The 56531-nt window shown below is 68.2% G+C and carries 58 protein-coding genes, 2 tRNA genes and 1 pseudogene (1 of these 61 running past the window's edge); 24 read left to right on the forward strand and 37 right to left on the reverse strand.

Annotated elements, in window-relative coordinates; translation table 11 throughout:
- Nucleotides 1-633 precede the first annotated feature (633 nt).
- The gene (locus tag FFS52_RS15970; protein WP_068971535.1) at nt 634-1113 is read right to left on the reverse strand and encodes a hypothetical protein; all 480 of its coding nucleotides are present in this window, start codon (nt 1111-1113) and stop codon (nt 634-636) included.
- Nucleotides 1106-1768, reverse strand: a complete 663-nt coding sequence (locus FFS52_RS15975; protein WP_068971534.1) for a sigma-70 family RNA polymerase sigma factor — start codon at nt 1766-1768, stop codon at nt 1106-1108. The genes FFS52_RS15970 and FFS52_RS15975 overlap by 8 nt, the downstream gene beginning before the upstream one ends.
- Nucleotides 1769-1892: 124 nt before the next feature.
- Here FFS52_RS15975 and FFS52_RS15980 point away from each other — a divergent pair, with 124 nt between their 5' ends.
- The 7 genes from FFS52_RS15980 to FFS52_RS16010 all read left to right on the forward strand — a co-directional run bounded on the left by FFS52_RS15980 (nt 1893) and on the right by FFS52_RS16010 (nt 4864).
- Complete coding sequence (locus FFS52_RS15980) at nt 1893-2393, forward strand: Asp23/Gls24 family envelope stress response protein (protein ID WP_068971533.1); 501 nt, start codon at nt 1893-1895, stop codon at nt 2391-2393.
- Nucleotides 2393-2731 carry a hypothetical protein gene (locus FFS52_RS15985; RefSeq protein ID WP_068971532.1) on the forward strand — a complete coding sequence of 113 codons (339 nt, stop codon included), beginning with the start codon at nt 2393-2395 and terminating at the stop codon, nt 2729-2731. The genes FFS52_RS15980 and FFS52_RS15985 overlap by 1 nt, the downstream gene beginning before the upstream one ends.
- Nucleotides 2728-2907 carry a DUF2273 domain-containing protein gene (locus FFS52_RS15990; RefSeq protein WP_065630080.1) on the forward strand — a complete coding sequence of 60 codons (180 nt, stop codon included), beginning with the start codon at nt 2728-2730 and terminating at the stop codon, nt 2905-2907. The genes FFS52_RS15985 and FFS52_RS15990 overlap by 4 nt, the downstream gene beginning before the upstream one ends.
- Nucleotides 2900-3445, forward strand: coding sequence for an Asp23/Gls24 family envelope stress response protein (locus tag FFS52_RS15995; protein ID WP_068971531.1), 546 nt, complete (start codon nt 2900-2902; stop codon nt 3443-3445). Before FFS52_RS15990 ends, FFS52_RS15995 begins: the two co-directional genes overlap by 8 nt.
- Nucleotides 3442-4038 carry a DUF6286 domain-containing protein gene (locus tag FFS52_RS16000; protein WP_068971530.1) on the forward strand — a complete coding sequence of 199 codons (597 nt, stop codon included), beginning with the start codon at nt 3442-3444 and terminating at the stop codon, nt 4036-4038. The genes FFS52_RS15995 and FFS52_RS16000 overlap by 4 nt, the downstream gene beginning before the upstream one ends.
- Nucleotides 4035-4583, forward strand: coding sequence for a hypothetical protein (locus FFS52_RS16005; RefSeq protein WP_068971529.1), 549 nt, complete (start codon nt 4035-4037; stop codon nt 4581-4583). The genes FFS52_RS16000 and FFS52_RS16005 overlap by 4 nt, the downstream gene beginning before the upstream one ends.
- Nucleotides 4584-4666: 83 nt before the next feature.
- Nucleotides 4667-4864 (forward strand): CsbD family protein, encoded by a 198-nt coding sequence (locus FFS52_RS16010; RefSeq protein ID WP_068971528.1) that lies wholly within the window; start codon nt 4667-4669, stop codon nt 4862-4864.
- Between the two features lie 105 nt (nt 4865-4969).
- Here FFS52_RS16010 and FFS52_RS16015 read toward each other — a convergent pair.
- The 4 genes and pseudogenes from FFS52_RS16015 to FFS52_RS16030 form a co-directional block, all read right to left on the reverse strand.
- Nucleotides 4970-6174: pseudogene (locus FFS52_RS16015) on the reverse strand (RtcB family protein).
- A gap of 213 nt (nt 6175-6387) precedes the next feature.
- A complete protein-coding gene (locus tag FFS52_RS16020) occupies nt 6388-6870 on the reverse strand; it encodes a peroxiredoxin (protein WP_068971527.1) in 483 nt (160 codons plus the stop codon).
- A complete protein-coding gene (locus FFS52_RS16025; protein WP_058252048.1) occupies nt 6867-7289 on the reverse strand; it encodes a DUF3052 domain-containing protein in 423 nt (140 codons plus the stop codon). The genes FFS52_RS16020 and FFS52_RS16025 overlap by 4 nt, the downstream gene beginning before the upstream one ends.
- A gap of 239 nt (nt 7290-7528) precedes the next feature.
- Nucleotides 7529-8149: a hypothetical protein gene (locus tag FFS52_RS16030; RefSeq protein ID WP_058252049.1), complete on the reverse strand. Its 621-nt coding sequence runs from the start codon at nt 8147-8149 to the stop codon at nt 7529-7531.
- 151 nt (nt 8150-8300) lie between these two features.
- On the opposite strand from FFS52_RS16030, the gene aceE reads away from it, so the two are divergent.
- The 6 genes from aceE to FFS52_RS16060 all read left to right on the forward strand — a co-directional run bounded on the left by aceE (nt 8301) and on the right by FFS52_RS16060 (nt 16826).
- Nucleotides 8301-11180, forward strand: coding sequence for a pyruvate dehydrogenase (acetyl-transferring), homodimeric type (aceE, locus tag FFS52_RS16035; RefSeq protein WP_068971526.1), 2880 nt, complete (start codon nt 8301-8303; stop codon nt 11178-11180).
- Nucleotides 11181-11258: 78 nt separating this feature from the next.
- Nucleotides 11259-12530 carry a helix-turn-helix domain-containing protein gene (locus FFS52_RS16040; protein ID WP_068971890.1) on the forward strand — a complete coding sequence of 424 codons (1272 nt, stop codon included), beginning with the start codon at nt 11259-11261 and terminating at the stop codon, nt 12528-12530.
- A gap of 195 nt (nt 12531-12725) precedes the next feature.
- Nucleotides 12726-13634 carry an ACP S-malonyltransferase gene (locus FFS52_RS16045; RefSeq protein ID WP_137810264.1) on the forward strand — a complete coding sequence of 303 codons (909 nt, stop codon included), beginning with the start codon at nt 12726-12728 and terminating at the stop codon, nt 13632-13634.
- 131 nt (nt 13635-13765) lie between these two features.
- Nucleotides 13766-14068 carry a meromycolate extension acyl carrier protein AcpM gene (gene acpM, locus FFS52_RS16050; RefSeq protein WP_058252053.1) on the forward strand — a complete coding sequence of 101 codons (303 nt, stop codon included), beginning with the start codon at nt 13766-13768 and terminating at the stop codon, nt 14066-14068.
- Complete coding sequence (locus FFS52_RS16055) at nt 14068-15336, forward strand: KasA/KasB family beta-ketoacyl-ACP synthase (protein WP_065630088.1); 1269 nt, start codon at nt 14068-14070, stop codon at nt 15334-15336. The genes acpM and FFS52_RS16055 overlap by 1 nt, the downstream gene beginning before the upstream one ends.
- Before the next feature lie 38 nt (nt 15337-15374).
- The gene (locus FFS52_RS16060) at nt 15375-16826 is read left to right on the forward strand and encodes a carboxyl transferase domain-containing protein (protein ID WP_137810265.1); all 1452 of its coding nucleotides are present in this window, start codon (nt 15375-15377) and stop codon (nt 16824-16826) included.
- 73 nt (nt 16827-16899) lie between these two features.
- Here the strand turns inward: FFS52_RS16060 and FFS52_RS16065 are convergent, their stop codons facing one another.
- From FFS52_RS16065 to FFS52_RS16085, 5 genes are all read right to left on the reverse strand, one after another.
- Nucleotides 16900-17418 (reverse strand): DUF3145 domain-containing protein, encoded by a 519-nt coding sequence (locus FFS52_RS16065; protein WP_010841193.1) that lies wholly within the window; start codon nt 17416-17418, stop codon nt 16900-16902.
- Nucleotides 17419-17546: 128 nt separating this feature from the next.
- Nucleotides 17547-18365: a serine hydrolase domain-containing protein gene (locus tag FFS52_RS16070; protein WP_068971889.1), complete on the reverse strand. Its 819-nt coding sequence runs from the start codon at nt 18363-18365 to the stop codon at nt 17547-17549.
- A gap of 23 nt (nt 18366-18388) precedes the next feature.
- The gene (locus tag FFS52_RS16075; RefSeq protein ID WP_065630090.1) at nt 18389-19519 is read right to left on the reverse strand and encodes an NDMA-dependent alcohol dehydrogenase; all 1131 of its coding nucleotides are present in this window, start codon (nt 19517-19519) and stop codon (nt 18389-18391) included.
- A gap of 253 nt (nt 19520-19772) precedes the next feature.
- A complete protein-coding gene (fadD5, locus tag FFS52_RS16080) occupies nt 19773-21377 on the reverse strand; it encodes a fatty-acid--CoA ligase FadD5 (RefSeq protein WP_068971888.1) in 1605 nt (534 codons plus the stop codon).
- A gap of 82 nt (nt 21378-21459) precedes the next feature.
- A complete protein-coding gene (locus tag FFS52_RS16085; protein ID WP_137810266.1) occupies nt 21460-22266 on the reverse strand; it encodes an enoyl-CoA hydratase-related protein in 807 nt (268 codons plus the stop codon).
- A gap of 202 nt (nt 22267-22468) precedes the next feature.
- Between FFS52_RS16085 and FFS52_RS16090 the strand changes: the two genes are divergently transcribed.
- The gene (locus tag FFS52_RS16090; protein WP_137810267.1) at nt 22469-23656 is read left to right on the forward strand and encodes a TetR/AcrR family transcriptional regulator; all 1188 of its coding nucleotides are present in this window, start codon (nt 22469-22471) and stop codon (nt 23654-23656) included.
- Between the two features lie 300 nt (nt 23657-23956).
- On the opposite strand, the gene FFS52_RS16095 is transcribed toward FFS52_RS16090, so the two are convergent.
- The 5 genes from FFS52_RS16095 to FFS52_RS16115 all read right to left on the reverse strand — a co-directional run bounded on the left by FFS52_RS16095 (nt 23957) and on the right by FFS52_RS16115 (nt 27835).
- Nucleotides 23957-24850 carry a hypothetical protein gene (locus FFS52_RS16095; protein WP_137810268.1) on the reverse strand — a complete coding sequence of 298 codons (894 nt, stop codon included), beginning with the start codon at nt 24848-24850 and terminating at the stop codon, nt 23957-23959.
- A gap of 62 nt (nt 24851-24912) precedes the next feature.
- Nucleotides 24913-25338, reverse strand: coding sequence for a pyridoxamine 5'-phosphate oxidase family protein (locus tag FFS52_RS16100; RefSeq protein ID WP_137810269.1), 426 nt, complete (start codon nt 25336-25338; stop codon nt 24913-24915).
- 68 nt (nt 25339-25406) lie between these two features.
- Entirely contained in the window at nt 25407-26159 is a 753-nt protein-coding gene (locus FFS52_RS16105) for an isocitrate lyase/phosphoenolpyruvate mutase family protein (RefSeq protein WP_137810270.1), read from the reverse strand.
- A 48-nt stretch (nt 26160-26207) separates the two neighbouring features.
- Complete coding sequence (locus FFS52_RS16110; RefSeq protein ID WP_137810271.1) at nt 26208-26855, reverse strand: dihydrofolate reductase family protein; 648 nt, start codon at nt 26853-26855, stop codon at nt 26208-26210.
- Nucleotides 26856-26974: 119 nt separating this feature from the next.
- Nucleotides 26975-27835 carry an SDR family oxidoreductase gene (locus tag FFS52_RS16115; RefSeq protein ID WP_137810272.1) on the reverse strand — a complete coding sequence of 287 codons (861 nt, stop codon included), beginning with the start codon at nt 27833-27835 and terminating at the stop codon, nt 26975-26977.
- Nucleotides 27836-27943: 108 nt separating this feature from the next.
- Between FFS52_RS16115 and FFS52_RS16120 the strand changes: the two genes are divergently transcribed.
- From FFS52_RS16120 to FFS52_RS16135, 4 genes are all read left to right on the forward strand, one after another.
- Nucleotides 27944-28333, forward strand: a complete 390-nt coding sequence (locus FFS52_RS16120) for a helix-turn-helix domain-containing protein (RefSeq protein ID WP_058252066.1) — start codon at nt 27944-27946, stop codon at nt 28331-28333.
- Between the two features lie 60 nt (nt 28334-28393).
- Entirely contained in the window at nt 28394-28582 is a 189-nt protein-coding gene (locus FFS52_RS16125) for a hypothetical protein (protein WP_137810273.1), read from the forward strand.
- Nucleotides 28583-28708: 126 nt separating this feature from the next.
- Nucleotides 28709-28781, forward strand: a tRNA-Asn gene (locus FFS52_RS16130).
- Between the two features lie 121 nt (nt 28782-28902).
- Nucleotides 28903-28976: transfer RNA gene (locus tag FFS52_RS16135), tRNA-Ile, on the forward strand.
- A 62-nt stretch (nt 28977-29038) separates the two neighbouring features.
- Here the strand turns inward: FFS52_RS16135 and FFS52_RS16140 are convergent.
- The 6 genes from FFS52_RS16140 to FFS52_RS16165 form a co-directional block, all read right to left on the reverse strand.
- Nucleotides 29039-29278: a hypothetical protein gene (locus FFS52_RS16140; protein WP_137810274.1), complete on the reverse strand. Its 240-nt coding sequence runs from the start codon at nt 29276-29278 to the stop codon at nt 29039-29041.
- On the reverse strand, nt 29227-29931 hold the full coding sequence (locus FFS52_RS16145; protein ID WP_249356297.1) for a dihydrofolate reductase family protein: 705 nt from the start codon (nt 29929-29931) through the stop codon (nt 29227-29229). Before FFS52_RS16145 ends, FFS52_RS16140 begins: the two co-directional genes overlap by 52 nt.
- Nucleotides 29932-30046: 115 nt before the next feature.
- Complete coding sequence (gene dnaG / locus FFS52_RS16150; protein ID WP_137810275.1) at nt 30047-31969, reverse strand: DNA primase; 1923 nt, start codon at nt 31967-31969, stop codon at nt 30047-30049.
- Between the two features lie 62 nt (nt 31970-32031).
- Nucleotides 32032-33348 carry a deoxyguanosinetriphosphate triphosphohydrolase gene (locus FFS52_RS16155; protein ID WP_137810276.1) on the reverse strand — a complete coding sequence of 439 codons (1317 nt, stop codon included), beginning with the start codon at nt 33346-33348 and terminating at the stop codon, nt 32032-32034.
- Nucleotides 33341-33826, reverse strand: a complete 486-nt coding sequence (locus tag FFS52_RS16160; RefSeq protein WP_058252071.1) for a cold shock domain-containing protein — start codon at nt 33824-33826, stop codon at nt 33341-33343. The genes FFS52_RS16155 and FFS52_RS16160 overlap by 8 nt, the downstream gene beginning before the upstream one ends.
- A 136-nt stretch (nt 33827-33962) precedes the next feature.
- Entirely contained in the window at nt 33963-35348 is a 1386-nt protein-coding gene (locus FFS52_RS16165; protein ID WP_004023004.1) for a glycine--tRNA ligase, read from the reverse strand.
- A 193-nt stretch (nt 35349-35541) separates the two neighbouring features.
- Here FFS52_RS16165 and FFS52_RS16170 point away from each other — a divergent pair, with 193 nt between their 5' ends.
- From FFS52_RS16170 to FFS52_RS16180, 3 genes are all read left to right on the forward strand, one after another.
- Entirely contained in the window at nt 35542-37080 is a 1539-nt protein-coding gene (locus FFS52_RS16170; protein WP_137810277.1) for a M28 family metallopeptidase, read from the forward strand.
- A gap of 86 nt (nt 37081-37166) precedes the next feature.
- Nucleotides 37167-37541: a metalloregulator ArsR/SmtB family transcription factor gene (locus FFS52_RS16175; protein WP_065631461.1), complete on the forward strand. Its 375-nt coding sequence runs from the start codon at nt 37167-37169 to the stop codon at nt 37539-37541.
- The gene (locus tag FFS52_RS16180) at nt 37538-37966 is read left to right on the forward strand and encodes a Fur family transcriptional regulator (protein WP_058252074.1); all 429 of its coding nucleotides are present in this window, start codon (nt 37538-37540) and stop codon (nt 37964-37966) included. The genes FFS52_RS16175 and FFS52_RS16180 overlap by 4 nt, the downstream gene beginning before the upstream one ends.
- A 288-nt stretch (nt 37967-38254) precedes the next feature.
- Here the strand turns inward: FFS52_RS16180 and FFS52_RS16185 are convergent, their stop codons facing one another.
- The 14 genes from FFS52_RS16185 to hrcA all read right to left on the reverse strand — a co-directional run bounded on the left by FFS52_RS16185 (nt 38255) and on the right by hrcA (nt 52151).
- On the reverse strand, nt 38255-38665 hold the full coding sequence (locus tag FFS52_RS16185; protein WP_068970366.1) for a hypothetical protein: 411 nt from the start codon (nt 38663-38665) through the stop codon (nt 38255-38257).
- A complete protein-coding gene (locus FFS52_RS16190) occupies nt 38662-39483 on the reverse strand; it encodes an isoprenyl transferase (protein WP_137810278.1) in 822 nt (273 codons plus the stop codon). The genes FFS52_RS16185 and FFS52_RS16190 overlap by 4 nt, the downstream gene beginning before the upstream one ends.
- The gene (recO, locus tag FFS52_RS16195; RefSeq protein ID WP_055475472.1) at nt 39464-40267 is read right to left on the reverse strand and encodes a DNA repair protein RecO; all 804 of its coding nucleotides are present in this window, start codon (nt 40265-40267) and stop codon (nt 39464-39466) included. Before recO ends, FFS52_RS16190 begins: the two co-directional genes overlap by 20 nt.
- A 54-nt stretch (nt 40268-40321) precedes the next feature.
- Nucleotides 40322-42181 (reverse strand): pyruvate kinase, encoded by a 1860-nt coding sequence (locus FFS52_RS16200; protein ID WP_171011655.1) that lies wholly within the window; start codon nt 42179-42181, stop codon nt 40322-40324.
- Between the two features lie 55 nt (nt 42182-42236).
- The gene (locus FFS52_RS16205) at nt 42237-43649 is read right to left on the reverse strand and encodes a DUF3533 domain-containing protein (RefSeq protein ID WP_137810279.1); all 1413 of its coding nucleotides are present in this window, start codon (nt 43647-43649) and stop codon (nt 42237-42239) included.
- Nucleotides 43650-43705: 56 nt separating this feature from the next.
- Complete coding sequence (gene era, locus FFS52_RS16210) at nt 43706-44617, reverse strand: GTPase Era (RefSeq protein WP_055475474.1); 912 nt, start codon at nt 44615-44617, stop codon at nt 43706-43708.
- A complete protein-coding gene (locus FFS52_RS16215) occupies nt 44610-44954 on the reverse strand; it encodes a cytidine deaminase (RefSeq protein ID WP_055475475.1) in 345 nt (114 codons plus the stop codon). The genes era and FFS52_RS16215 overlap by 8 nt, the downstream gene beginning before the upstream one ends.
- Nucleotides 44951-46375: a hemolysin family protein gene (locus tag FFS52_RS16220; protein ID WP_137810280.1), complete on the reverse strand. Its 1425-nt coding sequence runs from the start codon at nt 46373-46375 to the stop codon at nt 44951-44953. The genes FFS52_RS16215 and FFS52_RS16220 overlap by 4 nt, the downstream gene beginning before the upstream one ends.
- Nucleotides 46372-46974, reverse strand: coding sequence for an rRNA maturation RNase YbeY (gene ybeY / locus FFS52_RS16225; RefSeq protein ID WP_055475477.1), 603 nt, complete (start codon nt 46972-46974; stop codon nt 46372-46374). The genes FFS52_RS16220 and ybeY overlap by 4 nt, the downstream gene beginning before the upstream one ends.
- Nucleotides 46971-48053: a PhoH family protein gene (locus FFS52_RS16230; RefSeq protein ID WP_055475523.1), complete on the reverse strand. Its 1083-nt coding sequence runs from the start codon at nt 48051-48053 to the stop codon at nt 46971-46973. Before FFS52_RS16230 ends, ybeY begins: the two co-directional genes overlap by 4 nt.
- 138 nt (nt 48054-48191) lie before the next feature.
- A complete protein-coding gene (locus FFS52_RS16235; RefSeq protein WP_055475524.1) occupies nt 48192-48971 on the reverse strand; it encodes an alpha/beta hydrolase in 780 nt (259 codons plus the stop codon).
- Nucleotides 48968-49717 (reverse strand): 16S rRNA (uracil(1498)-N(3))-methyltransferase, encoded by a 750-nt coding sequence (locus FFS52_RS16240; RefSeq protein WP_055475478.1) that lies wholly within the window; start codon nt 49715-49717, stop codon nt 48968-48970. The genes FFS52_RS16235 and FFS52_RS16240 overlap by 4 nt, the downstream gene beginning before the upstream one ends.
- A gap of 63 nt (nt 49718-49780) precedes the next feature.
- Entirely contained in the window at nt 49781-50950 is a 1170-nt protein-coding gene (gene dnaJ / locus FFS52_RS16245; protein WP_055475479.1) for a molecular chaperone DnaJ, read from the reverse strand.
- A gap of 166 nt (nt 50951-51116) precedes the next feature.
- The gene (gene hrcA, locus FFS52_RS16250; protein ID WP_055475525.1) at nt 51117-52151 is read right to left on the reverse strand and encodes a heat-inducible transcriptional repressor HrcA; all 1035 of its coding nucleotides are present in this window, start codon (nt 52149-52151) and stop codon (nt 51117-51119) included.
- Nucleotides 52152-52314: 163 nt separating this feature from the next.
- Here hrcA and FFS52_RS16255 point away from each other — a divergent pair, with 163 nt between their 5' ends.
- Nucleotides 52315-52773 carry a type II toxin-antitoxin system VapB family antitoxin gene (locus FFS52_RS16255; protein WP_058252083.1) on the forward strand — a complete coding sequence of 153 codons (459 nt, stop codon included), beginning with the start codon at nt 52315-52317 and terminating at the stop codon, nt 52771-52773.
- A 19-nt stretch (nt 52774-52792) separates the two neighbouring features.
- On the opposite strand, the gene hemW is transcribed toward FFS52_RS16255, so the two are convergent.
- Complete coding sequence (gene hemW, locus FFS52_RS16260) at nt 52793-53992, reverse strand: radical SAM family heme chaperone HemW (protein ID WP_137810281.1); 1200 nt, start codon at nt 53990-53992, stop codon at nt 52793-52795.
- 368 nt (nt 53993-54360) lie between these two features.
- Here hemW and FFS52_RS16265 point away from each other — a divergent pair, with 368 nt between their 5' ends.
- Nucleotides 54361-56124, forward strand: coding sequence for a nitrite/sulfite reductase (locus FFS52_RS16265; protein ID WP_137810282.1), 1764 nt, complete (start codon nt 54361-54363; stop codon nt 56122-56124).
- Nucleotides 56121-56531 carry the 5' portion of a phosphoadenylyl-sulfate reductase gene (locus tag FFS52_RS16270; RefSeq protein ID WP_137810283.1) on the forward strand. Its footprint extends 369 nt past the window's final position, so the window shows 411 of its 780 coding nt (coding positions 1-411); its start codon is at nt 56121-56123; the stop codon falls past the right edge of the window. Before FFS52_RS16265 ends, FFS52_RS16270 begins: the two co-directional genes overlap by 4 nt.

The following is a 56531-nucleotide window of genomic DNA, read 5'->3' on the forward strand; positions in this document are numbered from 1 at the left end:
TTCGTCGGCAGGGTCAGAGGGGTATAAGGGTGCGGGCCAGGCAGGACGTCGCGGGGGAAGGGGTCCCAGTCGGCCAGGAGGGCCGTTGGTTGCGGTTCGCGGTGACGTCGAGTCATGGGCTGACCATACGTCCTCGCGTACGCGCGCGCGAGTGTGAGTTCTGTTGTCGGCGTGTCGGTTTCGTGTCCTGAGCTTGAGCAACCTCAGATAATCGCTGGTGGTGTGGGGTGTGGGTTGTTGTTGTGTCTTGCTCTGACACAAGTGAATTGGTTTGCTCCCACATTTTCGCGGGCGCCCGGAGCTTGCGCGCGGCGCGCGCGGCAGTCGTGACCGGGGCAGCACGGCGGCGGAGACCGCAGAGACCGCAGTGAGACCGCAGTACCCAGTTATTCGGGTGTGTTTGGGTGGTTGTTGGTGTTGCTTGTTCTCACTGGTCTCGGCGGGCTAATCCGTTGTGCGCGTTGCCTATGTGCGGTGTTGAGGGTACTTGTTGGGTATTGGAGTCACTTGGTTGCAAACGCCGAGACCAGAGGTCTTACACACCAGCGGTCAGGGGTTCGAATCCCTTTGCGCGCACTCCCCCGATTTCGTAGCTCAGACCCGCGCCCAGCGCGACTCCTATCCGTGAAATCGCTACCGGCTCAACCACTCCCGCGTGTAGACGTCCTGCCAGCGCACCGAGATGTTGCGTCGGGCGGCAGCACTGCTCTCGGTCCCGAGGGTGTCGATCAGCACGTCGTCGACGATGTCGCGCACCTCGTCGGAGAGCGCGGTCAGGTCGTCGGCGTACCGAGCGATCAGGCCGACGCGCACACCGTCGACGGTGTCACCGGTGCCGTCGACCGACGCGAAGACCGTCAGGCGGCCGAGTTCGCGGCGGGTACGCACGGCGATGAGTTGTTTGACGACGCGGTCGCTCGTGTTGACGCGCAGTTCGTCGGTCGCCAGGGTCCGAGCCGGCCGCCGAATCCGTTGCAGGCTGCCCGAGATCGAGGTGATCAGCCGATCGACGTCACCGATGGGTTCGTCGGCGGCGATCTGCTGTGTCGCCTCGACGAGCCAGGCGTCGGCAACGTCGGTGGCCTCGAAGTCGCGTCCGTGCTTGTCAGGCACCGACCTCGCCTCCCTCCGCGTCGTCGACGGTCTCCGTCGGTGTGATTCTCGGTTTACCAGGGTTCCACGGCGCCAAACGGGTCAACAGGAACTTCCGGCTCCGTTGGAGATGACCGCGCACCGATCCCGTGGTGATGCGCAACACCTGTCCGATTTCCTCGAGCGTAAGCCCCTCGACTTCCTTCAGCCACCACGCGGCGCGCGAATTGGCGGGGAGGTTGCCCAATTCGGCGCGCAGCGCATCCATGAGCAGACTCCGTTCGGCCATGTCGGAGGGCAGCGGTCCGGCGGCCTCGAGTTCGGCGAACCGCTCGTCGTCGAACGGGACGTCGCGTCGGCGGCGGTGGTGGTCCACCGCCTTGCGGTGCGCGATGGCGAACATCCAGGTACGGAAGCTGCTCCGGAAAGCGAAGTCGGGCAGCCCCTTCCACGCATCGAGCAAGGTCTCCTGCGTGAGGTCCTCGCCGGTCTGCTGACTGTCGACCATCCGCAGCATGAATCGCAGCAGACCCGGGGTCACGCGCCGGACGAGCACGTCGAACGCCTCGGTGTCGCCGACGGCCGCCGCGCCGGCGAGTTCGTCATCACCGAGCTGGGAGAGGTCGAGTCCAACTAGGTCGGGCGGCTCCCTGTGAGCTGAATCACCGGTATTCATGCGTGCAACTCCCCCCGTCCGTCCCGACTGACCTTACAGACGGATCGTGAACAGCCTTTGCGATCGCGCATCATCCGAACACGGTCCGTCTACGAAGAAGACACGACGACCGAAGGAGTTCGACATGTCCGCAAGCGCCACCACCAGCAAGGACGCCACCAAGGACGAAGCCACCACCGTCGACGCCACGCGCACCGACGGCGCCGCGGGCCGTGCCCTCGCCCGCCGTGATCCGTCGGGCGACCGGGGACGCACCTCCATTGCCGACATCGTGGTCGCCAAGGTCGCCGGGATCGCCGCACGCGAGATCGACGGTGTCCACGACCTGGGCGGCACCACCGAGCGCGTGGTCGGCCGGGTCCGCGACGTCCTGCCGGGCACGACGGTGAGCACCACCCAGGGTATCGAGGTCGAGGTCGGCGAGCGTCAGGCCGCCGTGGACGTCTCGATCGTGGCCGAGTACGGCGTCGCGATTCATCAACTCGCAGCGGCCATTCGACGGAATGTGGTCTCGGCGATCGAGCAGATGACGGGTCTCGAGGTCACCGAGGTCAACATCACCGTGCACGACATCGCGTTCGGCGACGACGAGCAGGAGTCGAACACCACCCCGCGGGTCCAGTGATGACGTCGGACCTCCCGGCGGCGCGGACCGGCGACGGGGGCCCACTGGCGGAACGCCTCGCCACCGCCGTCCTCGCCGTACCGGGCGTCCGTGACCTGCACAACGGCCTGTTCGGGGAAATCGCCACGTATCTCCCCGGGCGTCGGGTCCCGGGCGTGTCCCTCGCCGACGACCACGGCGAGGTCCACATCGTCGTCGACGCAGCGTACGACCTCCACGGCACTGCCGCGCGGGTACGCGATGTCACCGAGGAGCTCGCCGCGAGACCCGTCACGGTGACCGTGGCAGACATCAGCGTCAGCTCGAAGCCGACTCCGAAAGATGGTGAAGCGCAATAAACAACGCGATCGTGGGCCTGTTCGCCGGCCTGCTCCTCGCTCTGGCCGCCGTCGCCGGCGGGCTGGCCGGTTTCCTGCTGGCCATCGTGCTCGGCGCCGCGGGACTCGTGCTGGGACTCAACCGGGACGGCACCATCGATCTGGGCGCACTCCTGCGGAGCCGGGGTCGTGGCTGAGCACGAATCCGGCGGGCCCGCCCGGGATGCTCACCCGACCGCGGGTGACTCGCCGCCCGGCACGCTCACCGTCGCCGATCGCGTGATCGAGAAGATCGCGGCCCGAGCGGCTCTCGACATCCCGGGGGTCGTCCGCCATCGCGGTGGCGTCGGGTCGGTACTGGGAGTCGGTGAGCGGAACTTTCCCGACGCGGCCGTTCGTGCGGGCGGCGCCAGGATCACCCTGTCCCTCGCCCTCGAATGGCCGTGCGCGGTCGCCGAGGTGTCCCGCACCACACGCGATCACGTCGCCGCCGAGGTCGAGCGACTCGCCGGGATCGTTCCGCTTCGCGTCGACGTGACGGTGTCCAAGTTCGAGTCACGACAGGCGATCCGGCGCCTGCAGAAGGGTTACGTGGACCTGCCGCCGGTCTCCGACGAGCCCGAATACGACGACGTTGACGCCCACATTCGCGACAACGACCCGCGCCCCGACGACCCGGACAACACCGACGCATTCACTCCGACCATCAGCATCGACACGGGGGTACGACGATGACGCAGACCGCACCCGAATCGGGTACCGCTCCTGTCGCGACCCTACGGAACACCGACGCCCAGAACGTCTTCCCACCTGCAGCTCTCCCGGGCGCTGCGAACGCCGGCGCAGCGTTGGGGCTCGCTCTCCTCGCTCTCGGCGCGGCAGCCGTACGCGACATCGCCGTCGACGCGAGCTGGCTCAATGGTCGTCCGTGGTCGGTCACCGCCGCCGAGTGGGTCGCAGAACTGCAGTGGCAGAATTGGATGTGGCCGGCCGCGATCGGGTCGATCTTCGTAGGCCTCGTCCTGCTGTGGATCGCGATCAAGCCTCGTCGCCGGACCCACCTCGAACTCGCCGCTGGCGAGGGGATGTGGACCCGCCCCGGAGACGTCGCCCGACGCTGCAGCGCTGCCGTGTCCGACCTGCCCGGCGTACTCGACGCCGCCACCGTGGTGACGCGACGGAAGGTCACCTGCACCGTCGGGGTGCGGAGACAGGTCGCCGACCGCGCCCTCATCGACAGCACGGTCGCCGCCGTGGCGGCCGATCTCGCCTCGTCACCGCGGGTTGTGGTGCGCGTGCGCGATCGAGGACCGAGGAGCGTCCGATGAATCGTCTTCCCGCAACCGCACATCGGCTGTCGGTCGGACTCGTGGCGCTGCTGCTCATCATCGTCGGCGTCGGAGCCGTGGCATGGAAGGTCGACGCCCAACCGGTGGCCGGGTGGGTCGACCGTCTCGACGAGCGTGCCGCTCTCGACGCCGCGCAGGCGTCCCGGTGGGTCTGGGTATTGGCCGGCGTCACCGTGATCGCGATCGGCTGGGGCCTGTTGTTGCTGGCCACCAACGTACGGCCCCGCGCAGTGGACGACGCTCTGCTCGTCGGTTCCAATCAGACCGGAGCGCTCACCGTCGCACCGAAACTGATCGCGGACGCGGCAGCGACGGAACTGGCCGGGAACCCGCTGTTCCAGAAGGTGACCGCGAGAGCGATCGACGACCGGTCGCGCAGCATCATCCGGCTCGAGGTGTCGGCGACGCCGAATCGGAGCTTCGACGAGGTCACCGCGCCCGTCGCGGAGACCGTCGCCGCCATCCGTACCGCGCTCGGAGAGTCCGGAGTCCATGTCCAGGCTCTGATCCACCTCGACAGGTGACCTCGACCCGATGGCTCCACACAGACCGACAGACCGCCTCGTCCGGGGCGGTCGTCCGAAGAAGAAATGAAGGGAAAGACACGATGGGATTCAGCGACAAGGTCGGCAACAAGGCCGAGGACCTCTCCGGCAAGGCGAAGGAGGCCGCCGGCGATGTGACCGGTGACGACCAGCTAAAGAGCGAGGGCAAGGACGATCAGCTCTCCGCGGCCGTCAAAGACGGCGCGGAGAACGTGAAGGATGCCGCGTCGAACATCAAGGACAAGCTGACCGGCAAGTGATCATCGCCGCCGGCAGCCGAACCTCCCCGCCAGCGGTGACAGGGCGAATCCCGAGGGCGCCCAGCACCTTCGGGATTCGTCCTGTTGTCGGCCAGGAACGGTCGGTCACGTCCCCTTGACGTTGAGGATCTGTCGCAGGGTGTACTCGATGTCCACCAGATCGACGGCGTCGGCCATGACCTGATCGATGTCCTTGTACGCATCCGGGATCTCATCGACCCACTGCTCGCCGTGACGGTACTCGATCCCCGCCATCCGGGCGGCGAGATCGTCGGCGGTGAACCGCCTCCGCGCCTCGCTCCGAGAGAACCGCCGGCCGGCACCGTGCGGCGCCGAGCACAGGCCCGCGGGATTCCCCTTGCCAGCACCACATACGACCGTGTACCCATCGAACCCGGGATGACGCCCCGTACGCCCTCATGGGCGTCGATCGCACCCTTCCGGGTGAGCCAGACGTCCTGGCCCGCGTGCGTCTCCCGCACGGTGTAGTTGTGGTGGCAATTGATCCGGTCCACCTCCAGGGATTCCGTTTCCTCGACGACGCCACCGGAGGCGTTGTCTGCGAACCACTTTCCGAACACCTCGACGAAGCGGTCCATCATCTCGGCGCGGTTCTCGAACGCGAACCGCTGCGCCCAGGACAGATCCCCCAGATAGGCGGTCAGTTCCGGGGTCCCCTGCGGCAGGTATGCGAGGTCGGCGTTCGGCAGCTTGATCCACCACTGGCGGCACAACCGCTGAGCGATCTTGATGTGCTTCTGCGCGATCTTGTTGCCGACGCCCCGCGAACCCGAGTGCAGGAACAGCCACACCACGTCGCCCTCGTCGAGGCACAGCTCGATGAAGTGGTTGCCACCGCCGAGCGAGCCCAGCTGCTCCCGCCACTTCGGCGAATGTGACAGGTCGACACCGTCTTTCGTCGCCTGTTCGGCGAGGGCATCAATGCGTGGCCGGGTGAACTCGAACCGGTCCACACCGCGGTTGTAGTTGCCGGGCGACAGCGGGATCGCGTCCTCGATCGTCCTCCGCAGTCGCCCGAGGTCCATTCCGTCGATGTCCGCGGCGCGCAGGCGCGTCTGCACCGCGATCATGCCGCAGCCGATGTCGACGCCGACGGCCGCGGGAATCACCGCGCCGGTCGTCGGGATGACGGTGCCCACCGCGGAGCCCTTCCCGAAGTGTGCGTCGGGCATGAGGGCGATGTGCGGGTGCACGAACGGCAACCGGGCGGTCTCGGCCGCTTGGGTCAGGGTGTTGTCGTCCACGTGCGATGCATAGTTCAGCACCTTGGGCGACACCTTGGTCGGCATGGAGTTCATCCTCTCGTGTGCGCCCGGGTCAGCGGGCCCACACATCACACCGTCGAATCCCCGGTGCGGCAACCGTATTTCTTCTTCCCGATGCCACCCGGAACTCTCGCCGCCACCCGTCGCGGCGACACGACGGCGCGCAGCACTGACTCACGGGCGACACAGACACACCAGGCGACCCGTCATGTACCGACCCGAGTCGACAGCAGATGGTCAGCCGATGACGCCGAGTGCCTTGTCCCAGACCGCGTTCTCGCGCACCTCACCGGGACCGACCATGTCGGCGAAGACGATCGTGCCGTCCCGATCGACGAGAAAGGTCCCGCGGTTCGCGTAGCCGCGGTCCTCGTTGAACACCCCGTAGGCGCGCGCGGTGTCGCCGTGCGGCCAGAAGTCGGACAGCAGCGGGAACAGGAAACCCTGCGCGGCGGACCACACCTTGTGCGTGGGAGAGGGTCCGACCGAGATGGTCACCGTGGTCACGTCGTCGTTGTCGAAACGGGGCTGCTGGTCGCGGATGTAGCCGAGCTCGCCCTGGCAGGTACCGGTGAACGCGAGCGGGAAGAACACGACGAGCACGTTGCGGTCGGCTCGCAGGGTCGACAGCGACACGAGCTGGTTGTTCTGGTCGCGCAGGGCGAAATCCGGGGCCCGGTCACCGACGGTCAGGGGCGCAGAAGGCAGAGCACCGCTCATGCTTTCTTGCCCGCGCGGGCCTTGGGCTGGACCAGTCGGGCCGCCGACCAGTCACCGAGGCTGATGGCCGACGTCTGGGTGAGTCCCGCGGTCGGGGCCGCCTCGGCGATCTCACTCGGATCGACGTAGCCGGACTTGCCGGTCTTCGGCGACAACACCCACACGAAACCGTCTTCGGCGAGCGGGCCGATCGCATCCATGAGGGCGTCGACGAGGTCGCCGTCGCCGTCGCGCCACCAGAGGACCACGACGTCGACGACGTCATCGGCATCCTCGTCGACCATCTCGGCGTCGATCGCGTCCTCGATGTCAGCGCGCAGTTCGTCGTCGGTGTCCTCGTCCCAGCCGAGTTCCTGCACGACCAAGCCTGCGGTCAAGCCCAGTTTCTGGGCGTTGCTACCGTCTGTGGCGGCTACCACCGCGCGTGACCTCCTGAAGATTCGTGGATCGTTCTGTGCGTCGTCTGTGGCGAATCCGCGTGCGCTCCCGCACGCCGTTCGCCTGTCAGCATAGGCAACAGCCTAGAGCCTCACATTGCAAGCCGAACGCCGTCAGGGATTTCGGGCGTTTCGCACCGGTTCCGTGACCGACCCGCCCGATCGTTACCCACAGCGGGGCGGAACAAACCGTACCCAGCGGCGCGAGGCGGACGGCGGCGTCAACCCCCGGGTCGCTCGGCCGACGTCGTGGCGGGAACCGACGGTCGAGGTGTGGCCGAGGACGTGGCCGGGAGCGGCGTGTAGGTACCGCACACATCGAGCAGGCGCTGTTTGGTGCGAGACCACTCGCTCGACACCGGGTTCAGGCCGGCACGCAGTTCGCGACTGATCGCGTTCTCGAGGCGCGCGGTCGACGCGAGGAACGCCCGCGCCGGCGTGGAGACGGCCGCCGGCGACGTCTCGGTGATCTTGGGGCGGATCCCGTCGGCACCGGCGATGAGACTGGCACGTGCCTTCTCGTCGAGATCCCCTACCCCGGCGTAGGTCTGCGCCGCGTTCAGCCGGGCGACGAAGGCGTTGAACCCGCGGACCATCACGACCATCGACGCCATCGACTCGCGGCAGAGCTCGACACCCTCGGCACGCACCTCCGCGGCCGCCGAGGCGGACAGTTCGGAGCGGTACACCGCCACCTCGCCGGGCGCCGGCGCCCCCGCGCCATCGACGGTCGACGCGCACGCCCCCGACAGGGCCGCGCCGAGTGCGATCGTGGCCGCGGTCGCCGACCGGACGGCACGACCCCGGCGCCGCCCGTCGGCCGCGCCTCCTCGATCCGGCATCCACTCCCCCTACTGGTCAGTAACCGTTTCTGGACGCTACCGCATCACGCCGATCGGGACACGCGACACGGATCCACCCGGTGCCAAGCCACCCCACATGGGGCACGATGAGGGTAGGCGCCGCACCACATCGGAGTGCGGTGCCGACGCCATGCGGTCGGACCACCACCCCGAGTTCGGCCTGTCAGAGGGAGTAGGCATCACCGTGACCAACCAGATGGACCAAGCGACACAGGACGTCTCGCCGAGCGCCGCCGGGAACACCGGCCCCAGCTCGAACGGACGTGCCGCCGGACAACGAGTCCGGGTCATCCGTGAAGGAGTCGCGTCCTATCTGCCAGACATCGACCCCGACGAGACCGACGAGTGGCTCGACTCGTTCGACGCCCTCCTCGACGCCGCGGGCCCTGGTCGCGCCCGGTACCTGATGTTGCGTCTGCTCGAACGCGCCGGCGAGAAGCGGGTGTCGATCCCCGCGCTCACCTCCACCGACTACGTCAACACCATCCCCACCGAGGCCGAACCCTGGTTCCCCGGTGACGAGGACGTCGAACGCCGATTCCGCCAGATGATCCGGTGGAACGCCGCGATCATGGTGCACCGCGCACAGCGCCCGGGCGTCGGCGTGGGCGGCCACATCTCCACCTACGCCTCGTCGGCGTCGCTGTACGAGGTCGGCTTCAACCACTTCTTCCGCGGCAAGGACCATTCCGGCGGCGGCGACCACATCTTCATCCAGGGCCACGCCTCCCCGGGCATCTATGCCCGCGCCTACCTCGAGGGCCGCATCGACGAGGCCCGCATGGACGGGTTCCGGCAGGAGCACAGCCACGCCGGCGAGGGCGGCGGTCTGCCGTCGTACCCGCACCCGCGACTGATGCCGGACTTCTGGGAGTTCCCGACGGTGTCGATGGGCATCGGCCCCATGAATGCCGTCTACCAGGCGCGGTTCAACCACTACCTGCACGACCGAGGCATCAAGGACACCTCCGACCAGCACGTGTGGGCCTTCCTCGGCGACGGCGAGATGGACGAGCCGGAATCGCGCGGTTTCGCCAGCTTCGCGGCCACCGAGGGCCTCGACAACCTGACCTTCGTCATCAACTGCAACCTGCAGCGTCTCGACGGCCCCGTGCGCGGCAACGGCAAGATCATCCAGGAGCTCGAGTCGTTCTTCCGCGGTGCGGGCTGGAACGTCATCAAGGTCATCTGGGGCCGCGAGTGGGACTCGTTGCTGCACGCCGACCGTGACGGCGCGCTGGTCAACCTGATGAACACCACCCCCGACGGCGACTTCCAGACCTACAAGGCCAACGACGGCGCGTTCGTCCGCGAGCACTTCTTCAACCGCGACCCGCGCACGAAGGAACTCGTCAAGGACCTCTCCGACGCCGACATCTGGAACCTCAAGCGCGGCGGCCACGACTACCGCAAGATCCACGCCGCCTACGCCGCGGCGATGACCCACAAGGGACAGCCGACGGTCATCCTGGCCCACACCATCAAGGGCTATACGCTCGGCAAGCACTTCGAGGGCCGCAACGCGACGCACCAGATGAAGAAGCTGACGCTCGACGACCTGAAGGCCTTCCGCGACAGCACTCGCATCCCGATCTCCGACGAGCAGCTCGAGAAGGACCCGTACCTGCCGCCGTACTACCACCCCGGCAAGGACTCGCCGGAGCTGCAGTACATGCTCGACCGGCGCAAGACCCTCGGCGGCTTCCTGCCGAGCCGCCGCACCAAGGCGAAGGTGCTGAAGGCCGACATGAGTTCGGCACTGAAGGCCACCGCGAAGGGCTCGGGCAAGCAGCAGGTCGCGACCACCATGGCGCTCGTGCGCGTCTTCAAGGATCTGTTGCGCGACAAGGAGGTCGGCAAGCGGATCGTGCCGATCATCCCGGACGAGGCGCGGACCTTCGGTATGGACTCCTGGTTCCCGACCCTCAAGATCTACAACCGCAACGGACAGCTCTACACCTCGGTCGACGCCGAACTGATGCTCGCCTACAAGGAGAGCCCGGAGGGTCAGATCCTGCACGAGGGCATCAACGAGGCCGGGTCGGCAGCCAGCTTCGCCGCGGTCGGCACGTCGTACTCGACCCACGACGAGCCGATGATCCCGCTGTACATCTTCTATTCGATGTTCGGCTTCCAGCGCACCGGTGACAGCTTCTGGGCCGCCGCCGACCAGATGGCGCGCGGTTTCATCATCGGCGCGACCGCGGGCCGCACCACGCTGACCGGCGAGGGCCTGCAGCACGCCGACGGGCATTCGCCGCTGCTCGCCGCGACCAACCCCGCCGTCGTCTCCTACGATCCGGCCTTCGCCTACGAACTCGGCCACATCGTCGAGAGCGGTATGGAGCGCATGTTCGGCGAGGACCCGGAGAACGTCTTCTACTACCTGACCGTCTACAACGAGCCGATCAGTCAGCCGGCGAAACCTGAGGGACTCGACCCGACCGGCATCGTCAAGGGTGCGTACCGGTTCCAGAAGGCGCCGGAGGGCAAGGAACACCCGGCCAACATCCTCGTGTCCGGTGTGACCATGCCCGACGCACTGCGCGCCGCCGACATGCTCGCGGAGGAATGGAACGTCGGCGCCGACGTCTACTCGGTCACGTCGTGGAGCGAGCTCGCCCGGGACGGGATCCGCGCCGACCGCGAGGTACTGCGTGATCCGGCCGCCGAGCCGGCACCGGCGTACCTGACCAAGCTGCTCGCCGACGCCGCCGGCCCGTTCGTCGGTGTCAGCGACTACATGCGCGGAGTGCAGGAGCAGATCCGGGCATACCTCCCGGGCACCTACCTCACGCTGGGGACGGACGGGTTCGGGTTCTCCGACACGCGCCCGGCGGCGCGACGGTTCTTCAACGTCGACGCTGAGTCCATCGTCGTCGCGGTGCTCGTCGCGCTCGCCCGGGACGGCAACATCGAGATGTCGGTGGCCAAGCAGGCCGCCGACAAGTACCAGATCGACGACGTCTCGGCCGCACCCGAGCAGACCAGCGATCCGGGAGTCGCCTGACCGGTCGCGCCGACGGACACGGCCTCCACTCGCCCTCGGCCGGGGAACCCACCCCGGCCGAGGGGCTAGATTGAGGTCGTGTCCGATGCGCGCGTGAACAGGAAGCAGCCACCGGCTGACGTGTTCGGTGAGCGGGGCGCGCACGTACCGGCCCCCGCCACCGTGCACGACGCGCTGCCGGACACTCTTCTCCGGCGGGTCAAGCAGTACAGCGGCCGACTCGCCACCGAGGCGGTCCATTCGATGCAGGACCAGCTGCCCTATTTCTCCGACCTCGACGCCGCGCAACGCGCGAGTGTGCAACTCGTCGTGCAGACCGCGGTGGTCAACTTCGTCGAGTGGATCCAGGACCCCGAGGGCAACGTGAAGTTCACGGTCCAGGCCTTCCAGGTGGTCCCGCAGGATCTCGCCCGCCGCATCACGCTGCTGCAGACCGTCGAAATGGTCCGCGTGGCCATGGAGTTCTTCGAGAAGTGGCTGCCGCTCCTCGCCCGCAACGATGCCCAGCTCCGTGCGCTGACCGAGTCGGTGCTGCGCTACGGACGCGAGATCGGTTTCGCCGCGGCGGCGATCTACGCCTCGGCCGCGGAATCGCGCGGGGCGTGGGACTCCCGGCTCGAGGCCCTCGTCGTCGACGCGGTGGTCCGCGGCGACACCGGGCCGCAATTGCTCTCTCGCGCAGCGGCGCTCAATTGGGACTCGGATGCCCCGGCCACCGTGATAGTCGGGACGCCGCCGCCGGAACAGAACGTGTCGGTGCCACTGGCGATCCACAACACGGCCAAGTCCTTCGACCGGTCGGCCCTGTCGGTGGTGCAGGGTTCGGTGCTGGTGGCCATCGTGAGCGGTCCCGCCCGTCCGACCGAGAAGTTCGTCGGCGCACTGCTCTCCCACTTCGCCGACGGTCCGGTGGTGATCGGTCCGACCATGCCGAACCTCGGCAGCGCGCACTCGAGTGCCACCGAGGCGATGGCCGGGATCGAGGCGGTGGCCGGCTGGCCGAGCGCACCGCGGCCGGTCCACAGTCTCGAACTGCTACCCGAGCGCGCGCTCAATGGCGATGAGTCAGCGATGACCGCTTTGATCGAATCCCTCGTCCAGCCGCTCGCCGAGGGCGGTGCGACGCTGACCACCACTCTCGAGGCCTACCTCGACTCCGGCGGCTCGGTCGAGTCCTGCGCCCGAATTCTGTACATCCATCCAAATACGGTTCGCTACCGACTGAAGAAAATTTCGGAAATCACAGGACGTGACCCAACTAACCCGCGCGACGCCTACGTTCTGAGGGTCGCGTCGACGGTGGGTCGACTGACACACTTCCGGCACAAATCGCCATCATCTGCCACATGAGTCACACGGGTTTCATGTCCGATTCACCGTTTCCGCTGATAGGAGCTTTAAGAACACAGTTCGGTAACAAATCTCAGACTGGTGACGAACCAGGTGATCTCTAGGTCTCCTTTGTGGGAACCCCACAAAAGCCCGCGACAAGCTTCATGCTTCTCCACACCCACATCCCGCGGGTAAAGGGTGTTCTCTGGTCACGTGCTTTCGATGCTTGCTCCCGGACAGGGTTCTCAGACACCCGGCATGCTCACGCCGTGGCTCGAATTGCCGGGCGCGCGTGACCAGATCGCCACCTGGTCCAAACAGACCCGTCTGGACCTCGAACGCCTCGGCACCACCGCCACGGCGGAGGAGATCACCGACACCGCCGTGACCCAGCCACTCGTCGTCGTCGCCGCACTGCTGGCCTACGACGAGGTGCGCAAGCACGGTGAACTGCCCGCCGACGCCGTGGTCGCCGGCCACTCGGTCGGCGAACTCGCCGCCGCCGCGATCACCGGTGTCATCTCGGCCGACGAGGCCGTCACGCTGGCCGCGCTGCGCGGCTCGGAGATGGCGAAGGCGTGTGCCCTGCAGCCCACGACCATGGCCGCGGTCCTCGGGGGCGACGAGGCGGCCGTCCTCGCACGCCTCGACGAACTCGATCTGGTCCCCGCCAACCGCAACGCCGCCGGGCAGATCGTCGCCGCCGGCGCCGTCGCGCAGATCGACGAGCTCATCGCCTCGCCGCCGGAGAAGGCCCGGATCCGCAAGCTCGCGGTCGCCGGCGCGTTCCACACGCACTTCATGGCCCCGGCGCAGGACGCGGTCGCCGCTGCCGCCGCCCGCATCACCCCCGCCGATCCCACCCGGACCCTGCTGTCGAACTCCGACGGACAGCCGGTGACGAACGGAGCCGACGCGCTCGCCAAGCTGGTGGGACAGGTGACCAGGCCGGTCCGCTGGGATCTGTGCTCGGCGTACCTGCGCGACCACTCGGCCCACGCCCTGGTGGAACTTCCCCCGGCGGGGACGCTGGTGGGCATCGCGAAGCGCGAGCTCAAGGGCACCCCCGCGCTGGCGCTCAAGGAGCCCGGCGACATCGCGAAGATCACCGAACTTGGATAGCGGTCGCGGCTGGTCCGCGACCCCCGGAACGTCGGCTTCGATGTCGGCGTGTCCAAGCGCGCGGACTTCTCCGTCCGTGCTGCGCTCCGGAAATCTCACATCCACGTAGGAAGACGAAAGGGAACCACACAGTGGCTGCCACCCAGGAACAACTCATTGCCGGCATCGCCGAGATCATCGAGGAAGTCACCGGCATCGAGCCGTCCGAGGTGACCCTCGAGAAGTCGTTCGTCGACGACCTCGACATCGACTCGCTGTCCATGGTCGAGATCGCGGTCCAGACCGAGGACAAGTACGGCGTCAAGATCCCCGACGAGGATCTGGCCGGCCTGCGCACGGTCGGCGACGCGGTCGCCTACATCCAGAAGCTCGAGAGCGAGAACCCCGAGGCCGCAGCTGCCATCAAGGCGCAGGTCGAGGCAGACGAGGCCTGATGACCCCCTCTTCCCTCCGCGAGTACTCCACGCTGGGTGGGAACTTCCCGAGTGTGGTGGTCACCTCCATGGTGGCCACCACCTCGTTGGGTGGGGATCTCGACTCGACCTGGAAGAACCTGCTGGCCGGCGAATCGGGCATCCGTGAGCTGACCGACGACTTCATCACCAAGTACAACCTCCCGGTGCGCATCGGTGGTCGTCTCCTCCAGGATCCCGCCGAGGAGGTCACGCGCATCGAATCCCGGCGGATGGCCTACGTCGAGCGCATCTCCCACGTGATGAGCAAGCGCCTCTGGGCGCAGGCCGGCGAACCCGACGTCGACAAGGACCGCCTCGCGGTCGTCATCGGCACCGGTCAGGGTGGCGCCGACGCGATGGTCGACGCAGTCCAGGCCATGGAGGGCACCGGCAACTACCGCAAGGTGTCCCCGCTCGCCGTCTCGATGGCGATGCCGAACGGACCGGCGGCCGTCGCGGGACTCAACGTCGGCGCACGCGCCGGCGTGATCACCCCCGTCTCGGCCTGTTCGTCGGGCGCCGAGGCCATCGCGCACGCCTGGCGGCACATCGTCATGGGTGACGCCGACATGGTCGTCACCGGCGGCGTCGAGGGTCACATCGACGCGGTGCCGATCGCCGCGTTCTCGATGATGCGGGCGATGAGCACCCGTAACGAGGACCCCGCAGCGGCGTCGCGACCGTTCGACAAAGATCGCGACGGTTTCGTGTTCGGCGAGGGTTCGGCGATGCTGATCCTCGAACGCGAGGAACACGCCCGCGCACGCGGTGCACATATCCACGCCCGCCTGCTCGGTACCGGCATCACCTCCGACGGATTCCACCTCGTCGCCCCCGACCCGAGTGGTCAGGGCAACGCGCGGGCCATGACGCGGGCCCTGCAGACCGCTGGTCTGCAGCGCTCCGACATCACCCACATCAACGCGCACGCGACGTCGACCCCCATCGGCGACACCGCCGAGGCCGCCGGCATCCTCGCCGCCATCGGACAGCACGCTGCGGTGTACGCGCCGAAGTCCGCGCTCGGACACTCCATCGGTGCGGTCGGGGCGCTCGAGTCGGTCCTGACGATCAAGAGCGTCGAGGAAGGCGTCATCCCGCCGACCCTCAACCTCGAGAACCTGGACCCGGAATGCGACATCGACGTCGTGCACGGTGAACCCCGGTACGGGCAGATCGATTACGCGATCAACAACTCGTTCGGTTTCGGTGGGCACAACGTGGCGCTCGCCTTCGGTCGCTACTGAGCATCACCGCCACACCCCCCGACACCCAGGAGACATCGATGACGACCTTGGCTCCCGTTGCCGGCCGCGAAGAAGCCGCCGATCCCCGCGACCCGCTGTTGCGGCTGACCAACTTCTTCGACGAAGGCACGATGTCGCTGCTCCATCCGCGCGACAAGTCGGGCGTCCAGGCCGCCGTCGGACTGGTGCACGGGGTCCGTACGGTCTCCTACTGCACCGACGGCACCGTCATGGGCGGCGCCATGGGTGTCGTGGGGTGTGCGCACATCGTCAACGCCATCGACACCGCCATCACCGAACAGGCGCCGGTCATCGGCATCTGGCACTCGGGTGGCGCCCGCCTCGCCGAGGGTGTCGAGGCGTTGCACGCGGTGGGTCAGGTCTTCGAGGCGATGGTGCGTGCCTCGGGCTACATCCCGCAGATCTCGGTGGTCGTCGGCTTCGCCGCCGGCGGCGCCGCCTACGGCCCGGCGCTCACCGACGTCGTGATCATGGCGCCGGCCGGCCGGGTCTTCGTGACCGGCCCGGACGTCGTCAAGAGCGTCACCGGCGAAGAAGTGGACATGGAGTCGCTGGGCGGCCCGACCACCCACGGCAAGAAGTCCGGTGTCTGTCACATCGTCGCCGACTCCGAGCCCGACGCGCTGTGGCGCGCACGGCGTCTGGTGTCGACGTTCACCCAGCAGGGACATTTCGACCGCGAACACGCGCGGGCCGGCGACACCGACCTCAAGGCCCTGCTGCCGGAGTCGAATCGGCGCGCCTACGACGTCCACCCGGTCGTCGAGCAGTTGCTCGACTCCGGTGTCGCGGCCGACGGCGAGACCCAGATCTCGAGTTTCGAAGAGCTGCAAGCCAAATGGGCACCGAACATCGTCGTCGGCTTCGGCCGGTTGTCCGGACGCAGCGTGGGGATCATCGCGAACAACCCGCTGCGGATGGGCGGCTGCCTCAACTCCGAGAGCGCGGAGAAGGCATCGCGTTTCGTCCGCCTCTGCGATGCCTTCGGCATCCCGCTCATCGTCATCACCGATGTGCCGGGTTACTTGCCCGGCGTCGGCCAGGAGTGGAACGGCGTCGTCCGCCGCGGCGCGAAGCTCTTGCACGCGTTCGCCGAGGCCTCGGTCCCCCGGGTCACGCTGGTGACCCGGAAGATCTACGGCGGCGCCTACATCGCGATGAACTCGCGTGCGCTCGGCGCCACCGCGGTGTTCGCCTGGCCGGGCTCCGAGGTCGCCGTGATGGGCGCGAAGTCCGCGGTGGGCATCCTGCACAAGAAAGCTCTCGCCGCAGCGCCCGACGACGAGCGTGAGGCCCTGCACGACCGTCTCGCCGCCGAGCACGAGGCGATCGCCGGCGGTGTCGGCCGCGCACAGTCCATCGGCGTGGTCGACGAGATCATCGACCCGGCGCACACTCGCAGCATCATCGCCGAGGCGCTCGCCGCGGCACCCGCGCGCCGCGGTCGCCACAAGAACATCCCGCTCTGACGCATCGCACAGACGACGAAAGTGCCCCGGTCCACGAGGACCGGGGCACGTCTCGTTGTAGTTCGTCCCCCTGCTAACCCACCCGCTGCTGCAACCAGGTGACCTCGGCGCCGGCACCGCCCATGCGGTACTGCTCGAGCGCGTTGTCCCACGCGGTTCCGAGCGCGCCTTCGAGTTCACCGGCGAGACCGGCGCTGTCGGGCTGCGATTCGATCATCGAACGCAACTGGTTCTCGCCGATGATGACGTCGCCGTTGGCGCTCGTGGAGCCGCGCCAGAGGCCGAGTCCCGGGACGTAGCAGAACCGTTCACCGTCGACACCCTCGCTGGGGTTCTCGGTCACCTCGAAACGCAGCGCCGACCACTCCCGCAGCGCCGTCACCAGACGAGCCGCGGTACCGACCGGACCCGCCCAGTCGACAGTGGCACGCTGCATGCCGGGTTCGGCATCCTGTGCCGACCATTTCAGGTTGGCGCGCGCATTCAGGGTCGACGACAGAGCCCACTCCACATGCGGGCACAGCGCCACCGGCGCCGAGTGGATGTAGACCACTCCTGTTGTCATGTCCGCAAACTGATTCAGATTGCGCACCTTGTTCACCTCCGTTGTCGACGAGGAACGTCTTCCCCAACACACCTCGCGACAGCGGATATCACATTCGTAGGGTCAATTGTGCCCCATGATGCACGTGTTGCGCTAGTTTCTCCTGCGAGAAAAATTCAGTTCTGTGACGAGAGTTCATCAACGACACGATCGTTGAACTCGCTCCACAGCGGCTTCGCCCATGGTCCGAAGAGCCGATCCGTCAGCACGACGCAGGCCGCGTCGAGCGCCGGATCCACCCAGAGAAACGTCCCGGCCTGACCGAAGTGCCCGAACGTCCGCGGGGAGTTCCTCGTCCCGGTCCAGTGCGGCGACTTCTCGGACCTGATCTCGAAGCCGATCCCCCAGTCGTTGGGACGGTGCTTGCCGTACCCGGGGACGAATCCGTCGAGTCCGGGGAACCGCACCGACGTCAGCGTCCCGAAGGTCTCCGGCGCCAGCAGGCGCGGATCCAGCAACTCGCGGGCAAAGGCCGCCAAATCCGCCACGCTCGAGCGGGCGGCATGCCCGGCCGGCCCGTAGAGCGTCGTCGACGACATCTCCAGCGGCGCGCACACGGCTTCGGAGAGATAGCGGCCGAACTCGATACCGGTCGCCTCGGCCACGACCTCGGAGGCCACCTCGAAGCCCGCGCTCGAGTAGATCCGCCGCTCCCCCGGCGGGGCCTCGACCTCGCGGGTGTCGTAGGCCAGGCCGGACGCGTGCGAAAGCAGGTGGGCAAGGGTCGACCCCGACGGCCCGGCCGGGTCGTCCAGCTCGACGGCTCCCTCCTCGACGGCGACGAGCACCGCGTAGGCCACCAGCGGCTTCGTGACCGAGGCGAGCTCGTAGACGCGAGCGGGGTCGCCGAACTGGTCGGCGACCCCGTCGCGGGTGATGATCGCCGCCGACACGTGGTCGACGGGCCATTCCGTCAGAGAATCAAGGACAGACACATCGGGTCACGTTACCCGGGTGCTCACCAGTCCTCTTCGGTGTAGCGGATGACTCCGCGGATGTTCTTGCCGTCCAACATGTCCTGGTAGCCCTCATTGATCTGGTCCAGACGGTACTGCCGGGTGATCATGTCGGCGATGTTGAGCTTGCCGATCTTGTACATCGACAGCAGCTGTGGGATGTCGAGCTTCGGGTTGGCACCGCCGAAGATCGAACCCTGCAGATTCTTCTGGAGCAGGGTCAGCATGGCGAGATTGAGGTTGACATCGCTCTCGAGCATGTTGCCCATACCGGTCAGGACGCAGGTGCCACCCTTGGCGGTGATACCCATCCACAGGTCGACGTCCTTGCCGTGGACCTCGCCGACCGTGACGATCACCTTCTGGCACATGCCGCCGTGAGTGGTCTCCGCGATCGCCATGGCCGCCTCTTCGACCGTGGCGAAGGCCGCGGTGGCCCCGAACTTGAGCGCCTGCTCCCGCTTCCACTCCACCGGGTCGATGGCGAACAGGTTGCGGGCGCCGGAGATGACCGCGCCCTGTAGGGCCGCGGTACCCACGCCGCCGACACCCACGATCGCGACGTCCTCCCCCGGTCGTACGTCGCCGCTGCGGGTCGACGAGCCGTAACCGGTGGGGATGCCACAGCCGCAGAGCGCCGCGACCTCGAACGGGATGTCCTTGTCGATCTTCACCGCCGAGGCCTCGTGCACGACCATGTACGGCGCGAAGGTGCCCAGCAGCGTCATCGGGTAGACGTTCTCGCCGGCGGCGGTCTGGATCCGGAAGGTGTTGTCCGACACCGCCTCACCCTGCAGCAGCATGGCGCCGAAGTCGCACAGGTTGGCCATTCCCGACTGACACGACGGACACTTGCCGCACGACGGGATGAACGACAGCACGACGTGGTCGCCGACCTCGAAGTCGGTGACTCCCTCACCGACCTCGGCCACGACGCCCGCACCCTCGTGACCACCGAGGATCGGGAACCCGGCCATCGGGATGCCACCGGTCATCAGGTGATGATCGGAGTGGCACATGCCGGCGGCTTCCATCTTGATCTTGATCTCGTGGGCCTTGGGATCGCCGATCTCGATGTCCTCGATCGCCCACGGCTTGTTGTGCTCCCGCAGCAATGCACCCTTTGTCTTCACTGAACTCCTCCGTTCGAACCCGGCGACGTCTCGCACCGGGAGGATCTACTCACTCCGACGGTTGCCGCCATGACGTGACAGTAGTCACTCAACCACAAAATTGGAACGTGTTCTAGTGCGCGTTTCTTGGCCGCGTCGACGCCGGCGGTGGTCTGGACTGATGAGACCACGACGACCTGGACGCGAGTGCTCGCGCCCAGGTCGGAGGGTGTCGACGTCGCCGAGGCGTCCGACGACAGTGGATACGACGGCGTCAGTCGGCCAGGCCGGCGTCCTTGCTGCCGTAGCTCTGGCGCAGGGTCGGCTTGACGACCTTGCCACCGGCGTTGCGCGGCAACTCGTCGACGATGACGATGTCCTTCGGATGCTTGAACCGCGCGAGGTTCTCGTTGAGGTACGGCTCGAGGTCGGCGAGCGTCAGGTCCTCGACGCCTTCGGCGAGCACGACCACTGCGACCGGCACCTCACCCCACTTCTCGTGTGCGCGACCGATGATCGCCGCCTCGGTGATGCTCGGATGACCGAAGAGGACGTTCTCGACCTCGGCGCAGTAGATGTTCTCGCCACCGGAGATGATCATGTCCTTGGCGCGGTCGACGACGTAGAGGAAGCCCTCCTCATCGGCACGGACCAGGTCACCGGAGTGGAACCAGCCGCCGGCGAAGGCGTCGGCGGTGCCCTGCTCGTTCTGCCAGTACCCCTTCATCATGTTCGGGCCGCGGTAGACCATCTCGCCGACCTCACCCTGCGCGACGTCGTTGCCCTCGGGGTCGACGATGCGCGCGGTCACGGCCGGGACGACCTTGCCGATGGAGCCGATCTTGCGCAGGGCGTCCTTGCCCTCGAGTACGCAGGTGATCGGCGACATCTCGCTCTGTCCGAAGACGGCGACGTTGAGCGCCTCCGGGAAGGTCTCGTTCATCGCGTTCAGGACGGTGTCCGACGCCGGGGCCGCACCCCAGCTGATCACACGTAGCTTGAGATCACGCGGCTTGGCCTGCTGCGCGGCACAGACGGCCTGCCACTGTGCGGGCACCAGGAAGATCGAGGTGGTGCCCTCGCGCTCGATGGTGTCCAGCATGTCGTCGGGGTCGAACGCGCCGAGCGGATGGATCACCGAGAGGGCGCCCATGTAGAACAGGGGCGCCATGGCGCCGAGGCCGGCGATGTGGAACATCGGGGCAACACACGAGCCGATGTCGTCGGAACGGGTCTGCAGGGCCTGCAGACAGGTGACCGCCTGCGCCTGCATGTTCGTGTGAGTGAGCATGGCGCCCTTGGGCTTTCCGGTCGTGCCCGAGGTGTACATGATCAGCGCGACGGTCTCCTCGGGAACGTCGATCTCCTCGAGATCCGACGAATCCTCGGCGACGAGCGCCTCGTAGTCGAGGTGGTTGTCCTTGTCCGAACCGCCGACCACGATGGTGCGCTCGATCGCTCCGGTGGAGGCGGCCGCGGCGTCGGCCAGCGGGGCGAGCAGGGTCTCGGTGACGATCACCTTCGCGCCGCTGTCGTTGACGAGGAACGCGACCTCGGCCGGGCTCATCCGGATGTTCACCGGCACGGGGATGGCCCCGATCAGGTTCGCGCCCAGAACCGCTTCGACGTACTCCGAGCGGTTGAGCAGGACGATCAGCACACGATCGCCGAACTGCACGCCGCGGCGGCTCAGCGCGGCCGCGAAGGCGCGGCTGCGCTCGTCGAGTTCCTTCCAGGTGGTGACGTTGCCCAGGAACTTCAGCGCCGCCTTGTCCGGGGTCATGAAGGCGTGGCGGCGGATCTGGTTGTTCCAGTGGTTGCGGCGCGAACGCAGCGGCTCGGTGGCCAGGTCGCTGAAGGTGTCGACGGTCGCGGTCATACGATCGGTCTCCTCGTTGTCTCTCTGGTGGTGATGGGGTCGGGAACGGTTGTGGTACAGCGATTCCGACGTGTCGCAGTGCTCACTTGGAGGCGCCGGCGAACGCGGTGATGGCCGCCTGGAACTCCGGGGACTGGAGCAGTTCGGTCTGGCCGTCGAGTTCTCGTTCGATCGCGGCCTCGAAACCGGACATCGTGTGCGCGTCGAGCGCGGCCTTCGTGAGCCGGAGCGCCGCGGCGCTCTTGCAGGCGAGCTTGCGGGCGACCTTGCCGACCACCTCGTCGAGCGCGGCACGGTCCTCGACGACGCCGTTGACGAGTCCGGCGTCGAGAGCCTCTGCGGCACGCAGCTTCTCACCGAGCAGCGCCAGCTCGTTGGCTCGCACGCGGCCGACGGCCGTGGCGAACGACATCGAGGCCGCGCCGTCGGGCATCAGACCGATGTTGACGAACGCGAGCAGGAAATACGACCTGGCCGTCGTGTAGATGAGGTCGGCACCGAGTGCGAGCGACGCACCGATCCCGGCGGCCGCACCGTCGACCGAGGCGATCACCGGGACCGGGACCGAACGCACGGCCCGGATGAGATCAGAACCTCCGGAGATGATCTGACGCGCCTGCGTCGGAGTGAACCCGGAGGCGCCGCCCGCGGTCGACTGTTCGGCGAAGCCCCGGACATCGGCGCCCGCACTGAAACTGCCGCCCGCGCCGTCGAGCACGATCACGCGGACGTCGTCGCGAGTCGACCACTCCGCCAACGTGTCCTCGATCGCCTGATGGGCCCCGCCGTCGAGGGCGTTCATCCGTTCCGGACGAGAAATCGTCAGGCGCCCGATCCCGGAGTCGTCCACCGATGTGATGACTCCGCCGCGCGTGATCTCTTCGCTCACTGCTCTCCCCACTCCAGGCCGGCTTCTCGGTAGACACAGCCCCCCGCATCTGTGCCATCGCCTAGATTACTACCACAATGCGACGCAGATCACGAGAATCTCGGTTAACTTATCAGACCCGCAAGCCGGTCTCTCCTGCAGTTTTGCCGGTCGATGCCGAAATCTGTCACGAGAACGTGGTCTCCGGATAGGCTCTGTCGTCATGACCGCACGTCCGCAGACGTCGCGCCCGGACACCGGCGCCCGGCGTCGCCGTCCCGCCGACCGGCGACGCATGATCGTCGACGCCGCGGCGAAGGCCTTCAGCGACGGCGGGTACCACGCGGTGCGGCTCGACGACATCGCCGACGCCGTCGGCATCTCCACCCCGGCGCTGTACCGGCATTTCCCGAACAAGTACGCACTGTTCGCCGAGACCACCGCCGACCTCGCGACCGGCCTGCGCGACGTTCTCGACACCGTCCCGGAGGGGTCGCCCGAGGAGTTGCCCGCACTCCTCGAGGCGATCACCGCCACCTCGTTCGACAATCGCCGCCGCGGTGGGCTGTACCGGTGGGAGTCGCGCTACCTCGAGCCCGCCGACGCCGCGATCGTCCGCGATGTCGTCGTCCACCAGCATCGTCGTGTGCGTGCCGCCGCCCGCCGGCTGCGCCCGTTGCTGACCGATCTCGACGCCAATCTCGTTGCTGCCGCAATGATCAGCGTCGCGGCAAGTCCGACAACGCATCGCGCCTCGTTGCCGGCCCGCGAGGCGACGGCGTTGATGTCGGCCGCCGCGATCGGCCTGCTCGAAGTCGAGCTGCCCGAGCCGACCGACCTCGAGCCGCCGTCGGTGATCGGACTCGCCCCGGCCGCCAAGCGCGAGGTCATCCTGACCGAGGCGATCGAGCTGTTCGCCGCCCGCGGGTTCCGGGACGTGACGATCGAGGACATCGCACACGCGGCAGACCTGCCGGCATCAGGCGTGTACCGCCACTTCCCCAGCAAGGTCGCCATTCTCGAGGCCTCGTTCTGGCGCGCCACAGACCGGGTCACGTCGGCCATCTCCGACGCGCTGGCGGCGTCGACCACGCCCCGCGAGGCGATCGCCGCGATGGTCGCCTCGTACATCCGGTTATCATCCAGCGCAACCGATCTCATCGCGATCTACGAGACCGAGATCGGGCACACGACTCCACAGGCACGCGAGGAACTACGCAACCAGCAGCGGATCACCGTGGACGAGTTCGCCACCTGGCTCACCCGCGTCCGCGACGAGCTGTCGCTCTCGCAGGCGCGGTTCCTCGTACACGCTTCCCTGAACGTGGTCACCGACCTGTCGCGTCAGTCCCTACCGCCCTCCCCCGACCGGATCGACGCACTGGCGATGCGGATTCTGTTGCACGGCTGACTATCTGATGACCGGCAAGCACGCCGGACCCCGCTCCCTGATCCGAAAGAACTACAGAACCCGAGAGACGTGCTGAGCCACTGCTCCCTGAGGTGCGAGCGAAGCGAGCCACGAAGGGCTTCGCAACGTGTCTCACCAGGCCCTTCGTGGCTCGTCGCTAACGCTCCTCGCACCTCAGGGGGCAATGGTTATGTCGTTCTTCGGATTCGGAAGGCGATGGTTGGCCGCGCCCTCCGCAAGCTCCGGCCGCTCCTCAGGGAGCGATAGGACTCGCTTCTTTCGGATCAGGGAGCCGAGGCCTCACAGCACCGCGAAGTCGTCCATCAGCCAGCGACCGTCCTGCTCCACGAGGGTGACCTTGACCCGCGACTGATACGGGAATCCCTCCGGGAACTCCTGGGCGGTCTGCGGCGACTTCAGGGTCTGGTCCAGGGTGACCAGCACAACGGCCTTGCCGTCGTCGACGGACATGAGGCCCGCATTGTCGGCCGTCGCCGTGGACACCGATTCGGCCTCGGCGGATCCGCGGCGGGCGTCCTGCGAGGACTCGATGTAGGTCTGGGTAAACGCGGGCGTGGAGATCTCCCGGATGCGTCGGTCGAGGTCAGCGTAGTCGGCTGAGTTGTAGGTCGAGATCTCGGCCGCGTACCGCCGGGCGGTCTCGAGGAGGGACGTCGTCGTACCGGCCGACGCGCTCGACTCGGCGCGTTCATCGGCATCCACGTACGCCACGGCGAGCACCGCCGTCGACGCCGCGAGGACGACGACCGCCACGATCAGCGCGATCACCGCCCACGGTCGGCTGCCGACCGTCGAAGTCCAACCGGTCCACCGGCGGGAACCACTCCTACGCGCCGTGGCGGGATCGAGCTTGCGGGGGGTGCGGTCCGAGCCAGGGCGTGGGTCCGCGACCACGGTCGTGGCGTCGTCGGACCCGTCGGCGTCGTCCGTATCGGCCGGCTCGTCGGCACCCGTGGGCTCGTCAGCCGGGTGTCGGCGCTCGGCCTTGCGGGCTGCTTTCGCCGCCTTCGCCTCGGCCTCGGCGCGGTACTTGTCGCGGTTACTGCGATTGGCCTGCAGGAACTCGTTGCCGTCCAGCGGGGTGACCTGCTCGCCCGTCGGCGTTGTCGCCTGGTGAGACTCCGCGTCGACGGACTGTTCGGGCTGGTCGGACGTGGAACGCGACTTCGGCATGCGTTCAATGTAGCGAGACGTTCCCGACGGGTTCGTCTCGCTGCCGGATCACGGCCCGTCGGTCAGAGCGCACCGAGGTCCAGGGACACCCACTGTTTCGGTTCGAGGATCAGCTTGGTCTGGGGACCGTGATCCTTCTCGGCCATCTCCACGTAGGGGTCGACGGCCTGGGGCGGGAGGTAGCGCGCCGCCATCTCCTGCAGGTCGCCGCGGGTGCCCGGCACCATGTCGACCGCATCCCCCGACACGGCCACGTACATCAGCCGCGGCGACACCTCGTCGACCATGAACGTGAACCGCCCGGCGGTACGGATGAGCTGCAACTTGCGCGATTCGGTTCCGGTGAGCAGCCAAGGGCGACCGCCCGGCTCGTACTGGTACCACACCGGGACCGTGAGCGGCGCCCGGCCGGGCTCGGCTTCGACCGACAGCGCCGCGACATGGGGTTCGGACAGGAACGCTTCTCGTTCGGATTTCGTGAGTGCCATGATCCGACGGTAGTTCGGACCACCGACATTCTCCTCCGGGTCCGACTACCCGGAGGAGAGCGGTGTGACTACTTCCAGGGTTCGAGAACCTCGGCGGCGCGCTCGGCGAGCACCATCTGGAAGATCGGTCCGAAACTGACCCGGGCGACACCGAGTTCGGCCAGTGCCGCTTTGGTGTTCTTGGTCGGATGGCCGATCGCGTTGACCGGCAACGGCAGTTCGCTGGTGAGCCGCCTCTGCGCGGCGTCGTCGTGGAAACCGACCGGGTACAGCACGTCTGCGCCGGCATCGGCAGCCAATTTCATTCGGTCGATTGCCCGGTCGAGGCGGTCGGATTCGTCGCCGACCTGCTTGACGAACAGGTCGGTGCGCGCGTTGATCACCACGTGGACATCGGTGGCGTCGGACGCCGCCCGGAGCGCACCCACGAAGTCGGCGTGCTCCTGTGCGTCGCGAAGGCGTCCGCCCTCGCTGTGCACGGTGTCCTCGATGTTCAGACCGACGGCACCCGCGGCGATCAGGCCCTCGATGAGCGTCTTCGGGTCCTCCCCGTAGCCGGACTCGATGTCGACGGAGATCGGGACGTCGACCGCCGCGGTGATCTGCCGGATGCGGGTGGTCAGTTCCTCGAACGTGATGCCCTCGTTGTCGGGCTTGCCGATCGAGTCCGACACCGGGTGACTGCCGACGGTGAGCGCGGTGAACCCGGCGGAGATCGCGAGGTTCGCCGACCAGGCGTCCCACACCGTGGGCAGGATGACCGGGTTTCCCGGTTGGTGGAGTTCGAGCAGAGTCGTGGCCTTGCCGGCGAGTTCCGTCATGGTCCCTACAACTACGCGAGTTCCCGGTCTCATTCCACCGCCATTGCGCTACTTGCGCCAGAACAAATGGTGCGTCACGCCACTGGTGCTCGGGACGGATTCGTGGTGATACCGGCCCTCGAGCTCCTCGGGTGACTCCCAGAGTTTGAGTCCGGCGCCGATCGTGACGGGTGCGACGGCGATGTGGAGGGTGTCGATGAGGTCGGCGTCGAGGAACTCCCGCACGGTGCTCACGCCGCCGCCGATACGTACGTCCTTGCCGTCCGCCGCGGCCTTCGCCTGCTCGGCGGCCTCGGCCGGGGTGGCGTCGAGGAAGTGAAACGTGGTGTCGCTCAGCGTGAACGACGGCCGAACATGGTGCGTCAGCACGAAGACGGGAGTGTGGAACGGCGGTTCGTCACCCCACCAACCCTGCCACTCGTGGTCGGTCCACGGGCCGCGTTGATAACCGAACTTGTTGCGGCCCATGATCTCCGCACCGATGTTGTGGGCGAAGTCGCGAGTGAAGTAGTCGTCGAGGCCGCGGGTGCCACCCGGGTCGGTCCGGTTGGGCCAACCGGCGGTGGCACCCGCCCACGACATCAGTTCCCACGGTTCGACGCGGTCACCGAAGGGCCGCTCGAACGTCTGGTTCTCCCCCGCCCCCACCCTATCTTGTGAGATCGAGAAGTTCTGGACTCTGAGTAGCTGTGGCATGGTTCGGCTTCCTTGTCGGCCGGCACGAGCAATCTATGCGGACAGACTCGGTGTCGCAGCCAAACTCATCGATGCGACTCGGCGCGGAGCACGCCGGACGCCGATCGTGCGACGCCGGGTCAGGCGAGCGCCTGCGCGATGACCTCCGCGACAGGGGTCGACGACCGGCCGATGAGCGACTGGAGGTCGCCGGAGTCGGTGTCCAGCTCACCGCGGCTGATCCCGGCATCTGCGCCGGCCAGCATCGCGGCGACCGGTTCCGGCAGACCCGCGCTGACGAGAGCGGCCTGGTAGTCGGCTTCGGAGAGGTCGCGGTACTGGACGGACGCACCCGAGGCCTCACCGATCGCTCGAGCGAATTCGCCGTAGGTCAGCCGCTCGTCGCCACCCAACTCGTAGACCTTGCCGGCCTGGTCTGTGTCGGCGGTGAGGACCGCTGCGGCCGCAGCCGCGTAGTCGGCGCGAGCGGCGGCAGCGAGTTTTCCCTCACCCGCGGCACCCAGGAGCGTTCCGGTCGCCGCCGCCTGCGGGATGGCGGCCAGGTAGTTCTCCCAGTACCAGCCGTTGCGCAAGATCACGGCGGGCACCGACGACTCGTTCAGTCGGGCTTCGGTGGCGACGTGCTCGGGAGCCAGACTCAGACCGCTCGTGTCGGCGTGCAGCAGGCTGGTGTAGGCGATCAGTTCGACGGAGTTGGCCTCCGCCGCCTCGATCACGTTGGTGTGCTGGGCAACACGTTGCCCGACCGCCGAACCCGAGACCAGCAGCAACTTGTCGACGCCGACGAGGGCGTCGACAAGTGATGCCGGATCGTCATAGTCGGCGACACGGACCGAAACGCCGTGCGACACAAGCGTCGAGGCCTTCGACTCGTCGCGGACGATCGCCACCACGTCGGCGGCGGCGACGCCCCGGGCGAGTAGTTCGTCGATCACGAGTCCGCCGAGCTGTCCCGTCGCGCCGGTCACTGCTGTGGTCATCTGATTCCTCATCGCTGTCGGTTGGACGACTCCCAGTATGCACTTACTTTTCGTAAGTGCAATACGAACTGTTAGCAAGGTCTCGTCGATTCGGCTACCGTTGAGCACGTGACCGAGATCAGCGACGAGTCCCTCGAGGCGGACGTCTTCGCCCGAGACTGCTCGTCCCGGACCACACTGCAGACCGTCACCGGACGCTGGGGCAGCCTCGTGCTGATCGCGTTGGGGGAGAGCAACTATCGATTCAGCGCGCTGCGGCGACGCGTCGACGGCGTGAGCGAACGGATGCTCTCGCAGACCCTGCAGAGCCTCGAACGCGACGGCATGATCGTGCGCACCGTCCTCGAAGCCATCCCGCCGAAGGTCGAGTACCACCTCACCCCGCTCGGCAGGCAGGTCGCCGACCAGTTGAGCGGCCTGATCGAACTCGTGCAGGACAACATGCCGGCCGTCCGCGACGCCCAGGCCGACTACGACGAGCGACGCGGCGGAGACTGAAACCACTCTCGTCGGGTACACGTGGAGACGTAGGAGTCCGACGACGAGAGGAGCGTCCCGATGACGTCACCGGAAGCCGACCTGCCGGTCGAGGCCAACGAGGCCGATGCACTCGAGCAAGCCCAGACGGCAGCGCCCGACCCCGCTGAAGGTGTCAACCCCAGCGTGCCGTTCGAAGCCGACGACGCCGACGCCGCCGAACAGGCCGCCGAGGTCGAGATCGATCCCGAGGACTACCCCCGGGACTAGCGCAGCGGGCGGCCTGGCCGCCGCATGCGGCTGACCGCCCGTTTTGTCGTCCGACATGACCATGCGCTAAAGTCTGTCCTCGGTCCTGATGACGCGCTCCACGAGCGCCGAGCAGGTCCGAGGCAGTCCCCCATAGCTCAATTGGCAGAGCATTCGACTGTTAATCGAACGGTTACTGGTTCGAGTCCAGTTGGGGGAGCAAGAGGCCCGTCACCCGCGTCGGCAGGTGACGGGTTTCTCGTCTTCGGCAGTCGTGCCGGTCCGCATTCATATGACCGTCGACCGTGCGGTAATGTCCAGCATCGGGCTCTCGGGCCCACGGGGCGGTAGCTCAGTCGGTTAGAGCCGCGGACTCATAATCCGTAGGTCGCGGGTTCGAGCCCCGCCCGCCCCACGCACGAAAAGCGTTGTAGCACAGAGCGAGAGCAAACAATCCCCCGGCCGGGCCCGCAGCGCTCACTCACCCACTGTGGGTGGCACATCGGTCGAGTCGGCCATCACCTCAGAGCCACTGAGTGTCTCGTTGGCGCGGCACTCGACCAGCAGCGGCACGAAGTCGCGCTCGTCGGTGCCGTCGAAGTGTCGGTACGCGGCTTCGACCGCATCGGCCACTTCCTCGGGTTTTCTGTCGCCGTACATCCCGATCAGGCGGTGCTGCACCTCGGTGACCTGCCGGCGCTCGTCATACGCGTCCACGGTCCCACGCTAGGCAGCCGCCGGTCGCCCTCGCAGAGTGGGAGAACGAACCGTCGTCGACTGTTCAGCTCGAGTTCGTCGCCGGGTGGCGCCGGCTCATCGTTCGACGCGACACCAGTACTCGGTCTCACCGGGAATGGGCGTGAGTCTGACCTCGCCGCCCTCGGGACGGTCGACAGCCGGACCCCCGCCCCCAGGAACACCGGGACGAAGAACACGAGCACCTCGGCGAGCAGCCCGTGATCGAACATCTGTCGCGCGACGTCGGCGCCGATGACGGTGACGTAGCCGTCGCCGGCCGTCCGGGCGGCGAGGTCGACCGCCTCGTGCAGATCCGAGACGAACGTGAAGCCGTCGACGGGGTCCGCCGGCGGGTTGTGTGTGAGAACGACGGCGGGACCGTCGTATTCGCCGCCGAACGCACCCTCGCGGTCGGTGCCCTTGTTGGGGTCATCGCCGCGGAACGACCGGTTGCCGACCAGCAGTGCGCCGGTGCCGCGCATCAACCGTGCGGCGGCATCGTCCGCTGCAGTGGACGCCGGCTGCCCGTCGGCGGGCACGTCGAAGAATCGGGTCAGCCACGACATGTCGCCACCGGGTCCGGCGATGAACCCGTCGAGTGATGCCGTCGCCGAGAAGATCGTTGTCGCCATGGATTCCTGCCTCCGTCGGTGGCGTGGGGGTATCGACGGGGTAGACCGGGCCGGAGACGGATACTCATCGGCCGCCGGCCCCGCGACCGTCGGCGCGAAGACCTACGCGGGTGTGTCAGCCCGCGTCGACGATCGGGTCGACAGCCTGTTCCAGCAGGCTACGACGATAGGCCTCGAGCGCCACGAGATCACCGAAGACCGCGTTGTAGCCGTCGGGGTCGTCGCTGGGTGCCATCCGGCGCAGACGCGACTTGATGTCGGCGATCTGCGAGCCCACCCACACCTCCTGCAACCGTGCGAGCACGCTGGAGATGTAGCGGGCGATGTTGTCCTCGTCGACCGGCATCGATTCGACGGCGAGTTCGGTCACGAGCGGATCGATGATCGGGTCGTCGACGGCATTGCGCACCGCGTCGACCCAGGCCGCGCCACCCAGACCGGACGACGTCCCGCCGAGCCCGGTCATCGCCTGGCGGATGATCGCGTAGGCCGGCTCGTTGAAGCACTCGACGGGCAGCGAGTCGAAGACCGTGCCGGCGATCGCCGGATACTGCAGCGCCGCCTTCAGCGCTTCCCGCTGCGGCCACAGGCGCGGGTCGTTGGGCTGGGGGCGGGCCGACGTCGGCGCGGCCTCCGCCTCCGGCCGATTACGAGCACCGCGACCGCTCCCCCGACTGCCGGAGTTACTGACGCCCTGCGCCTTTCGAATTCTCGCGCCTTCTTCGCGGACTCTGCCGAGAACCTGGGAGACCTCCTCCCAACCGACCCAACCCGCCAGCTGGCGGGCGTACTCGTCACGCAGCGCGATGTCCTTGATCCGGGCGACCACCGGGACGGTGTCGCGCAACGCGTGGACGCGGCCCTCGGCGGTGTCGAGGTCGTGGCCGGCGAGGAGGGTCTTGATCGCGAACTCGAACATCGGCACCCGACGCGCGACCAGGTCGCGGACGGCGGCGTCGCCCTTCTCCTGCCGGAGTTCGCAGGGGTCCATGCCGTCGGGCGCGATCGCCACGAACGTCTGCCCCGAGATGGACTGTTCGCCCTCGAAGGCCTTGAGCGCGGCTGCTTTTCCGGCATCGTCCCCGTCGAAGGTGTAGATCACCTCGCCGCGGAAGTACGAGTCGTCCATCATCAGCCGCCGGATGAGGGCGAGGTGGTCCTCACCGAATGCGGTGCCACACGAGGCGACCGCGGTGGTGACGCCGGCCAGATGCATCGCCATGACGTCGGTGTAGCCCTCGACGACCACCACCTGATGCCCCTTGGCGATGCTCTTCTTCGCGTGATCGAGACCGAACAGCACCTGAGACTTCTTGTACAGCATGGTCTCCGGCGTGTTCATGTACTTGCCGAGGTTGTCGTCGTCGAACAGTTTGCGGGCGCCGAAGCCGATGATGTCCCCGCCGAGGTTGCGGATCGGCCACAGGAGACGGCGATGGAAGCGGTCGATCGGCCCCTTGCGTCCTTGTTTGGACAGACCGGCGGCCTCGAGTTCGCTGAACTCGAAGCCCTGCGACAACAGCGCCTTGGTCATCGTGTCCCAGCCGGCAGGTGCGTAACCGCAACCGAATTGGACGGCCGCCACCGCGTCGAAGTCGCGTTCCTTGAGGTAGTCGCGCGCCGGCTGCGCCTCGGGTGACTGCAGCGCGGCCGCGTAGAACTTGGCCGCGGCGGCGTTGGCGGCCACCAGTCGGGCGCGGGTGCCGCGGTCCCGCTTGATGGCGGTACCGCCGCCCTCGTAGTTGATCTGGTAGCCGATCCGGTCGGCGAGCTGCTCGACCGCCTCGACGAAGCTGATGTGCTCCTGCTTCTGCAGGAAGCTGTACACGTCGCCGCCCTCGCCGCAGCCGAAGCAGTGGAAGTGGCCGTGGTTGGGACGGACGTGGAACGACGGCGACTTCTCGTCGTGGAAGGGGCACAGGCCCTTGAGGCTGTCGGCACCGGCGCGCCGGAGGGCGACGTAGTCGCCGACGATGTCCTCGATCCTCGTCTGCTCACGGATCGCCGTGATGTCGCGATCGGGAATTCGGCCTGCCACGCGACCAGTGTAGTGACGCCGGTGAGGCCGCCCGGCCGGGTGCTTCGTCGACCACGCCCGGCCTACCCCAGATGCGCCTGGGCCCCCGAATTGTGCTTGTCGGTGCGCTCGAGCCGGCCTTCGGTCATGGACGCGATCTGGTCGACGATGACGCGCATGCGGGCGGCATCGTCGGACGCGGCGTTCCACCACGGCACGAAGATCGGGTCCAGGCCCCCTGGCGCCGCCTCGGCGAACCAGTTCGCGACCCGGTGGATGCGTTCCCGCTGGCGACGCTGCGTCGCCTTGTGCCGCTCGTTGGAGAAGATGAAGCGCAGTGCCAGGGTCTTGAGCATCGACACCTCGGCGGCGATGAGTTCCGGCACCTCGAGGTCGGCGTCGTAGCGCGAGACCGGCCGGTCGCCGACCACCTCGCGGGTGCCGGTGATCGCGGCCGACGCGAAGCGGCCGATGAACTCACTCGTCAACCTCTTGAGCGCGACGTAGGAGTCGAGCGTGCCGTCGAAGACACCCACCGACCGCACGATGTCCATGCGGTGCAGGCGGGCGGCGGCGTCGACGAGGGCCTCGGGGTCGAGACCCGGGAATTCCTTGGCGCCGATGTCGGCGAGCGCGCGTTGGTCCTGCGGATCGCCGAGGGTCCGCAGGTCGATCCGGCCACCGATGACGCCGTCCTCGAGGTCGTGCACGGAGTACGCCACGTCGTCGGACCAGTCCATGATCTGCGCCTCGACGCACTGTCGGGTACCGGGCGCGTCACGACGAATCCACGCCAGCATGGCGACATCGTCGTCGTAGGCGCCGAACTTGCCTCCGGGCGTGCGTCGGGTCCACGGATACTTCAGGGTCGCGTCCAACGACGCGCGGGTGAGGTTGAGGCCGGCGCTGCGCCCGTCGGCATCGAGCAGCTTGGGTTCGAGCCGCGTCAGGATGCGCAGGTTCTGGGCGTTGCCCTCGAAACCACCGTGGTCCGCCGCCACCTCGTCGAGCGCGCGTTCGCCGTTGTGTCCGTAGGGCGGATGCCCGATGTCGTGGGCGAGTCCGGCGAGTTCGACGAGGTCGGGTTCGGCGCCGAGACCGATGGCGATCCCCCGGCCGATCTGCCCGACCTCGAGCGAATGCGTGAGCCGGGTACGGGGCGTGTCGCCCTCGCGCGGACCGACGACCTGCGTCTTGTCGGCCAGCCTGCGCAGGGCGGCCGAGTGCAGGACCCGCGCACGGTCCCGCGCGAAGTCGCTTCGATGGTCGGTCCGGGTGCCGGGCAGGCTCGCGACCTTGGCGCCCTCGGGCACGAACCGCTCGACGGCCTCGTCGCCGTAGGTTGCCACCGTCGGGAGCACATGCCCGACCGTCTCGGGAACCTGTCGGGTGCTAGTCAAGCACCCAGCCCCGGGCGACGGCGAAGTCGGTGACCCGCTGCCTGATCGCCACGATCTGACGAGCCGTGAGGGCGCCGTCGGCGTCGAGGAGCAGCTCGGTGAGCTCTTCGGTGAACGCGGCGGCATCCAGCGAGCCACCCCCGCCGCGCGGACGACGACTGCCGCGGTCGTCGTGACGTCCGCGGTCGCCCCGGTCCCCACGATCACGGTCGCGGCCGTGGTGCTCGTCGCGGCGGTGCGCCCGTGCGCCGGCGGTGTCGTCGGCCGGCGCGGCCTCGGTCACCGCGACGTTGACGGCCTTGGAACCGCGGTCGGTCTCCTCGATGTCGAAGGACACCTTGGCACCCGGTTTCAACGAGTTCTCGTCGATGTCGATGTCGTTGATGTGGAGGAACACATCGGCGCCGCCCGATTCCGGCGCCAAGAACCCGAATCCCCGATTCGCGTCGTAATGAACGACTTTCCCGCTGACAGACACGACTCCACTCACTCTCTCGTCGCGCGCACGACGGACCCCATGCCCTACTCCACGCGACAACTCGTCATCGATTGTGACAGACATCCGCAGGTCAGGCGGAATCGTGAACACCCGGCCCGCGCGGCCGGGAGCAGGATCAGGCGCCGAGCAGCTTGCCGCCGAGATACTCGGCGACCTTGTCGAGCGCGACCCGCTCCTGGCTCATGGTGTCCCGTTCGCGCACCGTGACGGCCTGGTCGTCGAGGGTGTCGAAGTCGACCGTCACGCAGAACGGCGTGCCGATCTCGTCCTGCCGGCGGTACCGCTTGCCGATGCCCTGTGCGTCGTCGAACTCGACATTCCAGTGCTTGCGGAGCTCGGCGGCGAGGTCGCGGGCCTTCGGCGAGAGCTTCTCGTTGCGCGAGAGCGGCAGCACGGCGACCTTGATCGGGGCCAGCCGGCGGTCGAGCCGCAGCACCGTCCGAGTGTCGGTGCCGCCCTTCGCGTTCGGCACCTCCTCCTCGGTGTAGGCGTCGCACAGGAAGGCCATCAGCGAGCGGGTCAGGCCGGCCGCCGGCTCGATCACGAACGGGGTGTAGCGCTCACCCGACGCCTGGTCGAAGAACGACAGGTCCTCCCCCGAGTGCTTGCTGTGGGTGGACAGGTCGTAGTCGGTCCGGTTGGCGACACCCTCGAGCTCACCCCACGGGTTGCCGGTGAAGCCGAACTTGTACTCCACGTCCACAGTCCGCTTGGAGTAGTGCGACAGCTTCTCCTTCGGGTGGTCGTAGAGCCGCAGGTTCTCCGGGTCGATGCCCAGGTTGACGTACCAGTCGAAGCGCTGGTCGATCCAGTACTGGTGCCATTCCTCGTCCTCGCCCGGCTTGACGAAGAACTCCATCTCCATCTGCTCGAACTCGCGGGTGCGGAAGATGAAGTTGCCCGGTGTGATCTCGTTGCGGAAGCTCTTGCCGATCTGCGCGATGCCGAACGGCGGCTTCTTGCGCGCGGTGGTCATCACGTTCTTGAAGTTCACGAAGATGCCCTGTGCGGTCTCGGGACGCAGGTAGTGCAGACCCTCTTCGTCGTCGACGGGCCCGAGGAACGTCTTCATCAGACCGCTGAACGCCTTGGGTTCGGTCCAGTTGCCGGGCTGCCCGGTCTCCGGGTCGTTGATGTCGGCCAGACCGTTGGCCGGCGGGTGCCCGTGCTTCGCCTCGTAGGCCTCGATGAGATGGTCGGCGCGGTAGCGCTTGTGGGTGTGCAGCGACTCGACCAGCGGGTCGGTGAACACCTCGACGTGGCCGGAGGCCTCCCACACCTGACGCGGCAGGATAACCGACGAGTCGAGGCCGACGACGTCCTCGCGGCTGATGACCATCGTGCGCCACCACTGCCGCTTGATGTTCTCCTTGAGTTCGACGCCGAGCGGGCCGTAGTCCCACGCCGATTTGGTACCGCCGTAGATCTCACCGCACTGGTACACCAGGCCCCGGCGCTTGGCGAGGTTGACGACGGATTCCACATTGGACTGGGCGGCCACGGTTAACTGCTCTCCACGGGTTGAGGTGTTCGGCTGGGACGGTCGTGCTGACGCTCGGTGCTCGACGTGCATCCACCAGATGCGGGCGGCAACCCGTACAGACTACCGAGCACGTGTGCCGTTTCCCGAAACCACCGGCAACGGTGCACCCGTCGGACCCACATGCACGGACGGGAACTGCCAGAGTGGCAGGGTGATCGTTCGCATACGACGACGCGTCGGCGTCCCCCCATCGGCCCGCGGGCGTCGGCCGGTCCTCGCCTCGGCCGGCCTCGCACTGACAATGGCACTGGCCGTGGGGTGTTCGTCCGAGCAGCCCGCCGAGCCCGAGCGACCCTCGTCGGCGCCGGTGTCGACGCCCTCTCCCGAACCGCCGATCGACGAGGTCACCCCGGCCGCGCTGGCCGACGCCGTCACCCTCGACAACGTGATGGCGCACGTTCGCGCACTGGCCCAGATCGCCGACAACAACGGCGGCAACCGCGCGGCCGGCACACCCGGGTACGACGACTCGCTGGACTACGTCGCCGGGCTCCTCCGCACGGCGGGCTTCGACGTGACGACGCCGCCCGTCGAGTACGAGCGCTTCGACGCCGGTCCGGTCAGCCTCACCGCCGACGGCCTGAAGGTCGCCACCCGCGTCGTCGAGTATTCGGCCGGAACCGGCGACACCCCGGTCACCGGGGCCCCGGTCGCCGTCAACGGCCTCGGATGCGCAAGCACCGACTTTCCGGCCACGACGCGTGGTGCGATCGCCGTCATCACCCGAGGAACCTGCACCTTCGCCGACAAGGCACGGAACGCGGAGTCGGCCGGCGCGGTCGGGGTCGTCATGGTCAACAACGAACCCGGCCCGCTCACCGGCGCCACCCTGGGGCCGGACGACCGCCCGGGGATCCCGGTCCTCGGCATCGCGGGCGACGACGCCGAACGGGTGCGGTCGGCGCGATCGGTCGCGCTTGCGGTCGAGGCGAAGACCACCGGCATCACCACGCGCAACCTGATCGCCGAGACCCGGACGGGCACCGGCGACGACGTCGTCATGGCCGGCGCACACCTCGACAGCGTCGCCGAGGGACCCGGCATGAACGACAACGCCAGCGGCTCCGCGGCCGTGCTCGAGACGGCCCTGCGACTCGGGTCGTCGCCGCGGGTCCCGCACCGCGTGCGATTCGCGTTCTGGGGCGCGGAGGAGGACGGGCTCGTGGGCTCCACCGAGTACGTCCGGGGACTCGACCCGGCCGCACGTACGGCGGTGGCCCTCTACCTGAACTTCGACATGCTCGCCTCACCCAACGGCGGGTACTTCACCTACGACGGCGACGACTCCGAGCGTCAGGGAGCCGGCCCCGGCCCGGACGGCTCCGGGGGCATCGAGCGGACCTTCGAGAAGTTCTACGCCGATCGCAGCATCCCCCTCGCCCCCGACGACTTCGACGGCCGTTCCGATTACGGCCCGTTCATCGCGGTGGGCATCCCCTCCGGCGGGGTGTTCACCGGCGCGGAAACAGAGAAGGACGAAGCGCAGGCGAAGATGTGGGGCGGCCGGGCCGGCGAACCCTTCGACCCCGACTATCACACCGCGCGCGACACCCTCGACAACCTGAACACCGACCTGCTGGGCGTCAACTCGGCTGCGGTCGCGTCCGCGGTCGCAACCTACGCGGTGTCGACCGCAGGAGCGGACGGGGTCCCGCCGCCGGCCGAGCGCCGACGTGCAGACGAGGGCTGACCAGCGGCGACACCGGTGGCATGGATTGAAAACCATTTCCGATAGAATGGCCGGATCAGTGGCGCGAGCCAGGCGAGAGGAGCGCGATGTCGACGCAACCGTTGGACGGGCCCGGACCGATCGAAGCGGCCGATGCCGCAGCGCGGGAAGCCGCCGCCGACCTCCTGCGCGCCCTCGCCTCCCCCACCCGCGTCGCGATCGTGCTGTCCCTGCGGGAGCGGGTGCAGTGCGTCCACGAACTCGTCGGGCACCTGGGCTTGAGTCAGCCACTGGTCAGCCAGCACCTGCGCGTGCTCAAGGACGCCGGTGTGGTGCGAGGCCAGCGCAACGGTCGTGAGATCACCTACGAACTCCTCGACGACCACGTCGCGCACATCGTCGGCGATGCGCTGATCCACGCGAACGAGACCACCGACGGCCGCGCCGTGCCGTCCGATGCGTCCCGGGCGGTGAACGAATGAGTGGCGTCGCCTCGGGCCCGCAGCCGGTCACCGGCATCCGGTCGACGCGCCAACGCGCCGCGATCGCCGACGCCCTGGCCGGCACCGAGGACTTCTGCTCCGCGCAGGAACTGCACGAGATCCTCAAGGCCCGGGGCGAATCCATCGGCCTGACGACGGTGTACCGCAATCTGCAGGCGCTGAGTCAGGCCGGCCAGATCGATGTCCTGTGGGACGGTTCCGGTGAGACCCGATACCGCCATTGTTCGTCGGGACACCACCACCATCTCGTGTGCCGGGAGTGCGGCACCACCGTCGAGGTCCAGGCCGAACCGGTCGAACGCTGGGCCGCAAAGATCGCCGCCCAGCACGGCTTCACCGACATCAACCACACCGTCGAGGTCTTCGGGCGCTGCGGGGACTGCCGGACCGCCGAGAAGGACTGAGCTTTCAGCGCCCCCTGATCCGAAAGACCACACCCCACTGGTCCCTGATCCGAAAGAACCACACACCGCTGGTCTGTGGCGTGCGAGCGATGCCCCTCCCTCTGCTCCCTGAGGTGCGAGGAGCGAAAGCGACGAGCCACGAAGGGTCCTGGCGAGACACGTTGCGGCCCTTCGTGGCTCGCTTCGCGCGCACCTCAGGGAGCATAGGTCGCGCTCAACGCCTCAGGGAGCATTGGTCGTGCTCAACGCTTCTCAGTCCTCAGGGGGCGGGATCCGATGTCGCCAGACTCAAGCAGAAGCCGGGCCCACCAGCCGTTCGGCGGCGTCGACACCGGCGGCGAGGACGATGTGCAGGACCGTCAGCAGCGGCACGTCGTCGAGCTGGCTCGCCGGAAACGTGTAGTACTGCAACACATCTGTGGTGACCCCCGCACGGTCGGAGCGTCGGAGGCTGCCGAAGCTGAGCTGGGCGGCGCACGCCTCGACGTCGTCCCGGAGCGTCGGCGTGTTGGGCAGGTCCATCGCGACCATCTGCGTCAGGGCCAGCACGTCGAGCCCGTCGGCCAGCGTGAGCACGCGGATGGAGGCACGCGTCGGACCGACCTGCACGACGAGGGAGTCGGCGTCGGGTCGGTCGACGGGACCGAGTTCGGCGACGATCTGCGCGGTCCGGTCGAGGAGCGCGGCGGCGTCGGTCACGACGGCTTCACCCCGCCGAATCGCCGGTCGCGCGATGCGTATTCGAGGCAGGCCGCCCACAGGTCACGCCGGTCGAAGTCCGGGAAGAGCTTCTCCTGGTAGACCATCTCGGCGTACGCCGACTGCCACAGCAGGAAGTTCGAGATCCGCTGCTCCCCCGACGGACGCAGGAACAGGTCGACGTCGGGCATGTCCGGCTCGTCCAGGTACCGCGCGAAGGTCGACTCCGAGATGCGCTCCGGGTCGATCTCGCCGCGCGCCGCGCGTCGCGCGATCTCCCGTGCGGCGTCGGCGATCTCGGCACGACCGCCGTAGTTGACGCACATCGTGAGCGTCATGACGGTGTTGTCGCGGGTCATCTCCTCGGCGATCTCGAGTTCCCGGATCACGCTGCGCCACAACCGGGGTCGGCGTCCGGCCCAGCGCACCCGGACGCCCATCTCGTGCATCTCATCGCGTCGACGGCGGATGACGTCGCGGTTGAAGCCCATGAGGAACTTCACCTCGTCGGGGCTGCGCGACCAGTTCTCGGTGGAGAACGCGTAGGCGGAGAGCCAGCCGACCCCCAATTCGATACAGCCGCAGACGGTGTCCATCAACACGGCCTCGCCGCGCTTGTGCCCCTCGGTGCGCGGGAACCCGCGGTCGGTGGCCCAGCGCCCGTTCCCGTCCATCACCAGCGCCACGTGCTTGGGCACGAACTCCGCGGGGATCGCCGGGGGCCGGGCACCGCTCGGATGCGGATCGGGGGGACGGACATCCGTCCGGAGGCTCGCGGCCTTGCGTCCCTTCGCCGAACTACCCGGCCGCAACGCCATCGTCGACCCTCCTCACGCCCGTGTCCACACCCGTCTCCATCAGCCTATGAGGGGCGGTGCGTTCGATCAGCGGCAGGGTTCGGAGCTGGCGTTCCAGATGCCACTGCAGATGCGCGGCGGTGAGTCCGCTGGCCTGTCGACGCAGCGACGGCGTGGCGTCGACGACCTCATCCCACCGACCGCGGAACAGGGCCTCCATGAGGTCGAGCACGCCGGGCGAGGGGGTCGCCGATCCGGGTGGCCGGCACGGCAGACAGACGGCGCCGCCGGCGGCGACGTGGAAAGCGCGGTGGGGGCCGGGTGTCGCGCACCGCGCGCACTCCTCGAGCGCCGGCATCCAGCCCGCGCTGTACATCGCGCGCAGCAGGTAGGCGTCGAGGATCAGTTCTCGCGGCCGGCGGTCGTCGGCCAGCGCGGCCAACGCCCCGACCGTCAGCCGGTGCAGCTGACGGGTGGGCGCTCGTTCCTCACCCGCGAGCCGCTCCGCGGTCTCGAGGACCGCGCAGGCCGTGGTGTAGCGCCCGTAGTCGGCGACGATGGCGTCGGCGAAGGCGTGCAGGCTGTGGACCTGGGTGACCACGTCGAGGCTGCGGCCGGGGTACAGATGTACGTCGATGTGAGCGAAGGGTTCGAGCCGGGCGCCGAACTTGGACCGCGTCCGCCGCACGCCCTTGGCGACCGCGCGCACGAGACCGTGCTCGGCGGTGAGCAGCGTGATGATGCGGTCGGCTTCGCCCAGCTTGTGCTGGCGCAGCACGACGGCCTCATCCCGGTAGAACCTCACCGGGACATTCTCCCACCGGGTACCGACACGACGTGCCCCGACATGCCCGCCGGCCTACCCCGGATCGATGTCGAACGAGGTCAGCGGCCGCAGCAGCGAGCGCTTCTTCTCGACATGACCACCCATCCGGTCGAGGATCGACGTCAGCGCCTCGATGGCCTCGACGATATAAGGCCCCTTGTTCAGCATCACGCCCTCCGCGCGCCGGCTCATCGCGGCGTCGGTGACCTCGGCCCGGGACGGCACGCCCTTCTTGGCCAGTCCGTCGAGCACCTGTGTCGCCCAGATGACGGGGACATGCGCGGCCTCGCACAGCCAGAGGATCTCCTCCTGCACTTCGGCGAGCCGGCCGAACCCGACCTCGACGGCCAGGTCGCCGCGAGCGATCATGACCCCGACCGCGTCCCAGCGCATCGCCTCGAGCAGCATCTGCGGGAGCGACTCGAAGGCCGCCCGGGTCTCGATCTTCAGCACGATGCCCACATCGGACGCACCTCGACGGTTCAGTTCGTCGATGAGGTCGGCCACGTCCTCCGGCGACCGGACGAACGAGCAGTTCACCATGTCGGCATGTGCCGCGACGAACTCGAGGTCATCGCGGTCCGACGCGGTGAGCGCCGGGATGTGCAGCGTCGTGTCCGGGAGGTTGATGCCCTTCTCGGCGCGGAGTTTCGTCCCGCCCGGCGCGGCACGCTCGACGTCGACCACGATCTCGTCGTCGAGCTTCTCCCGCACTCGCCCGGCGATCTTGCCGTCGTCGAACAACACCCGATGGCCCGCCTCGACGTCGTCGAATGCGTCCCCGAGCTCGCATCCGATCCGATGCGGCCCGGTCCGGGTCGCCGGTGTCGGCGTGAGGTCGCGCTGTAGCCGGATCTCGTCACCGGTGCGCACGAGCAGATGCTGACGCTTCTCGGGCAGATCGTCGACGACGATCGGGGCGGCGTCGGCAGAGCCCGACAACCCGATCGGCGTACCCGTCTCGTAGTAGACGGTGCGATCGCATTCGACGTCGATCCCCGCCTCGGACACCGCGACCACCTCGAGTCGCCGTCGGCGACCACGAGCGTCCCGTAGGCGCAACCGGTCTCCCTGCACGACGTCGGCGAGTGCGCGTACCGGGATGACCGCGTCGATGCCGTCGGGCAGGCGTGCGCCGGGATCGAACGGTGCGGCACTGAGCCGCACCCGCGACCGCCGTTCGACGGTGCCGTCGTCGGCGCGGACCGGTTTGACCTTGGTCACCTTCGGTCCCGGTTCGAGCGGGCCGGTGCGCAACTTCGGACCGGCGAGATCCATCGCCACCCGCACCCGGCCGGGTAGAGCACGCACCGACTCGATCATCCGCGCCCACTCGGCCGGGCCGTCGTGTGCGCAGTTCACCCGCGCGACGTCCATTCCGGCGGCACCCATGGCGCGGACGAGGTCGGGGTCGTCGGCGGCCTGGGTCGGCATCGTGACCATCACACGGGTGGCCCGCTCGCCGTGCTCGTCACCGGGTCCGTCGACGATGGCGTCATCGCCGCCACCGGGATGCACGCGCCCGAGGAGCCGGTCGCGATTACGCGTCAGGGTCCGCACCCCGCCCGCGAGGTCACCCCAGATCGGATGCCGGGTGCGACCCTCGACCAGGGCGTCCACCGTCTCGATGACCGTCTCGATCCACGAATAGACGATCGACTCCATCCGGCCGAGACTCGACAGTCCGTGCGCGGACATCGACTCCTGCAGCGGACGCAGATCGCGGCGTCGCACCGCGACGTAGTGCACGAGGTTGCGGGCGCTGTCCCGGTGCTGGTCGGCGACGGCGGCGATGAGCGATTTGGCCTGCACCTCGGCGCGGTCGAGGTCGTCGCGCAGTTCGTGCAGGGCCGAGGACAATTCGGGGATCGACATGACGACGGGGTTACCCATTCGGCCACCGTGTCAGACCCAGGTGAACGGTCGGGGCGAGGCGGCGCCGCGCGTGTCAGCCGGCGTTGACGATCTTGTCCAGCTTCGGCGGCAGCGTCATTCCACCCGGGTATCGGTGCCAGCCCTTGCGGTCGTAGAACTTGGTGCCGAGCAGACCGAGGAGCACGCCGACGAGCAAGCCGATGAAGCACTGGATGATCGATCGGCCCAACCCCGCCGACAGGTCGGCGTCGAAGTACAGGACCGCACGCACACCGAGGTAGATCACGTGCATCGGCTCGATCGCGGCGATCCACTCGAAGAGGCGGGGACTCGCCTCCAGCGGTAGCGTCCCGCCCGACGACGGCAGGCCGAACACCACGAAGAAGAGCAGATTGAACAGCAGACCGGGGTTGCCGAACACCGCCATCATCGCGCTCGCGCTCACGCCGACGGCGAAGATGCCCAGCACCGAGAGCATCCACAGGACGAAGCCGTTCGGGATCGACGTCCCGACCATCGCGCCGACGGCGATGAACAGGGTCGAGAGCACCACCGCGACCAGGAACATGATCGTCCACTTCGCCGCGAGCGTCGCCCACCGGCTGATCGCGAGCCGCTCGCGCAGCTGATAGAACGGCCCGTATTCGATGGGGGTCTGGCCGAGCATGCCGTCGACCACGATGCTGACCATCATCGCCCCGGTGAAGCCGGCGAGGACGAGCAGCAGGGTCAGGTAGAACGCCGACAATCCGTTGCCCGCACCCTCGGGAAGCGGGGTCGGTTCGGACACCTCGACGGCCACCGGGGTCGCGAGCGCGAGCTGCGCCGCCCCGGTGAAGGTGATGTCGTTGCGATCGAGCTGGGTGCGGACCTGTTCGGTCAGCTGCGCGCCCACCTGCTCGTTGACGCGCGTACGCACCTGGTCGGCGAGGGTGGTGGTGATCGACGACGCGAACGCCCCGGAGCCCCGGTTGATGAAGATGTCGATGGCCGGTTTCGCCGGTTCGGCGGTGAGAACCGTCGACCGGCCCAGTGCGACCGCCCGATTCGTGAAATTGGACCCGACGACGATGACGCCGTACACCTTGCCGCTGTTCAGTTCGGACAGCGCGGTCGAGCGGTCGGTGCGGGTCACGACGATCCCATTTTGCGCCGCCGAGGAGATGATGCCCTCGGCGACCTGGTCACCGAAGTTCTGTGGCGTGGACTGTCCGTCGGCGTTCTGCACCTCACCGCCGGCGTCCTCCTGCACCAGGGCGACGGGGAAGTCGTGGAGGTGGCGCTGCGGGTCGACGACCGCGGCCATGTACAGCCCGGCCATCAGCGAGAACATCACCGCGACGAGAGCCAACGGTGCCAGCCAGAAACGCGGCGATCCGAGGACGCCGGCGATCGTGCGTCCGGTCGGCTGGTCGGTGTCCGGCGCCTCGTGCGCTCCCCTACCGGAATCGTCTCCCGGTTGTTGTGGCGATTCGTGCGTTCCCATCGGCGTACCTCCCCGCAGGCCGCCCCTGCCGGCGCCGGGCCGTCAGGAACACGCTGCTAGAAACCCAATCGACGCAACTGCTTGGGGTCGCGTTGCCAGTCCTTGGCGACCTTCACGTGCAGATCCAGGTACACCTTGGTGCCCAGCAGCCGCTCGATCTGTGCGCGGGCCACTGTACCGACCTCTTTCAGACGCGCGCCCTTGCGGCCGATGATGATGCCCTTCTGGCTGTCGCGTTCGACGAACAACACGGCGTGGACATCGACCATCGGCGGTAGGTCGGGGTCGCGGTCCTCACGATCGATGACCTCCTCGATGACGACGGCCAGCGAGTGCGGCAGCTCGTCGTGCACCCCCTCGAGCGCGGCCTCGCGGATGAACTCCGCCATCAGCACCTGTTCGGGTTCGTCGGTGAGTTCGCCGTCCGGGTAGAACGCGGGGCCTTCCTCCATGAGGCTCACGAGCACGTCGGACAGCACGTCGAGCTGCTTGCCCGACTTCGCCGACACCGGAACCACTTCCGAGTCCGGCCCGAGTACCTGCGACAGCGCGAGCAGCTGTTTGGCGACCTGCTCCGGCCCGACCCGGTCGATCTTGGTGACCACCCCGACGATCGTCGTGCGCGGCGCCATCTCGCGGACCTGCGAGATGATCCACCGGTCACCCGGACCGATGGCCTCGTCGGCCGGTATGCAGACTCCGATCACGTCGACCTCGGAGTAGGTGTCGCGGACGAGGTCGTTCAGGCGCTGACCCAGCAGGGTGCGCGGTCGGTGCAGGCCCGGGGTGTCGACGAGGATCAGCTGGGCGTCGGGCCGGTTGACGATCCCGCGGATGGTGTGGCGGGTGGTCTGCGGACGATTCGAGGTGATCGCGATCTTCTCGCCGACCAGGGCATTGGTGAGCGTGGACTTACCGGTGTTGGGCCGGCCCACGAAACAGACGAAGCCCGAACGGAACTCAGGCATCCGCGCGCCCCACCCGATGCTGAGGACGCCCCGCGGTGTCGGTGAGAACCGCGTACGCCTCCGGGCTGAGCTCGTGCAGGGTGTCCAGGCCCGGGTCGTCGGCGTCACCGTTGACGACGACCGCCGCCTCGAAGGAGCGGGCGCCGCTCGAGATCGCCGACGCCACCGCGACCTGGAGTCCGGTGAGGGTCAGCGAGCGGGTCCGCACGTCGGCCCCGGCGTAGGTGCGACCGTCGCCGTCCCGGACCGCCGCGCCCGAGGGCGACTCGGCGCGCGCCAGCGCACCTCGGGCGAGCACCACGAGCTTGCGATCCTCGTCGGAGAGGGTCTCGGTCACTGGTTCATCCTTGCTCTCGACTCGCCTGCGCGCTCCTGGCCGGCGGTGTCCGTGTCCTGGTCGTCGTGGGCGCTGCCCGTGGTGCGCTCGCCACGTCCCTGCGATCGACTCGACTGCCCGCCGTGCTCGTCGCGTCGGGAATCCTCGTCCGCGTCGGGGACCCGGGTGACCAGCACCGTGATGATGCGTTGGCGCCCTTGGCGATTGGGCCCACCCTCGGCCACCAGCTGCAGCCCGTGCGACTCCACCCGGGCGCCGGGCAGTGGCACCCGCCCCAGTTCCAGACCGACGAGTCCGCCGACCGTCTCGACCTCTTCCTCGGCGATCTCGACGCCGAACAGCTCGCCGAGATCCTCCACCGGCAGTCGTGCCGACACCCGGTACGACCCGTCGCCCAGGTCTTCGACCGGTGCGAGCTCGTCGATGTCGTACTCGTCGGTGATCTCGCCGACGATCTCCTCCAGCACGTCCTCGATGGTCACCAGCCCGGCGATGCCGCCGTACTCGTCGACGAGCATCGCCATGTGGTTGCGCTCTCGCTGCATGTCGGCGAGGACCCGGTCCAGTGGCTTGGAGTCGGGGATGAACTCGGCCTCGCGCATCACGTCGACCACGCGGAGGGTCGTGGGATCGATCCGCTGGGCGACCGTGCGCGCCACCAGATCCTTGAGGTACACGATGCCCAGGACGTCGTCGGTGTTCTCCCCGATCACCGGGATCCGCGAATGTCCGGACCGCGTCGCGAGATTCGTGGCCTGCAGCGCGGTCTTGTCGGCCTCGATCCACACCATCTCCGGGCGCGGGACCATCACCTCGCGGGCACTGGTGTCGCCGAGGTCGAAGACCGACTGGATCATCCGGCGCTCGTCGGCCGCGACGACGCCCGAGGCCTCGGCGAGGTCGACGACCTCGCGCAACTCGACCTCGGTGGCGAACGGACCGTTGCGGAACCCGCGACCCGGGGTGAGGGCGTTGCCGATCAGGATCAACAGCCGGGTCAGCGGTTTGAGCAGCACGCCGAGCGCGAACAACAGGTACGACGACGACAGCGCGATCGTGTACGCGTGCTGCCGGCCGAGGGTGCGGGGGCCGACGCCGACGGCGACGTACGAGACGACCGTCATGGCGGCGATGGCCACCGCCAGTCCCCCGCCGACGCCGATCAGCTGCGTCGCGGCGACCGCGACGAGCGCGACCGCCGCGGCCTCGCACACGACTCGGAGCAGCACCACGAGGCCGACATAGGTCGCACGTGCCTCGAGGATGCCCGCCAGGCGGCGCGCACCGGCGCGCCCTTCCCGGACCATGTCGTCGACCCGGGCGTTCGACACCGTCGACACCGCGGTGTCGACGGCCGCGAAGACGCCGCCCACCACGATCAACACGACTGCCGCCACGATGAACCAGTAGTCGGAGGTCACCCTCGGTCCTCCTCGGACCGCGACTGCTCGGGCACCGACTGGGCACCGGGGGTCGGTGAATCTCCCTCGGCTCCGGTGAACCCGATGTTGGACAGCAGCCGGGAATCGCGGTCGGTCTGTCGTTGCTCCTGGGCGCGACGGTGACGGTCGGCGTAGAACGCGTCGAGGATGCGGTTCTGCAGTCCGAACATCTCGCGCTCCTCCTCCGGCTCGGCATGGTCGTAGCCGAGGAGGTGGAGCACTCCGTGGATGGTCAGCATGGCGAGCTCGTGCTCGAAGGACCGCTTGGCCTCGCGCGCCTGTTTCCGGGCGAAGTCCGGGCACAGCACGATGTCCCCTAGGATCGCCGGGCCCGGGTCGGTCGCATCCGGCCGGCCGCCGGGCACCAGTTCGTCCATCGGGAAACTCATGACATCGGTCGGGCCCGGCAGGTCCATCCACTGGACGTGCATGTCGGCCATGGTGTCCTCGTCGACACACAGCACCGACAGCAATGCGGCCGGGTTCACGTCCATCGCGGTGACCGCGAAACGCGCGGCGTCGATGATCAACTCGGCCGGGACCTCGACCCCGGATTCGTTGGCCAGTTCGATGCTCATGAGCGACGACCCTGCGCCGCCGCCCGGCGTGCGGCGCGATTGCCGCCGATGGCCGTGTTGGGCAGACCCCGCTGTGCCTCCTCGGCCCGCCCGTAGGCGTCGACGATGTCGGCGACCAGGCGGTGCCGGACCACGTCCTGGCTGGTGAGGCGGGCGAAGTGGATGTCGTCGATGCCCTCGAGGATCTCCGACGCGGCGAGGAGACCGCTGCGGGCGCCGCCGGGCAGGTCCACCTGCGTTACGTCACCGGTCACGACGACCTTGGAACCGAAACCGAGGCGCGTGAGGAACATCTTCATCTGCTCGCTCGTGGTGTTCTGCGCCTCGTCGAGGATGATGAACGCGTCGTTCAGGGTGCGGCCGCGCATATAGGCCAGCGGCGCGACCTCGATGACCCCGGCCGCCATCAGCTTCGGGATCGCGTCGGGGTCCATCATGTCGTGCAGCGCGTCGTACAGCGGGCGCAGGTACGGGTCGATCTTCTCGCTCAGCGTGCCCGGCAGGAAGCCGAGACGTTCGCCGGCCTCGACCGCCGGCCGCGTCAGGATGATGCGGTTGACCGACTTCGACTGCAGCGCCTGCACGGCCTTGGCCATCGCCAGATAGGTCTTGCCGGTGCCGGCCGGGCCCAGTCCGAACACGATGGTGTGCTCGTCGATCGCGTCGACATAGTGCTTCTGGTTGAGTGTCTTGGGCCGAATCGTCTTGCCGCGGCGCGACAGGATGTCCAGTGACAGCACATCGGCGGGCGATTCCTCGGTGCCATCGGACAGCATCGAGACGCTGTGCCGGACGAGATCTGGTGTCAGCGGGGTTCCGCGCCCGACGAGGTCGACGAGTTCGGCGATGACGCGCTCGGACGCGGCTACCTCGGCGGGTTCACCGGTCAATGTCACCTGGTTGCCGCGGACGTGGATGTCGGCGGGCAGGAGCTGCTCGAGGGTACGCAGGTTGACGTCACTCGCGCCGAGCAGCCCGAACACGACTCCGGGAGAGACTTCGACAGTGGATGTGACCCCAGACCGGCGCGGCTGCGTACGGCTGGATTGCCCGCTCTGGTCGGGGTTGTCGTCACTCACGTATGAAATCACTCCTGGTGTTCTGGTCCGGATGGATGTTCGGTTCTGGATGCGGCGCCCCCGGCCGACGCGGTCGCGGCGGCAGGGGTGTGGTCAGTGTATCGCGGTGCAACAGCCGATCAGCAGGCAATATTTCCGTCAGATCCCGAGCACGCGGATCGTCTGTCGCGTGCCGACGCTGCGCGGTTCGACGAAGGCGTCGTGCCCCTCACCGGGGACGACGATGAGTTCGGCGGACTGTCCGCGTGCGATCGCGGCGTCGACGTACCGGCGGCTGGACTCGACCGGGATCAGGTCATCGGCGTCGCCGTGGATCGCGACGACGTGGGCGTCGACCACCGGTGCCAGCAGTGGTGAGGCGTCGGAGTAGCGGCGCGGCGACTCGCTGAACGGCCGACCCATGAACGCCCGCACCGACTCCCGGTCCGCTGCACCGACGGTGTCGAGCACGGCCGCCTGGGCGATCACGGTGGTGATGGTGGCCGTGGCGGTCCGGGCTCCGAGCTGACCGACGGCCCAGACCGCGAGCTGACCACCCGCGGAATGCCCGACGACCGCGGTCGAGGCGAAGTCGACAGCGCCGGGCGGGAGCAGGTCACGGACGGGACCGTCCAGGGCACCGAGCGCGTCGAGGACATCCCGGCCGGTGTTCGGCCACCCGCCGCCCTCTTCGCCCACCCGGCGGTACTCGATGTTCCACACCGCCGCCCCGCGTTCGGCGAGCATCCGGGCGATCGCGGTCTGGGTCGTCGACCCGAACTCGACAGACCAGGACCCGCCGTGGACGAGCACCACGAGCCGCGTCGGCGTCGCGGCGCCGAGCCCCTCGGAAGGCACGTACAGGTGCCCGAATTGGGAAGGCGCAGAGCCGTATTCGATCTTGGTCCGACGCACCGGACGGCGTCCGACGACACTCATCGGGCCCACCGGCGGGTGAGCACCCCGATCGCGCCGAGGGCCACCGCGGCGGCCGTCGACGTACGCAACACCTCGGGGCCGAGCACGACCGAGTGCGCACCGAGCGCGGTCAGGTCGGCGACCTCGCCGGCATCGAGTCCGCCCTCGGGCCCGACCACGAGCAGGATCTCGGTGGCGTCGGCGAGGGGTAGCCGGGCCAGGGGTTGCGCGGCTTCCTCGTGCAGGACGGCGACGACCCCTCCCCGCGCCACGACGTCCGCGCAGCGGGCCCGGACGTCGATGGTGGTCGCGAGGTCGGTGATCTCCGGAATCCATGGTCGACGGCTCTGTTTGGCAGCTGCCGAGGCCGCGGCCCGCCATTTGGCAACGCCCTTGTCCGCCTTGCCCGTCCACCGCGACACGCACCGCAGCGCCTGCCACGGCACGATGACGTCGGCGCCGGCCTCGGTGGCGAGGTCGACCGCGAGCTCGGACCGCTCCGACTTCGGGAGCGCCTGCACCACGGTCACCTGCGGGGTCGGGCGAGCCTCGAACGCGAGGTCGTGGACGGTCGCCACCAGTGTGTCCTTGGCGGTGATCTCCCGGATCTCGCAACCGCCGACCGAGCCGGCGCCGTCGCCGACGAGGATCCGTTCGCCGACGCCCAGCCGGGCGACGGTGACCGCGTGACGACCCTCGGCGCCGCTCAGGATCAGGTCAGCGCCGGGCGCGGGCACGGAGTCCGCCCAGAACAGCGGTGGACTCACCGCGTACCCGCCGTCCCGAACGCGAACATCCACTCGGAGATCGCCGCCGCGGACACCAGGTGCCTACTTCCCGGCGAACGCGTTGCGCAGCCGCGAGAAGAGGCCGCCGGGCGCCGCGGCCGCCGAGGTGTTGACGACCTCGATCTCGTCGGCGGCGATCTTGCGGTACTTCTTCAGTGCTTCGGTCTGCGCCGCATCGAGTCTGGTCGGTACGACGACGTCGAGGTGGACGTGCATGGTGCCGCGCACACCGGAACTGACGTGCGGCATGCCCTGCCCGCGCAGCTTCACGATCTGGCCCGGCTGCGTGCCGGGCGCGACCGTCACGGTGACCGGATCGCCGAGAATCGTCTCCACCTCGAACTCGGCACCGAGCGCGGCGTCGGCCATCGGGACCTTGACGGTGCAGTGCAGGTCGTCCTTGTCGCGCAGGAACACCTCGTGCGGCCGTTCGGCGACCTCGACGTACAGATCGCCGGCGGGGCCGCCGCCGAGACCCACCTCACCCTGACCGGTGAGGCGAACCCGCATGCCGTTCTCGATTCCGGCCGGGATGCGCACGGTCATCGTGCGTCGCGAGCGGTAGCGTCCGTCGCCGCCGCACTTGTGGCAGGGGTCGGGGATGACCTCGCCGACGCCGTGGCAGGTCGGGCACTCGCGCACGGTCATGACCTGCCCGAGGAAGGAGCGCTGCACCGACTGGATCTCCCCGGCGCCCTTGCAGATGTCGCAGGTGACCGGCTTGCTGTCGCCGTTGGTTCCCGAGCCGGTACACACGTCGCAGAGGATCGCGGTGTCGACGGTGATCTCCTTGGCGACCCCCTTGGCGCACTCGGCGAGATCCAGGGTCACGTTCACCAGCGCCGGCTCACCCGGCTGGACACGGGACTTGGGTCCGCGGCCCGAGCCGAAGCCCCCGCCACCGCCGCCGAAGGCACCGCCATTGCCGAAGAACGCCTCGAAGACGTCGCCGAATCCCCCGCCGCCGCCACCGAAACCGCCGAAGCCGCCCGCACCGGCGCCGGCCAGCGGATCGCCGCCGGCGTCGACGATGCGACGCTTCTCCGGATCGGTCAGCACCTCGTAGGCGGTGCTGACCTCTTTGAACTCGTCTTCTTTGCCCGGGTTGACGTCGGGGTGCAGCTCCCGCGCCTTCTTGCGGTAGGCGCGCTTGAGCTCCTGATCACTGGCGCCCTTCGCCACTCCCAGGATTGCGTAGTAGTCACGTGCCACGGTTGTAGTGATCCTTCGGTCTCAGTTGGTGCCTGGCGGCGGGTGCTCTCACGATCGCGCGACTCGCGCGGGGACCGGCCGTCCCCGCCGTCGTCCCGGCTCCTCTTCGCGAGCGGCCGTCGTCGACGCTGCGGTGTGCCCGACAGCGATCATGGAGAAACAGCGATCATCGTTCGGCGAGCACCTCGCCGATGTACTTGGCAACGGCCGCCACCGAGGCGATGGTTCCCGGATAGTCCATCCGTGTGGGGCCGAGCACACCGACGCCGCCGAACACGGTTCCCGAAGCACCGTACCCTGTCGACACGACCGAGGTCCCACGCAGGTTCTCGGTCCGGGTCTCCTCGCCGATCTGCACCGTGACCTGGCCCATGTCCTGGGTCGTCGCCAAGATCTTGAGCACCACCACCTGCTCCTCGAGCGCCTCGAGAACGGTGTCCATCCCGCCGACGACGGGGGTGAAGTCGGCCGCCGACCGCGCGAGGTTCGACGTGCCGCCCAGCACCAGCCGATCGTCACCGCGTTCGACGAGGGTCTCCACCAGCACGGTGGCGATGTTGAGGACCGCACCGCGCAGATCCTCGGGCGCGGAGTTGGCGAGCTCGGCGACCGCGGCCGACGCGGCTTCGAGCCGTTTGCCGTGCAGTGCGGCCGAGAACAGATCGCGCAACCGGGCGATCTCGTCCTCGTCGTGGTCTTCGCTCAGCGCCACCATGCGCTGTTCGACCCGGCCGTTGTCGACGATGACGACCAGCAGCAGACGCGACGGAGACAGGGTGACGACCTCGAGGTGACGCACGGTCGCCGCCGACAGCACCGGGTACTGGATGACCGCGACCTGTCTCGTCAGCTGGGCGAGGAGCCGCACCGAGCGCCGGAGCACGTCGTCGAGGTCGACGCCGGAGTCGAGCACCGAGAGGATCGCCCGGCGCTCGGCGGCCGACAGCGGCTTGATCTCGCTGATCCGGTCGACGAACATCCGGTAGCCCTTGTCGGTGGGTACCCGGCCGGAGCTGGTGTGCGGCTGGGTGATGTATCCCTCGGCCTCCAGGACCGCCATGTCGTTGCGGACGGTGGCACTCGACACCCCCAGCTGGTGTCGCTCCACGAGCGCCTTCGAACCGATCGGTTCCTGTGTGTCGACGTAGTCGGTCACGATCGCCCGCAAGATCTCGAAGCGACGATCATCGGTGGTAGACACGCGGCACACCTCCTGACTCGGATCCCCTGCCATACAGTTGGGTGCGTTCCATAGTACGAAATGGGATCGCGATCACCGTGCCACGGCGTGGTGTCGCGCACTGACCGTCGGCGCATCGTCGCAGAGCAGCAATCGTCGAGGCAGAGGCGTCGGAGGAGTTCGCATGATCTTCAAGGGGGTGCGGGAGGGCAAGCCCTATCCCGACCACGGGCTGTCGACGCGTGGCTGGGCCAAGATCCCGCCGCGGCAACTCCGGCTCGACCAGCTGACGCCGATCACCAAGGTCCTCGCCTTGGACAAGCTCCTCAGCGAGGACTCCACCTTCTACGGCGACCTGTTCGCCCACGTCGTGCGGTGGGAGGGCGAGCTCTACCTCGAGGACGGACTGCATCGCGCGGTGCGGTCGGCGCTGCGCAACCGGCACATCATCCACGCGCGCACCCTCGACCTCGACGCCCTGGACCTGTCCGACGCGGCCAAACCCCTCGACGAGCAACTCGAGGACACCGCCGAGATCCCGGCGCGCCGTCCCCCGACCACGCCCGACGGCCCCGGTGCGCATCGGCGCGGTGCGCGATCGACGGGCTGGACGAGTCCGCCTCGCCCCGATCAGAGCTGGTAGGCCGACAACCGGCCCCGCGTCAGCCCCAGAGCACGCGGCGGATCACGCCGTCGGCCAGCAACCGACCCGCGTCGGTGAGCACGTAGGCGTCGTCGGCCGCGGTGAGCAGTCCGTCGGCCCGGAGCTGTTCGGCATGCGCGGTCTCGGCGTCGTCGAGGAGATCGCGCGGCAGTCCGCTGCGGCATCGGGTGGTCAGCATGACGGCCTCGAGGTGCCGATCCTCGGGGGTCAGCTGTTCTGCCGAAGCGATCGGCAAGACCCCGTCCGCCAGCGACTTCGCGTAGCGCGCGGGATGTTTGGCGTTCAGCCAGCGCACGCCGGCGACGTGGGAATGCGCCCCCGGACCGATGCCCCACCAGTCGTGGCTGTGCCAGTAGGCGATGTTGTGACGACACACCGACTTCTTGCCGCGCGCCCAGTTCGACACCTCGTACCAGTCGAGTCCGTCCGCACGCAGACGACGATCGAGGATCTGATAGCGGTCGGCGAGGACATCATCGTCGGGTGCGGGCATCTCCCCGCGCCGGATGCGACGGGCGAGCGCGGTGCCGTCCTCGACGATCAGCGCGTAGGCCGACACATGGTCGACCCCGGCGTCGAGCACCGCGTCGACGGTGGCGTGCAGGTCGGCGTCGGTCTCGCCGGGCGTGCCGTAGATCAGGTCGAGGTTGACGTGGTCGAACCCGGCGGCTCGTGCCTCCCTGGCGGCCGCAACCGCCCGACCCGGGGTGTGCGTGCGATCGAGCAGCCGGAGCACGTGTGCGGCGGCCGACTGCATGCCGAGCGAGATGCGGGTGAAACCGGCGGACCGGAGGTCGTCGAAGAACTCCGGCGAGGTCGACTCCGGATTCGACTCGGTGGTGATCTCGACGTCGTCGGACAGGTCGAAGTGGACCCGGACGGCGTCGAGGAGTCGTGTGAGGCCGTCGCCGCCGAGCAGCGACGGCGTGCCCCCGCCGACGAAGATCGTCGAGACCGGCCGGCCGGGGGCCAGCATCCGCGATGCCGCCTCGAGTTCGCGGGCGACCGCGTGCTGCCACGATTCCGGTGACGACGACGAACCGAGTTCACCCGCCGTGTAGGTGTTGAAGTCGCAGTACCCACACCGGGTCGCGCAGAACGGGACGTGCAGGTACAGCGCGAGTGGTACGTCCGTGTCGACCTCGCGGCACGCAGCGGCGACCAGGTCGGCTGCGATGGTGGTGGTGTCGACGTTCACCGTTCCATGATGCCGATCGCGGCGACGTGGAAGGAAATCGTCGCCCAGATCGGGAACAGCGCAGTACTCGACGGCGTTGTGCGGCGCAGGCAGGCGTGGAGGCCGGCCTGGTTTCCATCATCATGATGGAAAATAACCCCAAGTAGACGAGCCGATAGGGAGCGTGGCACTATGGACCGCGTGATTTTCCCCGGGGTGTGGCTCGCAGCTCGCCGCCACATTGATCTCAAGCGCGTCAACAGCGCTTTCTGTCGCATCTAGCGACGTCTCGGCCCCGATTTGTCCCCGATTCCCTGGGGATGCCGGCACGTTTCAGCCCGTAACTCGTGCAACGAACGCCGGCCCTGTGCGCCGGCACAGGAGAGTTCATGACGTCCACCACCGACGCCCCCGCCGCTTCCGGTCCGGGTGCACCGAACGACGCTGCCGCTGCAGAGCCGGCCGCCGCGAAGCCCGCGCGCCCGGCCCGCAAGGCCCGTCCGACCAAGCGCCGCGCCGAGGGTCAGTGGAAGCTCGGTTATCGCGAGCCGCTGAACCCGAACGAGCAGGTCAAGAAGGACGACAACCCGCTCAACGTGCGTGCGCGCATCGAGAACATCTATTCCAAGCAGGGTTTCGACTCGATCGACAAACAGGACCTGCGCGGCCGGATGCGCTGGTGGGGTCTCTACACCCAGCGCGCCGAGGGTTACGACGGCACCTGGACCGGCGACGAGAACATCGACATCCTCGAAGACAGCCACTTCATGATGCGGGTGCGCTGCGACGGCGGTGCGCTCAACGTCGCTCAGCTGCGCACCCTCGGTGAGATCTCCACCGAGTTCGCCCGCGACACCGCCGACCTCTCCGACCGGGAGAACGTCCAGTACCACTGGATCCGCATCGAGGACGTCCCGACCATCTGGGAGCGCCTCGAGGGCGTGGGGCTGCAGACCACCGAGGCCTGCGGCGACTGCCCCCGCGTCGTGCTGGGTTCGCCGCTCGCCGGCGAGTCCCTCGACGAGGTCCTCGACCCCACCCCGGCCATCGACGAGATCGTGCGCCGCTACATCGGCGACCCGAAGTACTCGAACCTGCCGCGCAAGTTCAAGACCGCGATCTCGGGCCAGCAGGACGTGGTCCACGAGATCAACGACGTAGCGTTCGTCGGCGTCGTGCATCCCGAGCACGGCCCCGGACTCGACCTCTGGGTCGGCGGCGGACTGTCCACCAACCCGATGCTCGCCCAGCGCGTCGGCGCCTGGGTGCCGCTCGACGAAGTGCCCGACGTCTGGGAGGCCGTGGTCTCGATCTTCCGCGACTACGGGTACCGGCGTCTGCGCGCCAAGGCGCGGCTGAAGTTCCTCGTCAAGGACTGGGGCATCGAGAAGTTCCGCCAGGTGCTCGAGGACGAGTACCTGGGTCGCAAGCTGATCGACGGCCCGGCGCCGGAGAAGCCCGAGCGCCCGATCGACCACATCGGTGTGCAGAAGCTGAGCAACGGGCTCAACGCGATCGGCTTCTCCCCCATCGCCGGTCGCGTCTCGGGCACGATCCTGACCAAGACCGCCGACGCGGTCGCCGAGGCCGGTTCCGACCGTGTGCGCTTCACCCCGTACCAGAAGCTGATCGTCCTCGACGTCCCCGACGACAAGGTCGAGTGGCTGATCGACGAGCTCAAGCCGCTCGGCCTGCACGGCCGGCCCACGCGGTGGCGCCGGAACCTGCTGGCGTGCAGCGGCATCGAATTCTGCAAGCTGTCGTTCACCGAGACCCGCAAGCGCTCGCAGGTCCTCGCCCCGGAACTGGACGAGCGGCTGGCCGACATCAACGCGCAGCTCGACGTGCCGATCACGGTGAACATCAACGGCTGCCCCAACTCGTGCGGACGGTCGCAGATCGCCGACATCGGCTTCAAGGGACAGCTCGTCGAGGACGCCGACGGCAACCAGACCGACGGCTTCCAGGTCCACCTCGGCGGCAGCCTGGGCCTGGACTCGGGTTTCGGTCGCAAGTTGCGCCAGCACAAGGTGCTGGGCACCGAACTGGGTGACTACATCGAGCGCGTGGTCCGCAACTTCGTCGACCAACGCGAAGAGGGTGAACGGTTCGCGCAGTGGGCCGTTCGTGCCGATGAGGAGGCGCTGCGATGACCATCGAGACCACCACCCGTACGGGCCGGCGCTTCAGCGAGGACCAGCTGCGGGACATCGCCGAGAAGGGTGCTGCAGACCTCGGTTCCGACGCCACCCCGGAGGAATTGATCCGCTGGACCGCGCAGACCTTCGGCACCAACTTCGTCGTCGCGTCGAACATGCAGGACGCGGCCCTGGTCGACCTCGCGGTGAAGAACATCGACCGTGAGCTCCTCGACGGCGACCCCGTCAAGGTGCTCTTCCTCGACACCGGGTACCACTTCGCCGAGACCATCGGCACCCGCGACGCCGTCGAGCAGGTCTATAACCATTCTGCCCCTCGCTTCGCTCGACCGGGCGTGGAGATGGTGAACCTGACCCCCGAGCAGAGCGTCGCCGAGCAGGACGAGCTGTTGGGGCGCAAC

It is taken from the genome of Gordonia sp. ALPHA1B1, assembly GCF_005502615.1.
Classification (GTDB): domain Bacteria; phylum Actinomycetota; class Actinomycetes; order Mycobacteriales; family Mycobacteriaceae; genus Gordonia; species Gordonia hongkongensis.

Excerpts from the sequence above, each read along its gene's own strand:
- FFS52_RS15985 (WP_068971532.1), top strand. The coding sequence starts at position 2,393 with ATGACGTCGGACCTCCCGGCGGCGCGGACCGGCGACGGGGGCCCACTG.
- FFS52_RS16205 (WP_137810279.1), bottom strand. The coding sequence starts at position 43,649 with ATGGGAACGCACGAATCGCCACAACAACCGGGAGACGATTCCGGTAGG.
- FFS52_RS16255 (WP_058252083.1), top strand. The coding sequence starts at position 52,315 with ATGATCTTCAAGGGGGTGCGGGAGGGCAAGCCCTATCCCGACCACGGG.
- FFS52_RS16180 (WP_058252074.1), top strand. The coding sequence starts at position 37,538 with ATGAGTGGCGTCGCCTCGGGCCCGCAGCCGGTCACCGGCATCCGGTCG.
- aceE (WP_068971526.1), top strand. The coding sequence starts at position 8,301 with ATGCGGTCGGACCACCACCCCGAGTTCGGCCTGTCAGAGGGAGTAGGC.
- FFS52_RS16020 (WP_068971527.1), bottom strand. The coding sequence starts at position 6,870 with ATGAGCGGTGCTCTGCCTTCTGCGCCCCTGACCGTCGGTGACCGGGCC.
- FFS52_RS16110 (WP_137810271.1), bottom strand. The coding sequence starts at position 26,855 with ATGCCACAGCTACTCAGAGTCCAGAACTTCTCGATCTCACAAGATAGG.
- era (WP_055475474.1), bottom strand. The coding sequence starts at position 44,617 with ATGCCTGAGTTCCGTTCGGGCTTCGTCTGTTTCGTGGGCCGGCCCAAC.
- FFS52_RS16235 (WP_055475524.1), bottom strand. The coding sequence starts at position 48,971 with ATGAGTGTCGTCGGACGCCGTCCGGTGCGTCGGACCAAGATCGAATAC.
- FFS52_RS16090 (WP_137810267.1), top strand. The coding sequence starts at position 22,469 with ATGACCGCACGTCCGCAGACGTCGCGCCCGGACACCGGCGCCCGGCGT.
- FFS52_RS16000 (WP_068971530.1), top strand. The coding sequence starts at position 3,442 with ATGACGCAGACCGCACCCGAATCGGGTACCGCTCCTGTCGCGACCCTA.
- fadD5 (WP_068971888.1), bottom strand. The coding sequence starts at position 21,377 with ATGACCGCGACCGTCGACACCTTCAGCGACCTGGCCACCGAGCCGCTG.
- FFS52_RS16190 (WP_137810278.1), bottom strand. The coding sequence starts at position 39,483 with ATGGCGTTGCGGCCGGGTAGTTCGGCGAAGGGACGCAAGGCCGCGAGC.
- FFS52_RS16095 (WP_137810268.1), bottom strand. The coding sequence starts at position 24,850 with ATGCCGAAGTCGCGTTCCACGTCCGACCAGCCCGAACAGTCCGTCGAC.
- FFS52_RS16100 (WP_137810269.1), bottom strand. The coding sequence starts at position 25,338 with ATGGCACTCACGAAATCCGAACGAGAAGCGTTCCTGTCCGAACCCCAT.
- FFS52_RS16060 (WP_137810265.1), top strand. The coding sequence starts at position 15,375 with ATGACGACCTTGGCTCCCGTTGCCGGCCGCGAAGAAGCCGCCGATCCC.
- FFS52_RS16005 (WP_068971529.1), top strand. The coding sequence starts at position 4,035 with ATGAATCGTCTTCCCGCAACCGCACATCGGCTGTCGGTCGGACTCGTG.
- FFS52_RS16055 (WP_065630088.1), top strand. The coding sequence starts at position 14,068 with ATGACCCCCTCTTCCCTCCGCGAGTACTCCACGCTGGGTGGGAACTTC.
- FFS52_RS16105 (WP_137810270.1), bottom strand. The coding sequence starts at position 26,159 with ATGACGGAACTCGCCGGCAAGGCCACGACTCTGCTCGAACTCCACCAA.
- FFS52_RS16010 (WP_068971528.1), top strand. The coding sequence starts at position 4,667 with ATGGGATTCAGCGACAAGGTCGGCAACAAGGCCGAGGACCTCTCCGGC.
- FFS52_RS16125 (WP_137810273.1), top strand. The coding sequence starts at position 28,394 with ATGACGTCACCGGAAGCCGACCTGCCGGTCGAGGCCAACGAGGCCGAT.
- ybeY (WP_055475477.1), bottom strand. The coding sequence starts at position 46,974 with ATGAGCATCGAACTGGCCAACGAATCCGGGGTCGAGGTCCCGGCCGAG.
- FFS52_RS16115 (WP_137810272.1), bottom strand. The coding sequence starts at position 27,835 with ATGACCACAGCAGTGACCGGCGCGACGGGACAGCTCGGCGGACTCGTG.
- FFS52_RS16030 (WP_058252049.1), bottom strand. The coding sequence starts at position 8,149 with ATGCCGGATCGAGGAGGCGCGGCCGACGGGCGGCGCCGGGGTCGTGCC.
- FFS52_RS16200 (WP_171011655.1), bottom strand. The coding sequence starts at position 42,181 with ATGGGTAACCCCGTCGTCATGTCGATCCCCGAATTGTCCTCGGCCCTG.
- FFS52_RS15975 (WP_068971534.1), bottom strand. The coding sequence starts at position 1,768 with ATGAATACCGGTGATTCAGCTCACAGGGAGCCGCCCGACCTAGTTGGA.
- FFS52_RS16175 (WP_065631461.1), top strand. The coding sequence starts at position 37,167 with ATGTCGACGCAACCGTTGGACGGGCCCGGACCGATCGAAGCGGCCGAT.
- FFS52_RS15980 (WP_068971533.1), top strand. The coding sequence starts at position 1,893 with ATGTCCGCAAGCGCCACCACCAGCAAGGACGCCACCAAGGACGAAGCC.
- FFS52_RS16145 (WP_249356297.1), bottom strand. The coding sequence starts at position 29,931 with ATGGCGACAACGATCTTCTCGGCGACGGCATCACTCGACGGGTTCATC.
- FFS52_RS16265 (WP_137810282.1), top strand. The coding sequence starts at position 54,361 with ATGACGTCCACCACCGACGCCCCCGCCGCTTCCGGTCCGGGTGCACCG.